Here is a 57,671-nt window from a genome sequence, read left to right as displayed (position 1 = left end):
ACTTCCTGTAAGAAGGATAAGCAAGAAGAGTCAGATGTTGTAACTCCTCCTCCTGTTGTTAGTTTAACCAGGAACTTTATTTATCCCACTGATAATACAACTGCACCTAAAGCCTATGCAGGGAATTCTGTTTCAGGTAAAGCCAGCATTGCTGATGATAAGAGCCTGGTGATTTCCATTGAAACTCCTTTTCCTGAGGGACATGATAATGTTGCTTTTGTTATTCCACAGGCAAAGATTAAAGCAGGTTATACGGGAGAGTATATTTCACAACCCACTTCACCCGAGACCCTGATAAATTATCAGTACCAGCTTACCGCGACTTCTGCTAATAAATTATTGCCCGGAGCCGCTATAGGTACTCTTAAAATTGATAAGTACGATGCTGCTCACAAAACGCTTACCGGACAATTTTCCTTTACAATAAATGCCCAAAGCGATCCAACTACTTCTGTGACGAATTTTAAAACAACAACAATTGTGGTGATCGGCAACTTTGAAAACCTGGTGATCAAATAGTACACGGAAAGCGATAAAGCGAATATTAGTTAACCTTAAAACCCCTGCTGTTTCAGTAAGGGGTTTTGCTTTTAATACAGGATTTATCTTGTTCCATTAAGTACTTCGACTTTCCGGTAATAAAATATCCTTGTACAGCAACAAAAAATCCATCTTGGGTTAGCTTTCCTAGGCGCCTTTTGATTATAGCTTTAACTTAGTCTTATAATAGGGTTAAGGTCTTGTGATGGGTTGAAGACCTCTATTGTTAAAAACTAGCTATATACTTAATACGAATTAAACAAAATGAAGAGATCAAATCAATTTGTGGCCGCGGGTTTGCTTTTTCTGGCTTCCCTCAACGCTATCCCGGGTGCAAATGCTCAGAATGCAAGTCCTGCTGCAGGGCAGCCTGAACCCGGACAAATTCCACCACATCCACCGAGATTACCAGAAGGTGCTATTCCTGCATTTCCAGGAGCCTGGGGAGCTGGTATGTTCACCACCGGAGGACGTGGAGGTAAAGTTATTCCTGTGACCAATTTGAACGATAAAGGTCCTGGTAGTTTAAGAGCTGCGCTGGAAGCAAAAGGTCCGCGCATCGTGGTGTTCCGTGTTGCTGGTACCATTAAGGTAAGCGACGACCTTAATATCAATGATCCAGATATCACGATTGCAGGACAATCGGCTCCTGGTGATGGTGTATGTGTTGCCGGGACCTTAAATATCAATACCTATAATGTGATCATTCGTCATCTACGAGTGCGCCGCGGCGTTCCTATGGGAGGTCAGGGGGATGATAATATCGGAGGTAATCCATACCATCATATTATCATCGACCATTGTTCTGCCAGCTGGGGAATGGATGAAAACCTTTCCCTCTACAGACATATGAGACCATCATTAGATGGAAAAACGCAAATAAAAGATCCTGCTGAACATATCACTGTTCAGTGGAGTATTTCAAGTGAGGCGCTCGACGCCAAAGGTCATGCCTTCGGAGGTACCTGGGGAGGAAATCCGTCAACATTCCACCACAATCTGTTTGCATGTAATACTGCGAGGAATCCTTCGATCGGTATGTCTGGTCCTTTTGACTTTAGGTATAATGTGGTCTTCAACTGGAAGCATCGTTCAATAGACGGGGGCGATGAAACCTCTACCGTTAACCTTATCAATAACTATTTCAAGCCAGGACCGGCTACGAATGAAAATATGCGCTCCGTATTTGCCCGTATAGAACAACGCAGTCAGTATTCTCCTGGGAGTGCCTGGGCAGAAGGTGGATGGTATCCTAAAGCAGCCGTTCGTCCCGGTAAATGGTACGTAGCTGGTAATGTTATGGATGGTAACAAAGAAGTGATCAATAACAATTGGGCGGGAATGCGCGGACCAGAGAACCTTGCTCGTGTAAATACTCCATTTGAAGGATGGCCGGTAATGCCTCACCAACCGGCGGAAGTTACTTTCGAAACTGTACTTTCTAAAGTAGGGGCAACTTTACCAAAACGTGATGCCGTTGACACCCGCGTTACTGCTATGGTGCGCTCCGGAAAGCCCATGACTCAAACGGGTATTATCAGGGACGTTGCCGAAGTGGGTGGCTATCCAAACCTGACTTTCAAACCTTCTGACGTGCCGGTAGATACAGATGGTGATGGAATGCCAGATAAATGGGAGATCCAAAACAAACTGAATCCAAAAGATCCTAAAGATGGTGTTATCGATTCTGATGCTGACGGGTATACCAATGTGGAAGAATTTCTTAATGGTACTAATCCTAATGAGAAACTTAACTACCGTAACTTAGCAAATAACGTTGATACGATCAGCTAAGGTCAGGAAATAAAGATTCTTTTAAAAGAAGCACAGCTCAATCCCGATAAAGGTTGGGCTTTGTTATTTTCATTGAACTATTGGTTTTGGGCACTCTAATATGAAAATGACTCGGTTTTGTTTTATATGCCTAAATTTGCCGACTCTAAAGTTTTAACATCTTCCGGTATTAATTGTTAAAAGTATGGCTGTCAATCAGAAAATTAAACTCGCTGTAGATGCTGTTGTTTTTGGATACACCTCTAAAGACGGTCTTTCTATATTGCTTATTAAACGGAATATTGCCCCTTTTAAAGATACCTGGGCACTACCGGGTGGTCTGGTGAAAAATGAAGAATCCTTAGAAGAGGCTATTCAACGAGAGTTGCAGGAAGAAACCGGGGTAGGCATTAATTACCTGGAACAGCTATATAGTTTTGGTGATCCTGCACGGGATCCACGAAATAGAGTGGTATCTATCGCTTACTACGGTCTGGTTAAACCAAACGCATTTCAGCTTCACGCGAGCACCGATGCTTCAGATGCTGCATGGTTCAATATCAAGAAAATGCCTGTCCTTGCCTTCGATCATAAGGAGATCATCGAGCGGGCCCTTAAGCGACTTCAGGCCAAGATGTCGTATGAGCCTATCGGTTTTGAACTGCTCGATCAAAGATTTCCCTTTTCTGAGCTCGAGAAACTTTATAGCGCGGTTCTCGGCCGCCCTATAGACCGCAGGAACTTCAAAAAAAAGATCACCAAATTCGGTTTTCTGGAAGAAACCTCAGAAAAACAGTCACTCGAAAGTGCCGGTCGACCAGGCAATCTTTTCTGTTTTAATGAAGAGAAGTACTTCGAACTAAAGCGCTCAGGTATAAACTTTGAAATTTAAATTTCTGTAAATAAGTCTCTTGTCTGTTTTGTGTGCTTTTGTATTTGTGTATTAATTACGCATATTTATATTTGTGTAAGAATAACGCAAATAGAAATGAAAACAGGAGTAATCATAGCGAGATTTCAAACTCCCTACCTTCACGAAGGGCACAGAAATCTGATCGAAAATGTAAGGACCAAGCATAATAAATTGATCATTGTATTGGGTGCCAGTCCGATTTCGGGAAGCAGAAGGAATCCCTTTGATTATTACACCCGCGAAAAGATGATTAAGAAGGAATATCCGGAAGTGGTAGTTCTTCCCATCAGCGATCATCCTAGCGATAAGAGCTGGTCTCAAAACCTGGATATGCTTCTTGCAAGCGTTTTCCCCACCGAACAGTTCTTATTGTATGGAAGCCGGGATAGTTTTATTCCCTATTATTCAGGAAAGTTCAATACTTCTGAATTACCTGTTCACGGTGACTACAATGCAACTGAATTAAGAAAGCAGTATGCTGATAAGGTATTCGATTCAAGAGATTTCAGGGCGGGCATCCTGTACGCTTATTACAACCAATACACCAAAGTATATCCAACAGTTGATATAGCCTTGTTCCGGAATGATAAGAATGAACTATTGCTCGGAAAAAAGGCAATCCATAACAGATGGAGATTAGTAGGAGGCTTTGCAGATCCTGAGGATGCTAACTACGAAAGCGCTGCCAAAAGGGAGCTAATGGAAGAGTGTGGACAGCTTGAAGTAACCTCAATGACTTATGAAGGATCAGCAAAAATCAACGACTGGAGATATCGCTCGGAAGTGGATAAAATTATAACCCTGCTTTTCAGTACTGATTATGTTTCAGGAGAGGTTATAGCGAGCGACGATATAGCCGAGCTGCAATGGTTTAAACTGACCGATATTCCCGAAATGATCGAGACTGAACAGGTTAACGAAGAGCACCTTGAATTATTTAATTTCATCTTAACCAAATACTTAAACTAATACATCATGAAAAAACCAAATTTTATCCTACTCGCTGACGCTTATAAATATTCTCACCATAAACTATACTATCCTGGAACTAGTAAAATATACAGCTACCTAGAGAGCAGGGGAGGGATGTTTGACGAGACAGTTTTCTTCGGCCTTCAATACTTTTTGAAAGAATATATTGAGGGAGTAGCCTTTACTCAGGCAGATCTGAATGAAGCGGAGGATTTTCTTCTGCAAGTGTTCAACCGAGCTGATGTGTTCGATAAGAGCAAGTTCCAGTATATCCTCGACAAGCATCAGGGGAAACTTCCTGTAAAGATTAAGGCCGTAGCCGAAGGAGCTGTTGTACCTGTAGGCAATGTGTTGATGACCATTGAGAATACTGATCCTGAGTGCTTCTGGTTAACGAATTTCCTGGAAACAGTTTTGATGCAGATCTGGTACCCAACTACAGTTGCAACTTTAAGTTTTAAGGTTAAAAAAGCGGTAACGGAATATTATGCGGAAACAGCAACTTCTGGGGCGGAAGCAGGAATAGATTTTGTATTAAACGATTTCGGTTTCAGAGGGGCCAGCAGTGTAGAAAGTGCCGCTCTGGGAGGCTGTGCTCACCTAATAAATTTTGCTGGCAGTGATAATCTTGCAGCTTCTGTTCTGGCCAAGCAGTACTATGGTGCGCAGAAGGTTCATGGAGTAAGCATCCCTGCTACAGAGCATAGTATCTGTACGCTGTTAGGAAAGGAAGGGGAACTGGAGGTATTCAGACACATTCTGAAAACTTTCCCAACGGGTATCGTTGCTTGTGTATCTGATAGTTATAATATCTTTAGAGCTTGTGAGAATTACTGGGGCAAAGAGCTTCGCGAAGAGATCCTGAACCGTGAAGGAGTGTTGGTTATCCGTCCAGACAGCGGGGATCCGATTATGACCTTATTGAAGATCTTCGAAATCCTGTTTGACAAGTTTGGGTATATGGTTAATGAAAAAGGATACCGGGTTTTGCCTCCGCAATTGCGCGTCATCCAGGGAGATGGTGTAAATTATAACAGTATTATCGAAATTTACGAAGCCTTAAAGGCTAAGGGAATCAGTGCCGAGAACCTGGTGTTGGGAATGGGAGGAGCCCTGCTTCAAAAGGTTGACCGGGATACGCAGAAGTTTGCTATCAAATGTAGTTATGCCACCATCAATGGTAAGGATGTACGGGTTGAGAAAAGTCCGGTGGAGATGGATGAAAACGGGCAGATCAGCGAAAGCTTTAAGAAAAGTAAAGGCGGGAAACTGAAGTTGGTGAAGTTAGAAGGGGCATATCAAACTGTTCAAACTGAAGAATACCCTGAACTGGAAGATGAACTACGTACTGTTTTTGAGAACGGTGAAATTAAGAAAGAGCACAGCTTCGAAGCTATTCGTGAGCTGGCAAAGAATTATAAAAATGAAATATACAACAGCGTGGCTTATTGATAGCCTGAACAGGGGAGAGAACTTTAAGTACATTTATTTCTGGGGCCACCAACCCAGCAAAAGTGGAGAGATAATAGCTTCCTGTTTCAGTCAGTGGTGGAAATCGTCATTTAAGGTAAATGGCTTTGTTTATCCTACTGCAGAACATTGGATGATGGCGCAAAAGGCTTTATTGTTCGACGATAAAGAAAATTTTAAAACTATCCTAGAAGCTCAATCCCCAGGGGCTGTAAAAGCACTTGGTCGCCAGGTGAAAAATTTTGAGAATGAGCTCTGGGAGGAAAAGAGGTACGAAATAGTGCTAAAAGGTAACTTTTACAAGTTTGCTCAGAATCCTGAATTAAAAGAATTTCTTATTAAAACCGGTGATCGTGTAATTGTAGAAGCCAGTCCCCTCGATTCTATCTGGGGAGTTGGATTAGCTGCAGATGATGAAAGAGTAAATGATCCTAATTCATGGCAAGGTTTAAATCTCTTAGGCTTTGCTCTTATGGAAGTTCGGGATATGTTAATGTGAGAACTAAAGATGTTAGAAAAAGAAATAAGAGCGGCATATGATGAACAAACGATAACCGTTTATCAGGCCTATCGAAAAGAAATTGCAGAAGCTGCGGTTAGAAGTCAAAAAATTGTATCTCCATTTAAAATTGAACGAATGACCTGGATAAAGCCATCCTTTCTATGGATGATGTACCGGTCAGGATGGGGCAGTAAAGAGGGGCAGGAGCATGTGTTAGCTATTAAAATAAAACGGTCAGGTTTTGAATGGGCTTTGCAAAATAGTTGTTTGTCTCATTTTAATAGCTCTATTTATGAAAATTACGAAAGCTGGAAAAGCATATTAAGCAGCTCACCCGTCCGCATACAATGGGATCCTGAGAAAGATATGTACTTGGAGAATCTGAATTACAGAAGCATTCAAATTGGACTTTCAGGTATTGCCGTAAGCAAGTATGTGAATGAGTGGACCGAGAGCATTACAGATATAACCGAAGATTGTAAAAATATCCGATCCCTGATACAGAAGGGGGAGATAGATGAGGCAAAGAAGTTATTACCAATAGAGGAGATTTATCCTTTACCTCACTTAATCAAGAAGCTTATAGGTCATTCTTAAAGTTGAAAAGGCGAATTTTACCAAAACTTCCACCACGGCTTCTTTTTCTGATGCACCGCCTCGGCTTCAATTCTTTCCTGCTCTTTAGCTATTTGTTGTTTCGATTTATGTCTGATCTCGTGCTTATAGCCGTGTTTTTGCAGGATGGCATCAACTCTTACTTTCAAGGCTTTGCCTTTCTCTTGATCCACCATCGAAATGAAGTTGACGTAACCCTTTATTGAAGGAAGCAGGTGGGGACTGTTCTTCCAGTGCTTGCCTGCAATGCCGTCTTTCTCAATTTGAAACAGCAGGGCGCGGAACCGATCTAGCTCTTTTGAATTAATCGCAGGTTTATCATTCACCACAATCCCGGTTACTTCTTTGCGACTTCCTTTTCTAAGGATGCGGAGCTTGTCTGGATGAATATTGAGGTTCTCATCTTTTACTATTTTGCGGATAAAGCCCATCAGCGTTTTCACACTTTTAACAGCTTCCCCCGATGCCGAAAAGGTAAGGTCATCTGCGTATCGGGTGTAAGTAAATCCCAGCTTTTTTGAAATCCCTATTAACCGTGCATCGAGCTTACGGCAAATAAGGTTGGTGATGGCGGGACTGGTAGGTGCTCCCTGAGGGAGGAATCTTTCTGTTCCGGCCACATAATATTTCTGACCATCCAATTCGATCTGATCGCTTTCTGGTTCTGTACACAGCAAGCCTAAAATAATAGCAATTTGCTCTGAGTAACCTAAGGATATAAATAAACCCTTTACCCTTTTATAATCAATAGAAGGGAAGAAGTCTTTCAAATCAACATTGATGACCACCTCTGCTTTTAAGTGAGGGACGGCGTTGCTGACAATAGATCTTTTTTTAACAAAACCGTGTGCCGTATCTTTTATTTCAGGAAGCTCGAGGATATTTTCCAACACCCAGTGCTGAGCCGACTTTAAACGTGGCATTGGGGTAGAGATCAACCTTTTTCCTCCTGTTTTCTTTGGGATATAAAAGCGCTGGTAATGGGTAGTTTTGCTAACTGTACGATGATAGGCCAGGAAACGAAGCTCTGCAACAGTGGTTTTCATTGCTTTTGCCAGTTCCTCTGCATTGGCAATAACCGGAAGCTTTTGTTTGTTAAGGTTATCGGGATTAGCAGAGACGTTATTTAATCCGGGGGAAACATCTTCCCCGAGGTAAATGATCTCCTTTTCTTTCTTCTCCTTCCACCTTGCCGCTTTTTGCTCTTTCTGCTGCTTTCTTAAAAGCTTGTTTTCCGCACGTTTCTTTTTTGAAGCCTCGAGCCGGGCTCTCCGGACCTCTATTAATGCTTGTTCCCTGTTCTGAAAACGCTGTTGTTTCTCCAGGAGATCGCGGAGTTCCCTGGTTAAAGCTGCTTCTTTCTCGATCAGCGTTTCCGGGACAATACTTTGTGCTTCGTCTTTTTTCCAGAAGCCAAAACGTTTCATTTCCTCCAGGATCACTGCGTCTCTGGTGGATGCTTTTATCCTGTCGTAAAGCTGCTGGCGGTTTGGTTGATTGCTCATAGTGGAGGAAAAATGGTAGTGAGGAGGCACCTTCGTCATTCTGAGGACCGGATTGGTCAACTCAAGCGAGACGGTACCATAGTGATATTTCAATCCTCCGGATTTGCACCGGAAATATCACTATGGTACCAGGATCGTACAGTTAAGAACAGGCCGGTGGCGCGTTACTAAGCTGTATGCAAGGACGGTGATCCACCGCCCGGAGTGCAAGGTCTTTCGGCCTGCCTCACTACCTTTACAAAACTAATTTTATTTTTATTATTACAAACTCAATTTCTGTTTAATTCACGTTTTCCGCTATCCTGGCGGCGAGAATATGTTCACATGGACCCTGCATTAATTTATTCTGGGTGTAAAAATTACAGGTACAACTTGCTTTCACCAATCGCTCATCTTTATCGATTAATAAAACCGGCTGATAAACCTTATCTTTTTCTTTAACGGTAGCCTTTATTTGCTTTAAGTTGTCTTTTGCCTCCGTGTGTACGTTCCTTACATTGCCAGCTTCCATCAGGTTTCTAGCCCGCTCTTCTCGTTCATTCGCAAAGCGGAGTTTATCAAGGGGTAATGACTCGCGAGACAATTCACGGATGCGGTAAGTGCCCTTATGGATATCGAAGATGACTCTTCCTGCCTGCGTGAAAGCAGACAAGGCTCCAAGAACAATATGTTGATCCAAACCGAGTCGCTTAGCTAAAGCAGGAGCAGGCTCAGTCCAGGTTTCTTTCAATCCAGTATATACTTTTTGCATCGTTAAACTGTCTACCTGCGTTCTTGGGGCAAGTAAATCGAAGTTACCTAACTGCGACCAGTCATTTGCTGTCCAACCTGATAAGCCTAAGGTGAAGTTCATATCTCCTAAATCGGCAACGAAGAAAGAGGGAAGGCCTGATCCCAGTAACACCACCTTAAATCCTTTAGCAAGTGGAATAAGCCTTTCCAATAAAAGCAATCTTCTTCGGCCCCAGATGCGGATTTCGGTTGCTGAATTTCCTTCATAAACTGAACGAGAGCACTTTAATTCCAGATTCCAGGGTTCAAATATCAAGGTTACAGGTTTCCCAGGTTTTAAAACGAAGCGAATAGAGCGAGGACCTTCTTTTTCCTTATTTCTGCGAAGTATAAAGCAGATATTATACAGGTCGGTAGGGTGAAGATGAAAGACATGGGCAGGCAAAGTCATTGCCGAACTTACTTGCAGAAAGCCTCGCACCCAACTTTCCGGAACATCTATTTTTACCTCTTTATATGATTCTTCTGCCGTGGTATGAACTTCAAAACCACTGGGATCTATATTGAAATGGGTCTCTTTATAGTTGCGGACTTTCTGAAATTCATTATAGAGGTCTGCAGAGTAATCCACATTTGTTGTTCCGCACTTAAAGTCTTTCAGGTCTTTAAATACATTATAGTTACAGCCCAGTTTACCGTAAGATGATTCATCCTGACTGAAGCATTCAAAGAAGAGTTCGTCTGGGTGAACAGTAATCACTGGATCCAGTACAATCCAGGCTTCGCGGTTATGTTTATAAATGTAGTTGAAATACTCCCGCTGAGCTTTATAGAAAGGACTCATGATTTCACCTTTCTGCCTCCTTACGTCTTCCAGCTCTTTTCTTACCACCTTAAGCTTGGCTTCAACATCAGCACTACCTTCAAGGTACTCTGCAAGCCAAATATCCTCCTGTTGTTTGGCCCATTCTTTATAATCGCTTTTATCTTTAGGCTTGAACCTGAAGTCGGATACCACGATATCATGAAGTACAGAAATTGCTTCCCTGAAAGGAACTTTGCTATTCAACAAACCTGAAAAATAGGTGGGTTCCCGGAGGAGATCGGGGGCAAAGGACATGTCCACTTTACCTGCGGAACTTTGTATGGAGCTCTCTCCCTTAAATTTATAATTAAACTCCATCTGTTAGTTCCTTATATAATCAGGGTATTGGTTTACAACTGTAGCTGATCCTACCTGCGGATAAGCTTTTTGAATTTCTCTCAATGCCTGAATACAGGCTGCTTTTTCTGTTATTGCTACCGAAGCAGAAATCCGGTTAAAAATTTCAACGATCAACTGCGCTGCCTCTTCTGATTTCAATGCCTCCTTCCGAAGGAATTCAAGTACCCTGGCTTTTGCTGCTTTTCCTTTATTCACCTGGGATAAGATGGTAAGAAAGTATAGCTGCAGTGAACTGATAACTTCCAGATTGTCTTTCGCAAACACCTCAAGGTAAGTGGTAGTGAAGAGCTGAATTTTGGTATCGGGGTGCTGACTTAGCTTAAGAAGGTACTCCTGTCCTTGCTCTGTTTTGAAACAGCGGGTGATCATTTCCCTGCCAAAGGCTTGTACATCCTCCTGAATACTATCGCAAATACTTACCAGTATTTCAACTGTCCAATCGTCTTCATTGCATTGCTTCCTGAAATAGTCGAAGGCAAATGCCTTAGTGTCTTTCCATTCCGAATCGGTAATACGAATGCTATCATTCTTATCCGCTTTCACCAATTGCAGATGTTCGGAATACCAGTTCCAGGCAAGCATCCGCACTTCCTCCAGTGGATTGTCGGCCAATTTAACTACTTCTGGTATGGTTAACCCTTCTTTATCGATGTAATTTAAAAGGACGAAAGCTCCAAGTTTTTGTGCAGTACGGTACCTCGCGTTTAATAATTGTAGGGTCTGATCTTTATCCAGTATCTGCAAATTATCCTTCAATTCGCTGGTCAATAAACTCAGCAGATCTTCATGCAAGCCTTCATAAGACTCCTTCAAAGTAAATGCAGGTACAAAAAGTCGGATAAGATCCTTACCAAAATCAGGATATGCTCCATTTACCCGTGCTATCAGCGGTTTAACAGCATTGCGTACGTCCTGTAGAGGAGAGAGGCAAAAGCTTACCAGTAAATTCTTCTTCTCCAGCAGAATGTCTAAGGGGAATTTAGAGAGTAACTGAATGCCCAATGTTCTTGGTCCCTCTTCCTGAGAGCTTAGTAGTGTAAGCAGAAGATCTTCGGGAAGCTCTTCCGGTTTTATTTCGTGCTTTATAAGGATCTTTCCGGCGAGTTCGTGAAGAGTTACACTCTTATGATTTAGAAGCTCTGTAATGACAGAAAGGCTAATGTATTTCAGGTTTTCCTGGAAGGCAATAACCAGCGTATCGGTTACCAGATCGTAGTACTCCGTCTGGTCTTCCAGGTCTGCCCGCTGTACGAGCCAGGAGATTAGTCGTGCGATAATAACATCAGCCTCTTCTTTTTGGAAGGCATTACCCGTTAATAATCCACGAAGCCAGAGATGTGTGTCAGGGTTATTGATCTTAATAAGATCAGCAACGAAATTAGTATCAGAAAGCAGGTTAAGCCGGTCAGCCGAAATCCATTGGTATCCTTGCTCCCTGGCTTCGTTCAAACGTGATTGAAGTACGGCTAAGAGCAAATTCTTGTCCGGATCACGTGGATTAAATATCTTCCTGACCAGTGTTAAGCCGAGCTGCTGAGTCTCGCTAAAGAATGCATTTAAAAATGCGATTACATCCTCCTTGCTAAGTTCTGATTCAAATGATGAATTTGCGTTGAATACTTTTAAAGCGAATTCCTGTACACGACGAGCTTTAGTTTCCTTTAAAAGTTTAATGACCTGCTCAGGAGATCTGTTCCATAAAGAAGGAAAAGCCTCTTCCCGCTGTTCCGGAGCCGTAGCTCCTGGAAGGTAGGGGGGAATGCATTTCCAGGCTATATCAGCCAACTCATAGCGAGAACTATTTGCATATAATATATAGTAGAAAGACTTGAATCGCGCATAAGAATCGTAGTGGCTTACCACTGTGTCGTAACTGTATCTTCTTGTTTGTTCGTTATAGTTACTTATATACCTGGTGTTCTCAAATGGAGCAGAATTATCCACGGCATCACTAAAGGCAAGAAGGATACCTGTTGCGAGTTCAGTATAGCTTTCCGACTGGTCGTTCCCTGATCTCCTCAACGAGCGAAACACTCTCCGGCTCAGGTAATCCTTAGTTTTAGCGCTGAAACTACCGTACGAAGGGTTTTGTCTTTCTATTTCTTTCGCCAGTATTCCAAATACCTCATAATCTTCCAGCATTTCTGCCGCTTTAAATACTTTACGTATATGTTTAAAGTAGTTCGGCTTGAAAGGAATTTTTGGTAATACTTCAAGGAAAATCTTCCTTACTCTGTGATTGTAGCGTGATAATCTGTAAAGGGTAACAATGTACTGATTAGAAGTTGTTTGCAAATTAAACAAGAACTCCTCTATCTGCTTCTCCAACTCTTGATAATAGTTATTGGCAATGGGCTGATAGAAATTGTCTGGAAGCGATTTAATATACGTCTCCAACAGTATTTCGCGGTCTTTATCTGTGCTCAGTTCGAGTAGAGCATCTTTCGCTAACTCTGCAACATGTTCAGCAGTCCTATGATCACTGATCAGCTCTTTTAAAAACGACAAACCTTTTTCTGCCTTCATCCTTCCCAATGCCCAAACCACCGAATAGAGGTTGAAATCATCCTCCTCGTCAGCTAGTTTGAGTATAGATGGTACAGCTTCTGTGATCTTTAGTTCTGCAGCTCGCCAAATAATCCTTGAAATACGCCAGTTCTCTGGTTCCTCTCCAGCCAACGCAGCTTTCAGGTATTTAAGAATTAACTTTTCCTTCTTTGAGGGTTTTCTGACACTATCTGAACTTGATTCAGATACAAGTCCCATTGCTTCGCCAACTGCTACGTAGCCCTTCTTTCTTTTCTCCTGCTCAAGGCTGTCAAAAACTTTCTCTGCCTCTGACAGGACAACCGGAAAAATAGTTTTGGTGCCTTCTTTTAAAGTGCTTCCCCGCTTACCATACCTGAAGTTTACTACATAATCTTGCCCGGTTTGAAGAAGATCTATTTCATATACTTTATCAGATGTACCCTCCTGGTAATATAAACTGACTTGCTTAATTAATTTCAAGAATTACGGTTTAAGATTCTTGAGGGTAAATATAGATTTTTTAACGAATTACAGCGGGATTCAACTATGCTTATTCCTGATATAGATGTGTTTGACAGCTCTGTTTCCTGTTTCCCTTTCGTCAATCTCAATGGATGGAATGGAGCGAATTAAAGGAGTGAGTTTAAAGAACCCAAAATTGCGAGGATCAAAGTCGGGTTGCTTTTTCATAATTAAGCTTCCTACATCTGCAAGATAAGCCCAGCCACTCTCATCGGCCACATCATTAATCGTGGTTGATATTAATTTAATAGTCGCCTTATTTAACTTAGGTTCCCTGGAGGGTACCTTTCTTTTGGTATCCTTTTTAGCTGCGGGCTCGTTGGTTTTGACTTCTTCGCTTTCTTTATCACTATTATTTCCCAAGATCTCAATATAGATGAACCTGTCACAGGCAACAATAAAGGGATTAAGCGTTTTTTTCTCGCCTATTCCAATGACCATCATTCCGGCTTCCCTTAAACGTGTGGCTAGCCGGGTAAAATCACTGTCACTCGAAATGATGCAAAATCCATCAACCTTTCCGGAATAAAGAATATCCATAGCGTCGATGATCATTGCAGAATCTGTAGCGTTTTTACCGGTGGAGTAGCTGTATTGCTGGATAGGGGTTATGGCATTTTCCAGCAAAACGTTCTTCCATCCAGATACCGTTGGTTTCGTCCAATCAGCGTAAATCCTTTTCGTGGTTGGATTGCCATATTTTGCTATTTCCTCCATAATACCCTTGATGTTGGCATATGGAACATTGTCGGCATCAATTAAGACAGCTAATCGGAGATCATGAGATGTTCGCATAAGGAAGCTAAACGTTTCGGTAAATATAGTTTTTCGAGATGCAAAAAACTCTACCGGAAATAATAGAAGACCTATTCAATTAGCGAAACGTGTAGAACAGTAATGCCATAATTAAAAACAGAACAGCCGACAGAACTTTAAAATTGCCAAGACCTTTCCATCCGCTTGATTGAAGGGGTTCCACAGGAGACTTCCAATAGAGCACACGGCTTTCTTCCGAATGTTGAACAGGGCATATAAGGGAGAAAATTAGTTGCATCAAAACACAAATACTAAAGAGATAAAATGCCATCATCATAAAAGGAATCTCAGCAAGGATTGAAGAGGGAAAGAGTTTGTTAGTGGCATATACCCCTACTCCCAAAGATGAGCCAATCCACAGAGTTAACTTTGCAGAGATAGCGGAAGCTTTACTCCAGAATATGCCCAATAAGAACACACAGGTTATGGGAGGAGCTATATGTGCAATAATATCATTTAATCCATTAAAAATACTTTCGTAACGATTGAGTAAGGGGAGAAGAGCCAGTGATATTACCAGTGAAACCGCTGCAGCAATTTTGCCGGTTTTTACAAGCGCCTGATCAGAAGCCTGAGGATTGTAACGCTGATAAATGTCGTAACTAATAACGGTAGAGATGGAGTTTAGAGCTCCTGAAATCTGACTCATTAATCCCGAGAGCAGGGCCGCTACCAGGATTCCTACCAGACCGGTTGGAAGCAGTTGGGTGATCATCAGGGTATAGATACCCTTACTGTTAACTTTCTCTGTCCCACCTTCCAGTACCTGTAATGAAGAAATGTCCATCTTCCCGGTTTGCGCAAGTGTATAAGCAAACAAGCCCGGCAATACGAAAATGAATACCGGTAATATTTTTATGAAGCCACAAAATAAAGGGCCCACTCGTGCATGATTTTCATCTTTTGCTCCTAACACCCGCTGCACGATAGTTTGATCTGCACACCAGTACCAGATACCGAGTATGGGATAACCGAGAAAGATGGAATACCAGGGCATCCCACTTTTGTCACCATGTGGTCGCATCATTGATAGGCGTTCCAATTGATTGTTGGCCTGGAGTGTATTCATCATTGGCTCCCAACCACCCATTTTATTGTATGCTGCAATACTGATTATTATTGCACCGGCTAATAAAACAATAGTTTGAATTGATTCTGTGACCACTACTGCGGTGAGACCTCCGATGATAGTATAAATAGCGGTAACTATAGAAATAGCTATAATGCTGGTATACATATCCACTCCAAAAAGGGTTTCCAGAACTATGCCTCCTGCCAGGAGTGAAAAAGCAATGTGAATGATAATGGCAGAGGCGACTGAAACAATTGCGAGCCAATCGCGACTCGCCCGGTCATATCGCTTTTCTAAAAAGTCGGGAAGGGTAGACACTCCTGATCTAATATAAAAAGGTGCAAAGAACAGAGCCAACATGATAAGGGTTATAGCAGCCATCCATTCAAAATTTCCGTTTAAGAGTCCGGTGTCAAAACCACTTTGGGCAAGGCTGACGAGATGGACGCAAGAGATATTAGTGGCAAAAAGAGCTAGCCCTATTGTTGGCCATCGAAGGGTCTTTCCCGCCAGGAAGTATTCTCCCGCAGTATTATCGTTTTGAGTGTTCTTTTTGCGGTGACTAATACCAGCCCAGAGACCGATGAGGAAAATGGCTGCAATATATACGATACTGATAGTGATATCAACAGAATGTATCATTTCGTTTAATGGAAACTTGAGCAAATGAGTTAATTGGCTAGTTAGTTTTGGTCTTTTTAAAACCCGAGGAGATCGCAGCTGCTTCCTGCTTCCTGAGGCGTTTTATATACTCCATTTTCAATCTTTACCGGTTGGACAAAGTGCTTTTGAAGATGCGGTATATGTTCCAGGAACAGAGCTTCATGGCCCAGGGAAATATGATTGAAGAGTACTAGATGTTGATGTAACTGACCCATATCTCCCACGTGAGGGACTACTGGAATTCCATATTTCCTTGCTAAAAGACTAATGGTTATAAACTCGCTAACCCCACAAACACGCACTGCATCCACCTGTATAAAAGCTGCAGCTCCTGCCTGTAAATAATTTTTAAAGACGATACGGTTGGGCACATGTTCTCCAAGGGCCAGCTTAATTGGGTTGATTGCCTTTGTCAAAGTCTGATGAGCGAGAACATCATCCGGATGGGTCGGCTCCTCGATCCAATAAGGATTCATTTCCTTTAATTTGTCGCAAATAATTAATGCCTGCGGTAATGTCCACTGCTGGTTAGCGTCAAGCATTACCTTTACCTTATCACCAGCTACTTCTCGAACCAGCTTAGCTCTTCTGATATCTCTCTCTGGATCAGCAGATCCAACTTTCAACTTCATTGCTGTAAAGCCTTCGTCTAATGCTTTCCGGCAATTTTCACGAACCTTTTCATCCGGATAATTAAACCACCCGATAGACGTATCGTAACCTGGGTAGCCCGACTTCAGGATATCCGATCTTTCCTTCTGGCTTTGCTGCTGTCCCGAAATCACATCTAATGCTTGTTCTCTGGTTAATACGTCTTCTAAATAAGATAAATCCAGCGTGTTTACAATTTGCTCTGAAGAGAGGTCGGTAAGAAGTTTCCATAAAGGAACTCCTCTTTTTTTTGCCCAAAGGTCATAACATGCATTTGTTACTGATGCGAGGGCTAAATGAACTACTCCCTTATGTGGTCCGAGCCAGCGGAACTGCTGGTCATTAGACATCTGGTTGAAAAGGGCTCCGAAACTGAACATTATTTCCTCAATATCTTTCCCTTTTAGCTTTTCTGCGTAATAACTGGCAGCTTTGCATACGAGGTCGTTCCCTTCACCCAAAGTAAAGGCAAGGCCAGTTCCAATTAGTCCTGAGTCGTCTACCAGCTGTGTTACTGTATAGGAATAGATTGGATCGCGATGGACGGCATCACTCCCCGCATTACCATCCAGTTTATAGCGAGCATCACTTATTTTGATCTTAGATATCATAGTTGATTTAGTTTGATGAAGAAGATATTTTCCGATAGCCTAGTTCTGCTCCTCCGCTTACCGGGAGAATACAACCTGTTATGAATCGGGCTTGTTGTGAAATTAAAAAGAGGCATGCATCTGCTATGACATCAGCCTCGGGACAATAACCAAGCGGGTGTATATCGTTCAGATAGCTTTCAATTGATGAAACATCAGGTTGCTCCTTGCTCCAATTTCTTAACATTGGAGTCCATACTCCAGCCGGAGCAACTGCGTTTACCCTTACTCCGAAACTGGCGTAGTCAAGTGCCATTGATTTGGTAAGCGCATTAATGGCGCCTTTCGTTGCGCTGTAGGCCGCGTGTATTTCCTGGCCGATCTGACCCACGAGACTGCTAGTGTTAAGAATGTTTCCCTTGCTTTTCTTCAGTTCTTCAATTCCGAACCTTGTAGTGTTGTAAATACCTTTAACATTAACTTCAAAAAGCCGCTCCCACTCTTCCTCAGTAGTTTCATGGAGTGGTTTTGAGGGATTTGAAATTCCTGCGTTATTGTGAATCACATCCAGCTTTCCAAACCTGAAAATAGTCTCAGTAATAGCTTCCTCGACCTTTGAGGATTTGGCAATGTCTGTTTCCAGGAAAATAACAGGTTGGCCGTTGAGTGATAAAGCCGCTTCGCTTATGCTCTTTGCTGAGTTTGAAACGATAGCAAGCTGGGCTCCTGCATTCAGGTAGGCTTTGGCACATTCCAAACCGATCCCTTCAGTTCCTCCTGTTAGAAAAATGACTTTGTGTTTTAATTGAAGCATAAATAATAATTGGGCCGGAGAGCCCTTGTTAGTTTGTTTGTTAATTCACCTTGCTGAAACAAAAGTATTTTTCGGCTTATACCATTGGAATGGGTAATTCTTTTATTTTAATGGATAATCCTGAGGTCTTTAGAATTCTTATGTGTTCTGATTTGTACTGTTGGGTTGTATTCTTCCCCGAAAGACAGTATTATTAAGCCGGCTAGTCTATGGGTTAGTATAGGTAATGGAATATTCTGCTAATTAGTTGAAGTATTATGATGAAAAGGAGAGATGGCTTTCAAGGAGAAAAATTGATAAGTATCCCACCCAAGGTTTGGAAAGATACATTGAACCAAAATAATTCTTTGTTTCAGCTATATATAACCCACATCGGATACTTTCCCCAGGCAAAGTTCCATTACCGGGAACGAAGGAAAGGATGTGAGGACAATATCCTTATCTATTGCGTAAAGGGAAAAGGCCATTATATTATTGGCGACAGGCGATTTGAAGTTGCTGCTAATCAATTCATATTACTACCTGCCAGTACAAGGTATATGCGATATTGGGCTGATAAGGAGGATCCCTGGACAATTTACTGGGTACATTATACAGGGCCTGATATCGAGGGTATGAATAACTCACTCGATTTAGATATTTTGAGAGGCCCGATGTCCATTCCTCTAAACCTAAAAGCAATTGAAATTTGGCAAAGTATTTACCAGTGTCTTGAAATGGGTTATAGTAAAGATAACTTATGTAACTCTTCTTTCTGCCTGTACCATTTAATTGCTTCATTTATTTTTCCGGATAAACATAGTTCAACTCCTTATGAAAATGAAAAAGATTTTGTAAAAAATACAATCCTGTATATGAAGGAAAATCTGGGAAAGAAACTGAATGTGGAGGAGATGGCAAAGCTTAATAATTTTTCGAACTCTCATTTTTCAAACCTTTTTCGAAAAAGAACAGGAATGCCACCAATGGATTATTTTATTCATTTAAAAATGCAGAGGGCATGTCAACTATTATATAAAAATGAGTTTAAAATTAAAGACCTTGCTATGCAACTAGGATATGAAGATCCTTATTACTTCTCGAGGATTTTTAGGAAGTGCATGGGAAGCTCGCCAGAGAAGTATCGATTACAAACCAGGAAAACGAGTTGAAAATCCTTCTTAGGCGGGGTTATGACATTAGGAACAAATTGCTAACAGTTACCTTCACAAAAATTTAACAAACCATTGCCGAATGAGATGGTTCAATGGGCAATGAATTTAGTTACATCCATTTCGATAAGGTCTTACAATTTCGGTGCTAAACTTTCAATATATATATTGTTCTTTGCCTTTAGTTTAAGCCCCTTTTCAAACTTGGCAGCACAGGTTGATTTACTGCCAAAAGATAGTAGTTCAGCCGGGGGTAATGAACCTGTCTATTCGCCGGATTCTCTTGGTCGCCGTACACCTCGTGGAGCTGTTGAAGGTTTTATTTCTGCTGTTGCCGCCGAAAATTATGCCCGCGCGGGGCTATATCTTCGCCTTGATCCTATGTTGAAGAAAAAGCAGGATAAAGTGGCCCTTGCCCGCTCACTGCAGCAATTACTTGACCATAGTGGGGATATTCTTCCTTATTCCCTGATAAGTGATAAGCCTACAGGTTCGCTTGAAGATAATCTCGGACCTAATCTTGAAAAGCTTGGTACTGCCTCAATTAATAATGAAGAATTTGATCTCCTTCTTGAAAGTACCCTGGATTCAGACGGAGCACCTGTTTGGTTGTTTTCTTCAGAAACTATTCAGCGAGTACCGCTTTTGGTAGAAGAAGCTCCTATCGCTCCATTTATCGACCGGGTTTCACCTGCAGTATTTGAAAGAATAAAATGGGGCGGCGTACCTGTGGCTCATTGGATAGGCTCATTTTTACTGCTTGTAATTGTTTACCTGATAGCCTGGTGCATAGCATACCTGATTTTATTTGTGGTTCCCCTTTTTTATAAAAAGGCGAAGACTGAACCAACCGTTAGTATTCTGAGAGCCTTTGCTCTACCCATTCGCTTATATATTACTATATGGTTGTTTTCTCTGGCTATGCAGGAGGCCGGTATTTCTATCATCCTAAGGCAGGGGGCAAGCAACTTAATGATTATTGTTGCCATAATTGCCATAATGTTACTGCTCTGGCAACTTCTGGTGGTCACCACAGGATTCTTTGAAAAGCGATTAACACATCACAGAAATCAGGCTGGAGTATCGGCTATTCTCTTCTTACGCCGCACTGCGAAGGTAGCGTTGATAGTTCTGGGAATCATTCTGATTCTCGACACTTTAGGATTTGATGTAACCACAGGTTTAGCTGCTCTGGGAATAGGTGGTATCGCCCTTGCCCTTGGAGCGCAGAAAACAGTAGAAAACTTTGTAGGAAGTGTGACGCTTATTGCAGATCAGCCTATTCGAGTGGGCGACTATTGTAAAGTTGGAGATATTTCAGGAACTGTTGAACAAATCGGAATGCGTTCAACGCGTATACGAACTACAAACCGCACCATAGTAACTATACCTAACGGCGATTTTTCCTCTCAGAAAATCGAGACTTTTGCCACCCGTGATCAATTCCTGTTCAACCCGGTATTTAAACTCCGGTTTGAGACCACACCAGAACAGATCCGGTACCTTCTTGTCGAACTTCGTTCTATCCTTTACTCACATCCTAAGGTGGATCCTTCCCCAGCAAGAATAAGGTTTGTCGAAATAGGCGCAGATGCCCTGAAATTAGAGGTTTTTTCTTATATAAAAGGAATTGATTTTGACGACTTTCTGGAAATACAGGAAGACATCTTGTTGCGTATGATGGATGTGATCGATAAAAGTGGTACGGGGCTGGCGTTGCCCACCCAACGATTATACATTAACAGGGATTCAGGTTTATCTGAAGAAAAGAGGGCAGAGGCGGAAGCGACGGTTCAGAAATGGCGGGAAAAGAAGGAAATGCAAATCCCGAAGTTTGATCCCGATAAGATTGATGAACTAAAAGGTTCTTTAGATTATCCTCCTGAGGGTTCGGCCCAGGGCAAGGGAAAGCAGAGCTATATTTGATTAAGCTTTATATATAAACGCAGTAATAGCCCTGGTTGTGAAGCCGAATATTCTTTCCGATATTCCCTGTACCTCATCTGCACTAGTGTTAGAATTCCCAAAAAAAACCTAGCTTTGAGTACATGCAGAATGAAAATTTAACGGGCGATGAAGGGGATCTCCTGATTTCTCTTAAAAAGGGTGATAAAACTGCATTCGATTTCTTTTACCGGAAATACAGTAAGGGTATTTATCAGAAGCTTAATTATATGGTCAAATCTCCTGAGCTTTCAGAAGAAATGCTGCAGGATGTTTTTGTAAAGGTCTGGCTTAAAAAAGAGGACTTGGACGAGAACCGCTCGTTTAGGAACTGGGCGCTAACTATCGCGCAGAACCTCGTTTACGATTACTTTCGCAAATTAGCCCTTGACAACAAGATGCAGCAACACCTCATTGAGACCTTCTCTGAATTTTATAATCAAACAGAAGATTATTTATTGAACAAGGAAAGACAGGCTGTTTTGACCAAAGCAATGGACAAATTAACACCTCAAAGGAAAGAGATCTTTAAAATGTGCAAAATTGAGGGTAGAAGTTATAAGGAAGTTGCGGAAATGTTATCCATTAGTCCTTCTACAGTAAGTAATCAGCTAGTAAGTGCCACAAAAACTGTAAAAGATTATGTTTTTTTTCACTCCGGAGATCTGTTTATGCTTTATTTAGCTGCAATTTTTATGTCTTAATGGCCTACTTTCCTGTTTTTTTAATATTATTTTAAAAAAAAAGTTCAAATGGAGTAGTGTGAATCTTTATTTCAACCGTATCTGTGTTATAAGTAATGATGAGAGAAATAAAATCCTTTAATTCAATATTCCAAAAGTATCTTTCCGGAACAGCAACATCAGCTGAACTGGAACAGCTTTTCAGTCACTTTAAAACGTTTGATAAAGAGGAACTCAGGCAAATGATTTCCCGGGAGATGGAGAATGCTCCACAAATATCCCTACACGAGGTTTCAGATGATCATCTCGAAACTATCCTGGTAAAAATTAATAAGTCCATCGGTGTTAACCTTGATACCCCGCTAAAGGGCAGGGTTCGAAACTTATACCAGCAAGTAGCGAGGATTGCCGCGGTGTTCATCCTTATCTCCTCTATTGCTGCGGCCATATACATTTATTCGAGCTCTGGTCCCTCAAATATTAATCCTGGTGGAAATTACGCGGTATTAAGAGGCAGTACCTCCTCAAAAGATCTTCATGCTTCTAAAACAGGAGTATTATTTACCAGGAGCGGAGTGGAGGTTAGCAAAGCTGCCGACGGCATTATTGCTTATAAAGTTAAAAGTGAAAATGCTGAGGCAGCAAAAATAGAGCAAGCCGTGGTTACTCCTGACGGAGGTCAATATAAAGTTAAGTTGAGCGATGGTACTCTTGTTGTACTTAACTCAGGATCAGAAATACAATATCCTCTGGCTTTTTCGGACACAATCAGAAAGGTTAAATTGAAGGGGGAAGCTTATTTTGAAGTAGCAAAAAATCGAAGTAAGCCATTTGTGGTAGAGGTTGGAAATGTAAAGGTGAGGGTACTAGGTACGCGCTTTAATGTGAGTAGTTATGAAGAAGATAAAGGGGTTAAAACCACCTTGCTGGAAGGAAGTGTGATGCTTACTAGTGTTAAAAATAAGCAGCAGCTGTTATTAAAGCCTGACCAGCAGGCAATAGAAGCAGGAAATCAATTAAAGATAAAGGAGGTTGAAGCAGATGATTTCGCAGCCTGGACGGAAGACCGCTTTGTATTTAAAGACGAAGCAATAGCAAACGTGATGCACAAGCTCTCGCGCTGGTATAGGTTCGAAGTCGATTACAGCTCGCTGCCCAACAAGAATTTGTATCTGAATATCAGCAAGCAGCAAGATATACAGCAGGTTTTGGAAATGATTTCCGTTACATCAAATATAGAGTTTAGATGGAGGGGCAACAGGCTCACCGTCAAGTAGTAGATAAATTTTTTTAAATCCAATCAGCGTTTATGTCCCACCGTTCCACTTGTCCCTCAAGGACAGGGTACAGGCTTCGTATTAGCTTGTCTCTCCTGTTAGTGCTGTTCTTATCCTCTGCATTAGAACTACGAGCACAATCCTTAAGTTTTACGTTTAAAAACGAATCATTAATCAATGTCATTAATCAAATTTCAGCGCAGACAGGGCATCAATTCGTTTACGACGCCGCTTATGTAAGTAAAGCTTCGCCTATCTCCTTTAGTATTAAGTCGGCCAGCGTAAAACAAGTATTAGATCAGGTAGTTAAAGGTCAGTCATTTACATACCAGATAAAAGGCAAGACCATTGTCCTCAAGTCGCTTCAATCTTTGGAAAGCGCTGAGTTTACTATTCATGGGATGGTTGTTGATAGTTTAGGAGGGCCGCTTCCCGGGGCAACAATCAAAGTTCGTAATAAATCTCAGTTTGTAAAGAGTGATGCCGACGGACATTTCTCGATCCCTCTTACTTCAGTAGAGAATAGCATTGAAGTGAGCTTTGTAGGCTTCCTGAACGAGTATCGCTCTTTTAATGAGTCAGCAGCAAAGAACGTGGTAACGATCAAAATGAGAGATAATAAATCGCTCTTGTCTGATGTGATTGTGACGGGTTATCAAACGATTAGCCGGGAGAGATCATCTGCTCTGGCAACTGTTTTAGATAACCAGAAGCTGAATGAGAATATTAACGTGGATTTGATGAGTGCATTGGAGGGAAGAGTTCCGGGATTGCTTTATCAGAAGAATCCAACAGGAATGGGAGTAGATAAGCCAATATTAAGAGGGGTAGGTACAATTTCTCCTAATATGGATGTTACTCCCCTTATTGTAATTGATGGTCTTCCTACTACAACTTCCCTGGAAGATATTAACCCCTATGATGTTGAGTCTGTTACCGTTTTAAGGGACGCAGCTGCCGCTTCGATATATGGAGCTAAGTCAGCAAATGGAGTAATTGTGGTAACTACAAAAAAGGGGAGTGGGGCAGTGAAGCTTAACTTCAACTCCGACGTCTTCATTACACAGAAGCCGGATCTGGATGCTATGCACTATGCCTCTACTTCAGATATCATTGACTATGAGATGGCTACTTATGAAAGAGAGCGATCTCGTTACGCTAGTACAGAAACAATGTTTGCAGCATATGGGGATGTGGCTAATGGAACGATAAAGTATTATAGTCCGCTTTACCAACTCTATAGAGACAGAGATGCGGGTAAAATAACGGGGGATCAATTTTCAAGTACAGTCAACTCCTGGAGAAATAATGATTACATCCGTGATTATACCAACAACGTGTGGAGGAATGAATTTCGTCAACGCTATAATTTATCACTAAGCAGTGGTGGCACAAAGTCAAATACCTTCGCTTCGATAAATTATGATCAAACGGCTCAACGTATGATCAATAATAACGATAAAAGGCTTAATCTTTATTTTAAGAATACTTATAATCCGAAAAAGTGGCTGGGTCTGACCTTTGGTGTAAATGGTAATTACCTCAATACCGAGGCTGTGGACGTCGAATACGAAACTGGCAGATACACTCTACAACCACGGTATGCACAAATTGTAGATGAAGAGGGAAATTGGGTTTATGCAGATTACGTAAACATCGACGATAGCTTCACGAATGCTGGACCGATGAACGGGGCAGCAGCAGCTAAGATCAATGCGAATTCTGCTTTTCGGTCAACTCGTTTTAACATGCTTGAGGCTCTTAATGAAGGAAAGGAGAATCAGATCAGTACAGCGATCAGGGCGTTTTCGAATGTGCAGTTAAACCTATTAAAGAGCTTGAAATTCAATACGCAGCTCCAGTATGAAACATCGCAGGCAAAATTAGAAAGCTATTATGACCCGCAGTCGTATAAAATGCGCTATGCTTATAATGCCTTAACAGCTTATACTGCATCTACTAACAGGTATACTTATGCCCTGCCTGCTGCTGGCCGTTTTTACCAAAGAGCAACCTCGAGAAACTCCTACACCTGGAGAAATCAGTTAAGCTTTGATAAAGAATTCCGCGAAAAGCATGCTATTGCTGCAATCGGTGGTTTTGAACTTAGTCAGACCATGACTCCACGCAGAGTTGAAAGCTTGCGTTACGGATATGATCCAATAACACTAAACTATGTGGTTCTTGATAATTTTACCTTAAGTCAGACGGGGGCCGCAAGTTATATCTACGGTGGAAATAAAACCCTTTCGAATGGTGTTGATGCTAAGCAATCAGAAATAAAGCACCGCTATGTCTCCTGGTATGCAAACGGTAGTTATACGTATCTGGGAAGATATAACATTACAGGTAGCGTCAGGAATGATATGGCTGATCTGCTTGGCGTGGCGTTCAGAGACAAAATCCGTCCGCTCTGGTCTGCAGGTTTAAGCTGGAATGCCAGCAGTGAACCTTTCCTTAGCGATATTGCATGGTTGAGTTCTTTAAAACTGAGAGCAACCATTGGATCTAATGGAAATATCGATCAAACCTCTTTTGGGGCTATGACTGGTACCTGGAAATCAGATGTGCTTTTCCCAAGTAATCGATATCTTGATATAACACTTCCTAATCCTAGTTTACGTTGGGAGAAGGTTACGACAAAGAATCTTGGAGTTGATTACGCTGTCTTCTCTAATCGTTTGCGGGGTAGCGTCGATCTTTATAAAAAGAAAAGTTCAGATCTAATCGTCACTACAGACTTAGACCCAACTGTTGGAGCAAGTTCTCAAAGAGTGAACGCTGGAGCACTTGATAATACGGGTGTTGACATAGCAATAGGTGGCGATTGGTTGAGATCCAAAAAGTTTGCTATTACAACCCAGGTAAATCTTGCATTCAATCATACTGAAGTTAAAAAAGTAACCCGAGCTGTGGGAACGGCAGGTAGTTATATTGTATCTCCTACTGATTATTTCGAAGTTAATACCACCTACAATTCTCTTTATGCTTACCGATTTGGTGGCATCCAGGATGGTTATCCTTATTTCTTAGATGAGAGTGGCAACCCAACTATTCAATTTGATGCAAATGGAAAGCCTATCCCCACCACGGTCAAGTCGATCAACAAGCTGGAGGCACTTGAAAGAATGGGTTCTTTAGTGCCTACGTATACTGGTTCGCTCTCACAACGTTTCAGGTACTCATCTTTTGAGTTGGGAATGTTGTTCGTGTTCTCAGGAGGAAATGTAATGAGAGGTGATGTTTTAGGACTAGCCCAGGCTGTAACCACAGATATGGAAAGGATCAACCGCTACTCGGATGCCAATAGTACTACTCAGATTCGTCCTTATGTCGATTATGCTGATAATATGCTGACCTATGCTACTACCATTTCGAGTATGTGGGAGCGGTCGAATATGAATATTCTGAAAGGTGATTATATAAAGCTTCGCAACATCTCATTATCTTACAGCATTCCTAATACTCTTACTAAAAGGGTAGGCCTAAGTTCCGCAAGATTAACTGCACAGGCTAATAATTTATGGTACAAAAGTGCTGCCGGCGATGATATAGACCCTGAGGTTTATTCTGCAAACAGCGGTACCCGTAATATTCCTCTTCCTAAATCCTTCTTGTTTGGCTTCAACTTAAGTTTCTGATACAATGAAAAGATATTTTAAAGCAATCCTTGCAGCGGGCCTTTTAATGGGTACTTTCTCCTGCAAAAAATTTATAGATATAGCGCCAAAGGGAGCTATGGTAATTGAAAAGGCAGACGATTACTACAAGCTGGTATCCTATCCTAATCGTGCCTATGTGATCAATAACTTCCAGTATTTGATGGACGATCAGTGGATGAAGGAATCGAACGTAATTGGAATTACCCCTAATATCAATACAGTACACTTCACTTTCGATGAAACCGCTGATCGTGTATCAATGGTGAGCAGCTCTAACTTTTATGACAGGGCCTATGTCTATATCAATCGTTGGAACTCGATCATCTCTCTGGTAGATTTTAGCGAAGGAGATGATAGGATAAAACAACTGGCAAAGGCAGAAGCAAAAGTGTTAAGAGCTTTCGATCATTTCCTCCTTGTAAATGTTTATGCAAGGGCCTATAATCCTGAAACTGCTGCTACAGATGGGGGGATTTGTATAATGGATAAATACGACCTGGAATCACAACCTAAAAAATCATCGGTTGAAGAGGTCTACAAATTTATACAGAAGGACATTGATGAAGCTTTGCCTTACCTGGAGGATAAGCCTTCGGATGTATACCATCCATCACTGGCTTTTGCCTGGGCACTGAAAGCTAAAGTTCATCTTTTTAAAAGGGAAGTAGCAGAAGCCAAAGCTGCTTGTTTGAAATCCCTGAGTTATAACGACCAGATCTTTGATCTTGTTAATTATAGCAAATTAGGAGGGCCTACTGCTGCAAATGCTCTCCCTGCTCCGAATAATCCTGAAGTATTGAGTTATATGTATATGACGGGGTACAACGAGATGAATTTTGCATGGAGCTATATTATTAGTCCCGAGTTACGAGCACTGTTTGGAAATAACGATGCGCGCTTCAATCTTTTTTTCAATACTACAAATACAAGTTTCCTGGATATTGGTTCAAACACAGCTTATTATAACGTGGTTTACACACGCTTTTTCTACCCAACAGTGGGTTTAAGAACTACAGAGGTGCATTTAATGCTTGCTGAATGTTATGCCCGGGAAAATGATCTTTCTTCTGCTATGACCATTGTAAATAAGCTTCGTGAAAAGAGAATTCTTTCCGGCACTGTAACATTGCCTGTTCCTGCAACAAGGAAGGAGACCATGGAGCTGATCATAAACGAGCGCCGAAAGGAATTGCTCTTCGGGGTTAACCGCTTCTTTGACTTGAAGCGACTGAATACCGAGCCCGAATATGCCAAGACGATCGTTCGCACCTTCCCGCTTGTCAATAAAACTGTTCCTCAAAAAACATATACTCTACAGCCGAATTCGAGATTGTATATACTCCCGTTCCCGATGAATATTCTTAAAAAGAACCCGGGACTTACCTTGAACACCGACGAAAGAATTCCTCTTTAATACATTAATCATCTATGCGTTTTCTTTTTCTATTAATGATCTGTGCAGCCAGCTTAAAGGCTGCTGCACAAATCACCCCTGCTAAAAAAGATAGTACCACTGCTGCTGGTCCCCAAGGCTACGAGAAGCTGTTTGCCAAGGCTACTTCTACAAAGAAAGGCTTGTTCACTATAAAATATAGTGATAACAAATATTACTTCGAGATACCAGATTCTCTATTCAGGAGACCTATTCTTACGATAACCCGCTTCACCGCAACACCTCAGGGCTTCGGCAAGTATGGTGGTGAAATGGCTAACGAGCAAACTGTATACTTTGAGAAAGGCTTTGGTAATAAAATATTCCTCAGGGCCATGATCTACCGACAGGAAACCCCTGATTCTACCCAGGCGATCTATCAGGCAGTTTCGAATTCGCAGGTTAATCCCATTGTAGCAGCCTTTGATGTCAAAGCGGTAAATCCGGTAAACCAGGCGAAAGTGATTGAGGTGACAGATTTCTTCCGTAAGGATAACAGTGTGAGTTCTGTTCATTCGGAACTGCGTACAGAGAAGAAACTCGGTGCTCTGGCAGATGACCGTTCTTTTATTGAAAAGGTAAGCGCTTTCCCGATCAATATCGAGGTGCGTACAGTAAAAACCTATTCAACTTCCTCGCCTCAAACTGCTGCAGGTGCATTAACCGGAACTGTAACTTTGAGTCTGAACACCTCATTTGTGCTGCTTCCAAAGGTACCGATGCGTAAACGCTATTTCGATGAGCGGGTTGGATATTTTTCAAACAAGGTCCTGAATTTTGATGATGCAGGGCAGGGAAGTCAAGCTTCTTATTATATCCAGCGTTACAGACTTGAACCTAAGGAAAAGGATATCGAGCGGTATAAAATAGGCCAGCTGGTTGAGCCTAAAAAGCAGATCGTTTATTACATAGATCCTGCGACTCCTAAAAAATGGAGACCTTACCTGATACAGGGTGTGAACGACTGGCAGAAAGCATTTGAACAGGCAGGTTTTAAAAATGCTATTGTAGCTAAAGAATGGCCGGCATCAGATACGAGCATGAGTTTAGAGGATGCGCGTTTTTCAGTGATCCGCTATTACGCTTCAGAAACTCCAAACGCCTATGGTCCCCGTATCAGTGATCCCCGCAGCGGTGAGATTATGGAAAGCCACGTAGGCTGGTATCATGATGTGATGAAACTGGTTCATGGCTGGTACATGATACAAGTAGGGCCCCTCGATAAAAGGGCGCGTAAGATGGTGCTGGATGATGAACTGATGGGGCAATTGATCCGTTTCGTTTCCTCACATGAAATTGGACACACACTTGGATTGCGCCATAATATGGGTGCCAGCAGTCAGACTCCGGTAGAATTATTACGAGATAAAAAATGGGTGGAGAAGAACGGGCATACAGTTTCTATTATGGACTATGCCCGTTTCAATTACGTTGCCCAGCCTGAAGATAATATTGGTCCGAAAGGTATTTTCCCTCGCATCGGCGCCTACGATAAATGGGCAGTTGAATGGGGCTACCGGTATTTCCCCGGCATGGCCGAGACTAAAGAACGTACCCTATTGAAAAAAATGATTGTGGATACTTTGGCGCGAAATCCTCGTTTGTGGTTTGGTGGAGAAGGAAAAGATACAGACCCTAGAAGCCAAACTGAGGACCTTGGCGACAATGCCATGAAAGCAGGTCACTATGGTATCCTGAATCTGAAAAGGGTTGCAAGAGAACTGCCCGAGTGGACCTACGAAGAGGGAAACCTTTACACTAACCTTGAACAAATGCATAAATCGCTGGTGCGTCAGTACAGTCGTTACCTATATCATGTAATGAAGAACCTGGGTAATCATTATGTAGATGCGAGGAGCTATGAACAGGCGGGGAATGTTAACAGGCCAATAGCATTAGCAACAGTAAAACAGGTGTTCGCTTACCTGGATGCTGAGCTTTACGAAGCTCCCTTATGGATGTATCCCTCAAATATAACCAGTAAAATAGAGTCAGATCCCTACAAATCGATATCTGAAGTTCAGGGACAGATCACTACGATGCTGCTTAGCCCGGGTATGGTCTTTAATGTAACTGACTCAACTGCCCTGAAAACCGGCTATAATCCGCGGGCCTATTTTACGGACGTGATGAACCTGATCTGGAAAGTGGATAAAGATCCTGCTTCAGCAAAGTTCAGGAGAGTGAACCAGCGCTTATATCTGGAAAAACTAAATCAATTGGTGAATCCAACTGAGGCTATGACTTCCATATATCAACGTTCAGATGTACGGCTGTATGCTATTGAGCATTGTAATACATTGCTTACGCGCTTAAAGTCAACTAGTCCCCAAAATGAGCTTGAGGAATTACATTATGAATATAGCATCAAGCAATTAAACAAGATCATTGAAAAATATAACAAAGCAGACTAATATGAGATTTTTAACAATTCTATTCCTATTGTCAGTAATTGTAGGATTTAAAGCCCGTGCTCAAAGCAAAAAGCAGGCTGCTTACAATGATTCCTTTACTAATGGGTATTTGGCCATTAAAGACAAATTGGTATTAAACGATTCAGTAAGTACTAAAAAACTTTCCATCGAGTTTTACGAAAAGTTAAAGGGTTATTCCCCTAAAAATGTTCCTGCAGATTCAGTTGAAATCTTTAACAAATTGAAGGATAAGTTGGTGAGCTATGCGGGCAAGATGGCTTCAACCCAGAACGTGAACAGACAAAGAGAGTCCTTTTCTCCTATGAGTCAGTTGTTCTGGAGAATGTCTGGCATCATAAAGATGTCTACTGAAAGTTTATACTATCAGCAATGCCCGATGACTGGCGTTACCTGGGTTAGCAGAGAGAATACTATTAAAAACCCTTATTATCCCAAGAATATGCTTACCTGTGGGAAAGTAGTAGGTGAACGTAAAGGTATTTAGTGGAAAGGGTCCTGTAAACTCTATTGATTTACAGGACCCTGTTTAACCTGTACTGATACTTGTTATTGAACCTGCAATTCAGCAAGTTTAACCCATCCGCTTCGGGTTGTTTCATTATTGACCGCAAGTTTAATACCTGGTTCATTCTCTTCAGAAGTATCAACAATAGCGACTGCCCAGGTATACTTTCCCGGAGGAGCATCTATCACTGTTTTAAAGTTGTATGATACAGGATTGTCTTTCAGCCAGTTTGAAGGTTCACTGTTGGAGTCTACGTATAGTTTCTTCACATTATTCCGTACGTCGAGCAGGGCGAAAGCTACTTTATATTTATAATTCCATTGTGGAAGGTTGTTTGGGCAATATCCCCAGCCCATATTCCTCCAGCGGTGGGTAATGGTTGTCTGAGTGCCTTTTTTAACTACCCGTGGAACAGATACCTGATCTGGATAAAGCCTGTATCCACCCTCAGAAACGAAGCGCTGCACCAATGAAAAGGTCTTTTCAAACCATGAGTTTATTTCGCCAACCCTAAAATCCATCATGTTCACTTTGGCTTCTGCGGAAGCATCAAATTCTCCCAGTCGCACATCTTCAGGATGACCTTCTCTGTACTTTCCGCTTGGGTCGATCCAATAGCGATGTGTACCGGTTGTGATCCAGCCGCCTTCCATTAATATGGGTCGCTTGTTATTCCAGGTTTTTGCAAATTGTCTTTCCCAGTTCGAATAGTAGTCGGTCATTCCGAAGGCATCCTGCCTAAGGCAGTAACCCTTATTGATTGCTTTAGTTAAAAGTCGCTCGGTATTAGGGTTCAAAGAGCCCCAGCTGGTAGGGTGTCCTACTACCCTATGGTAATTGATAGCCAAAGGGATCCTTGTGAAGCAACGTGCGTATAGCCCCGTAACCCAATCCATTACCTCTTCTTTAACGACTTCAGTCTCTGCTGCGGTTAACGTACCTGGGGGGGCGTAAATAACATTATGAGCTTCTCCCCATTTGCCTAAACCATACCCATCGATAAACGAAGTTCGCGCAGGATCATTAAATCTTTTGCCAAACGCTTCTATAAACTTTGTATAGTACTGCCTGAAGATTGGATCCTGCGGATAAGGGGTCTTCCAGGTGGGATATGTGGGATTTTCTAAGTAAAATTGGGCACCTGCATCAAAGACAAATTGCGGTGTGTTCAGTCCCTGGTCCCGGCCATCTACCACTATTCGAAATGCAATGGGAATACCCCTCTTCTCAGCTCCCATGATTAATTTTCCAAGTTGGGAGTTAGGATCATTCCAGGTATAGACTCCGTCACTGGGGTTTAGATTAGCCCAGCTGGTGCGAATATAACAGGCTGCGGTATAATCCTGTGCCTTCACCTTTTTGCCTAGTTCAGGTACATAGTATTCTGAATCCCAGTAGCTATCAGTTGCGCCACGCGCTGCATACATCACCCATCCATTTAAAGGATTGCGTAGGGGACTAGTTTTATTGTAATTAAGTTTGATTACTGTGGTGTCGCCGGGCTCAGTGATTGCACTAAGGACCTCTTCCTTGGTACAAGAAGTAGTAAGCACGCACACAAGTGCCATCAATAAATATCTGAACATATCTTTAGTTTTATAGTAATGTTTTATAAAAGGTTTCTTTAGCGTTGATCGGCAAGAATCTTCATCTTCCTTAAGTCGAGCACAAGGAAATTTGTACCGCTTGGGATGGTATAATAGGAATTACGTTGTGCCGATGAGAATCCTCCTGAAAGATCAGCTTCAGTACCGAGGTTAAGAATCATTTCCTGCGCTGTACCTGTGGCCGTTAATGGGCAGCTAAAGGCGTAGGCAATATTCTTGTTGTTGTCACTGCCTCCGTAAACAATGAACTTTGTTTTTCCTGTGCGTCCACCGCGATATATAAGTATCTGAGGATCGGCAAGGCTAACCGAACAATCCATTTTTATGGGCGTCCCGAAACCATTGATCGCTCCATGCATCCAAAGATCAGTCACTTCCGTTGTTGTTGCTACTCCTGAGCTGTTGTTCCATACAACGCTTTTTGGTAACAAAGCTTTAGCTGGCGAGTAGATGATTGATGTTGCTGCCTGTAGATTAACAACAATGCGATATTGCCCGGGAGTTGTTATTTGCCATGAGAAAGCTGTGTTTCGTTTCTTTATCCTCACTTCTTCGCCATCTTGTAACGCTCCCGTGCTATTGGTTTCATAGATGTAGTGTGTTGCACCTTTAAGTTCAATTGGAATTTGTAGATCTCCTGCTTGCAGGTCAACAAGCGCAGCATATTGATTGTCATCCTCCAGAGTTCTACTCATTTCAATCCTGCTTGTTCCTGTTACTGCGGTTCCACCCAGGAAGATTTTATCTGCCTCGATAGCAAGAGGCGTTGCTGGCTGTACATCAACAGTAACGGTTCTTACTTCCTCTGCCTCGGCTCCTGAGTCTTCCTCCCATTGAGCAATCACTCTGAACTGAACGGTGAAAGACCGGTTATTGGGTATACCCCATTTCAGCTTTGCCCAGTTTTGCAACTGTTCAGAAGTAAAGCTCCTGCTTATGATCCCTTCATCTTCCTGATTGGAGATTGCGGTGGATGGGCCAAAGTTGTTACCTGCCAGATCCAACTTGGTAGTGTACGATACAGGATGATCTTTTGTAGAAGGATCGGTCTGGGTCCATGAAAATGTTACCACGTCTTTTTTGATGTCCTCATCATTCAGAACAATTTCAATAGAAGAAGCCTTCAATGTTATTGGTTCGTGAATTTTCTCTATTTCATCCGTGAGTTGCTCGCAGCTGCTTAAACAGAGCCCGAAAGCAGATACTGAAAATAAACTTAATGCCAGGTTGCCAAACCTGGTTCTGGTTAGTTTTGATAGGTTAAACATATGATGTTTGTTAATTGGTTGTTTTTTCAAACATCCTAACATTATCATATACAGGAGGATTGCAAATCCTGCAAAATAGGGCTCATTTCTCTGCAGGAAAAGCTAGAGATACCTATAACCAAAATTTGATATTGATTTTTAAATAGTACAGGCAGTTAAGATGCTTTGACCGTGGAGTTCCTTACTATTAATTCTGTATTTAGAACTTTTACTAATGGCTTCCATTTCGACATCTCCTTATCAACCTGGTCTAATAATAATTGCATCGCTACTTCACCCATCTCTTTTACTGGTTGAGATATGGTAGTTAAGCTGGGTTCAATAAAGCTTGAAGCGTAATTGTCACTGAATCCTACTACAGCTATATCCTCCGGGATTCGGCGGCCCATTTGTTTGATGATCTGTATTGCTTCGATCGCAGTAGGATCATTAATGGCGAATAAGGCATCCGGGGGATTGTCATTGTCGAGCAAATGCTTTACATAGATGCGTACTTTACTAAGTGTCAGATCGTAGGAGATGATCAGATCTTCATCTATCTTGATATTATGCTTTTTCAAAGCATCCTTATAACCGTTTAGTCGCTTTCTGCTTATTGCCAGTGATTCTGGTCCAGCAAGGTGTGCAATCCTCCTCTTACCAATTTGGATAAGGTGTTCTACTGCTTTAAAAGCAGCATCGTAATCATCAACTACCACTTTTGGAACCATCATTTCTTCACAAACACGGTTGAAGAATACCACCGGTACCCCTCTTTTATGAAAAGCCTTTAAGTGATCGAAGTTCCTGGTCTCTTTACTTAATGATACTAAAAGGCCGTCCACTCTATTCGTTAGCATTACCTTGGCATTGGCTACCTCGGTCTCGTAGCTTTCGTTCGACTGACTTACCAGAAGGTTATAGCCCTGTTGAGAGGCAACTTCCTGAGCACCGATAATTACCTGAGGGAAGAAAGAAGTAATAAATTCAGGAACAATTATCCCAATAGTTTTAGTCTTGTTGGTGATCAGACTTATTGAAAAAATATTACGCTGATAGTCGAGCTCCTCGGCTAAGGCAAGGACAGCTTTCCTCGTTTCTTCTTTCACATTAGGGTGGCCTGTTAAAGCCCTGGAAACTGTTGACTTAGACAAATTCAGCTTCTGCGCAATATCAATAATTGTGGTCTGATGACTTTTCATGAATCTAATGTAGGAACAAAAAATGAATCAGGTGTCAATCGGTAGGATTGGGACCGTTCCCAATAATTGCAACCGTTCCCATGTTCTTTTTTGCGCCAGATACCCCGATCGCTTTGGGAAAGCTCAATATCTTCGACATGATTATAAACCACTTATCTGCAAAATAAGCAGGTTCATTTTTTAAAGCATTAATAATGAAACAAGAATCATTTACTATAAAGAGAGAATTGCATGCAGAGAGTCTCGTGGCTGATCTGGGAATAGTTGGAGGAGGTCTTTCTGGAGTATGTACAGCGATAACGGCAGCCAGGGCCGGAGTGAAAGTGGTATTGCTGCAGGATCGGCCTGTGCTGGGTGGAAATTCATCAAGTGAAGTGCGGCTATGGATCCTTGGCGCAACCTCTCATATGGGAAATAACAATCGCTGGTCAAGGGAAGGAGGGGTGATTGATGAGATACTGGTAGAGAACACCTATAAAAATTCTGAGGGAAACCCACTAATATTTGATATGATCCTTCTGGATAAGGTGAAGCAGGAATCGAACATTACTCTTCTTTTGAATACAGCCGTGTATGACCTGGTTAAAAAGGATAACGATACTATTGAATCCTTAAAAGCTTTTTGCAGTCAAAATTCAACCACTTATACTGTTCAGGCTCCCTTGTTTTGTGATGCTTCCGGAGATGGAATTGTAGGATTCCTTTCAGGAGCTGCATTCAGGATGGGGGCGGAAAGTACAGAGGAGTTTGGCGAAAAGATGGCTCCAACGGAGGAGTATGGTGAATTGCTCGGACATTCGCTTTATTTCTATAGTAAGGATACCGGTAAACCTGTTACATTTACCCCACCCACATTTGCCCTTCAGGATATCAAAGAAATACCGAGGTTCAGGAATTTTAACTCCAAAGAATTTGGTTGTAAGCTGTGGTGGGTGGAGTATGGTGGCCGTCTGGATACCGTTCATGACACCGAGAAGATTAAATGGGAGTTATGGAAGGTGGTTTATGGCGTGTGGAATCATATTAAAAATTCAGGGGACTTTCCTGATGCAGAAAATCTAACGCTGGAGTGGGTTGGAACTATTCCGGGAAAGAGAGAGAGCCGCCGATTCGAAGGAGACTATATCCTTACCCAGCAGGACTTGATAGAGCAAAGACACCATGACGATGCCGTTGCTTACGGTGGCTGGTCCATTGACCTGCATCCTGCTGATGGAGTCTATAGTGAAAAGCCTGGCTGTAATCAATGGCATAGCAAGGGAGTTTTTCATATTCCTTACAGATGTCTCTATAGTAAAAACATCAGAAATCTTTTTCTTACGGGCAGGATCATAAGTGTGAGCCACGTTGCCTTTGGTGCCACCCGCGTAATGGCTACAAGTGCCTATGTTGGGCAATCAGTCGGTATGGCTAGTAAATTATGTTTAGATAAAAAATTGCAGCCTTCAGGACTATTGAATAATGGATATATAGGCGAATTGCAGCAGAACCTTCTTAAGAGAGGCCAGTATATTCCAGGGTTAAAAGTGGAAGACATAAGCGACCTGGTGCAACAGGCCATAATAAGTGCTTCAAGCGAATTAAAGTTTAATGGTTTTAGCCATGAGGGTGAATGGAAGACCCTTGAAATATCCTCTGCACAACTATGGCCTTTGTCTGCTGGTAAAATTCCGTTGTTCAAAACTTCTGTGTACGTGCTTGAAGATACTGTATTGGAAATTGAATTGAGAGGTACCCAAAGAAATGGAAATTATACTCCTGATGTAAATCTTGGGAAGAAGGAGCTCAAACTGGCCAAAGGTCTGCATGAGCTGGAATTGGGTTTTGATGCTACTTTAGGTATGGATGGATATGTATTTCTGATGTTTCAACGAAACCCCAATGTACAACTGGGATATTCTGAAAAGCGGGTGACAGGGATACTATCGGTGTTTAATCTGGTAAATAAGGCGGTGTCGAACTACGGAAAACAGAGTCCTGCTCCTAATACCGGAGTTGAGGAATTTGAATTTTGGTGTCCTCAGCGTAGACCCCACGGCCAGAATTTAGCGGTGGAAGTTCCTGTTCCCTTAAATGTTTTTCAGGCTTCAAACATAAAGAATGGTGTTGACCGACCTACTACTCGACCGAATGCATGGGTGGCCGACTTCAACGATCCATTCCCGCAGCTCGAACTTCAGTGGGATATAGATCAGGAAATAAAACGGATAGAGCTTTGGTTTGACACTGATTTTGATCATCCCATGGAATCGGTTTTGATGACCCATCCTGAAAAAGCTATGCCTTTCTGCGTAAGAAATTATACTATACTTGACGGTCTTGGTAATGAACTAGCTACTGTTACAGGTAACTTTCAAACAAGTAATATTGTAGAGTTACCCTCGGCTATTACAACAAATAAATTGATCATAAAAATGGAGCATCCTTCTGAAAAGGTACCAGCAGCTATATTTGCGGTAAGGTGCTATTCAAATTAACATCAGGGAGAAAGGATCATGGCAAATCTGGATTTTATTGTAATGGGCGTTTTTGCATTGCTCATTTTCGCGATCGGACTCACCTTTACCAGAGTTGGAAGTAAAAGCGGGCAGGCATTTTTTGAAGCGGGTGGAGAAACCCCCTGGTGGATTAATGGCTTGTCTTTGTTCATCAGTTACTTTTCAGCCGGAACTTTTGTGGTTTGGGGATCGATAGCTTATAAGCATGGACTGGTAGCAAATGCTATTCAGCTTACTATGGCTATCAGCGGACTTATCGTTACGCTATTTATCGCGGCAAAATGGAAGAGCACAGGGGTGGCAACTGCTGCAGAATATATCGGGAAACGCTTTGGAGCTTCCGAGAAACAGTTTTATACTTACCTCACCTTACTGCTCAGCTTGTTCACCACAGCTGCTGTACTGTACCCAGTCGGTAAAATGGTGCATGTAGTTACAGGAGTCTCGGTGGACATCAGTATTGTGATCATCGGCTTAATTATTGTGCTTTATACTGCAGCCGGCGGCTTATGGGCTGTTCTTGTAACCGACGTTGTTCAATTTGTAATACTTTCGGCTGCTGTTGTTATTGTAATTCCAATTGCATTTTCCAACATTGGTGGTGCAGAAAATCTGATTAATAAAGCTCCTGAGAACTTCTTTCAGCCCTTTAACAATGATTATACTTTTGGTTTTATGCTAGCCTTTATCGTTTATCAAACCTTTTATATTGGAGGTAACTGGTCGTACGTGCAGCGATATACCAGCGTTTCCAATGCAAAGAATTCAAAGAAGGTGGCGGGTATATTTACCGTTCTCTATTTTGTTAGTCCGGTGATCTGGATGATTCCCCCCATGGTTTACAGGATCATTAATCCTAACCTTCAGGGACTGGACACTGAAGATGCTTACATGATGCTAATTCAAAAGGTAATGCCAGCGGGTCTGATCGGACTGGTACTCGCCGGGATGGTCTCAGCCACTTCCAGTAAAGCGAATACGACCATCAATATGGCTGCAACGGTGTTTGCACAAGATATTTATCAGAATTTGATCAGACCTTCTGCGCCTGAAAAAGAGGTGATTTGGGTTGCTCGATTTTTTACCCTCCTCTTTGGTGTAGGTACCATTTTGATTGCTATATGGATACCTAGTGCAGGGGGAATTGTTGAGGTGGTATTAAGTACCGCTTCTATTGCCGGGGGAGCGTTGTTTGCTCCTATTATTTGGACGCTGTTCTCAAAACGTCAAACGGGCTTTTCTGTAGTCACCACAACTTTAATTTCTTTAGGTCTGAATCTGTTCCTTAAAATAGTATGTCCGGCTTTATATGATTTTAAGCTAAACCGTACAATGGAGACGATAGCGGGAATGGGAATTCCGGTAGTACTGTTAGCATCGTTCGACACTTATTATCGCTCTCGCGGAATAGTATCTTCAAGAGCCGTGCTTATGGCAGCAGATGTCTTTGAAATCCAGCGAGGAGGCTTGGAAGACAAAGCGGTACAACATGCGGATGCCGAGAAACAAAACATCTTTGGAATAAGGGTTATCGCTGCAGCAATGGCCTGCGTAGGAGCGGGGATCACTATCCTGGGCGCGCTGGCGGAGAACTTTTCAGGTGTTGTTATGGGGGTTGGAATTGTGGTACTCCTACTGGCTGTATTTATAGGCAGGCTGACTGTTAAGATGAAGAAGAGTTCTGAACTACCTAAACAACAATTACAACATGTATAAATATCGCTTCCTGTTTTCTTGTCTTTGTCTGCTGAATATTTCAACAGTCTTTGCAAACGTTAGACTACCTGCCGTTTTCGCTGATAACATGGTATTGCAACAAAAAAGCAGGGTTAAAATTTGGGGAACCTCCTCCGAAAACGAGACTGTCAGGATAAGAACCTCCTGGGATAATAAAAAGTATTCTGTAAGATCCGGTCTTTCCTGGCAGATCATGGTAAATACACCAGCAGCAGGTGGCCCATTTGAAATCGAGATAACAGGTCGAAACAAAATTATTTTCAAAAATGTGCTTATTGGGGAAGTGTGGTTATGTTCCGGGCAATCAAATATGGAGATGCCGGTAAAGGGATTTTATAATTCGCCCGTGCTAAACTCCAATGATTTATTGTTACAATCCCCTAACTCGAAAATCCGCCTTTTTCGTATTGAAAGGAAGGCTGCCGCTGAACCTCAACAGGATGTGAAAGGCACTTGGGAGGAAGCCGCTCCGGAATCTGTAAGTGAATTTAGTGCAGTAGCTTACCAATTTGCTGTTTTATTGAATAAAAACCTTAGTGTTCCTGTTGGGCTCATCCAATCTGCCTGGGGCGGATCTCCTATTGAAGCATGGATGGAGGATAAATCCTTTGCTCAGTTATCGAAAGAAAACAAGCTTACAGGAGGGGCAACCTCACAGAAGATCCATCATATCCCTTCTCATTTATTCAATGGTATGATAGCTCCGATTGTAGGATACAATATAGCTGGTGCTCTATGGTATCAGGGAGAGCAGAACAGGTACAATTACCAGGATTATAGTTTGCTGCAACCGGCAATGGTGAAATCATGGAGAAGCCTTTGGAATCAGGGGGCCTGGCCCTTTTTCTATGTTCAGATCGCTCCTATGCACTATCCGGAGAATCAGAAACATTTACTGCCTTTTCTAAGGGAGGTTCAGTTGAAACTAGAAGATCAGATTCCGAATTCGGGAATGGCAGTATCAATCGATGGGGGAGAGGAACATAACATCCATCCGGCAAATAAAGAAATTATCAGTAAGCGTCTGGCATTTCTGGCTTTGTCAAAAAAATACGGACAACCCGCACTGGGTTATTCTGCTCCCAAATACAAGTCTATCCAAATCTCTAAAGATACAGTAATTGTTCATTTCTCTAACGCCTCAATGGGTATTGCTTCCATGGGAAAAGACATAACTCAGTTTGAAATTGCAGGAAAGGACCGCAAATTCTATAAAGCAGAGGCCCGGATAAAAGGGGCTGATGTTCTTGTCTATAGCACAAGAGTGTCATCACCAGAAGCCGTGCGCTATGCTTTCAGCGATTGGGCAATAGGTGAATTATATGGTGTGAATGGCTTACCCGTATCTTCATTCAGGTCGGATGACTGGTGACAAGCCTTACTTCGTCCTAACTAGTTTGATACAAGCACCTCCACCCGGGGCTAACTTTAAATCTATGAGTGTTTTACGGGTAACCTCTTGCTCCGAAGCCTTGCACGTCTCCCGGTTTTTTAAGTAGTGGGCATCATCACCGTCCTGAACAATATAGGCTTTAAACCGGCCCTGTGGTAGGAATGATAACGGGATATTGAGTGTGCGTCCCTTTTCATTGCTTGCTGCTCCGATCAGGTAAACATTATCTGTAGCTTGCCGCATGGTCACTATATATTCTCCGATTTCACCTGAAAGGGTTTTACTTTCCTTCCAGGGCATTTTCTGGGCAGACAAGAAGGCAAGTAATTCCGGATATTTCTGGTAATATTCCGGGATGTCAGGGATGATGGTTGCGCCGGAAAAGGTAATAAGGGTTCTGGCTGCTTCTGAAACTACTGTAGAAGGTACCTCCATATTGTTGTCTTTTCTGGTTGTTTTTCCTTGGCGAAGGTCGAACATGCCATTGTTCATATCCACAGGGCCCGCGATCATATTGACAAAAGCTGAGGTTACAAAGGTTTTTGGATAGAAAATGTCGTGCCCATCCAGCTGAGCCTTGCAGTATTCTCTGGTAAGGGCATTGGGCCAGGTTCGCATTTGACCGTAAGGATGAACAGGCTCATCGTGAAAGTCGATCAGGAGCTTGTTTTTAGCACAAAGCTCCGTTAATAATCTGGTGCGGGCATTTTTTTCTTCTGGCTTACCGGTCATAAATCCGTACTTCACCCCGGCAGCACCCCATTCTCCATACTGTTTCAATATTTGTTCAATCGGAAAATTCTTCCCTCCAATATCATTTAAATAAAGCCAAACACCAACATTCCTTTCCTTGCCGTATTGGATTATGTTTTGTACGTCCTTTGCTTTATCTCCTTTTAACGGGTCAGAGCTTTTAGCGAATTCAGGACCATACCAATTGGCGTCAAGCACCAAATGAGGAAAACCCTGTTCAGCTGCAAAATCGATCATTTTAACCCATGATGGATAGTTCATTTCGTAATGAAACCCATCCCATTCAGCTCCATCGATTCTCCAGTCCCACAACGCTATTCCTGGTTTAACCCAGGAAAAATCCATTGTCGGAGCTGGATTCAAAAGTTCGAGCAAATGAGAGTCAACAAGTTGACCGGGAGTGGTTCCAGAAAATATTACCCGCCAGGCCGATTGATACCCGGGATATAAAAGCTTGGGTTTGGATGCAACAGAGAATTTAAACTCTCCTTTTTTTGATTGAAGTTTCATTGGCTCCCCTTCAGTTAAACAGGCTTCATGAACTGCCATATAAGAATTGCTGCCTGCTTTGATTGTCATAACCGGCATTCGTTCTCCTTCAGCTATTGAAAGTAGTTCAGGACCTATGTTATGTTTTTCAAAGTTGTAATACCATGCGGTGAAATCCCCTGTAAAGTTGAATTCTGTTAATTCGGATACCACTCTGTGTTCTGACTTACTTTCCTTAGGAAACCTGTATCTAAATGCCACGCCTTCATTATAAGCTCTGAATTCAATGGATAATTGTGATTTATAAGGGGCTGTCCCAGAAACTTCTAGTATTAACTCATTAAAATGATCACGAACAATCTCTCTTTTCCCCCAAACCGGCCTCCAAGCAGAATCTACTGTTTTTCGACTTGACGACGTTATTTTCCAATTAAGAGATGGAATATTACCCACTTCCTCTGCCTTAAATCCTAAACGTGAATCCTTAATCAACTGCTTGCTATGTGCGGAATAGCCATAGATGATCTCTCCGTTGACTTTTTGCTCGATATGCAATAGTAACTGCCGATCTGGCGAGGCTAGCGTGTATCTTTTTGAACCCTGTGCTTGTGCCTTTAAAAAACAAAAACAGGTTATTAAAAAAAGGAAGAGACCTAAGGAGTGAAAGGGAAAATGTGTTCTTTTTGAGGTATTCATCTTTGCGGAAGCTGCTAACTATTCTATTTTTTTTCTGTGTGGTAATTTAGCGAAAGTGGCATTAACGTCGGATATACCCATGCAAAATCATGTTGGGCGTATACCAGAGGCCGAAGTGGGGTAAGAAATTTATCGAAGGCAGGATCTTTGAAGATTCCCGACATCGCTTCAATAAGATTTGCGGGCCAACATCCGTATTTATCTCCTTTCAGTCCAGTTCTGGGATCTTTGAACCAGGTCCACTCCGAAGGGCGTTGTTGAAAATAAAGAAGGTAGTCGAGCGCTTTCTTCATACTTTTATTATTTCGTTCATATCTAAATAGGTTTTCTCCGCTTGCATTAAGGATTATCCAGGAAGTGGCCGTAATAGGGGCAAGGGAGAAATAGGTATACCAGATTCCATTAGCACCGCGCTTAACTTCCTCGATCATATGTCCGTCTTCTGCTATTTTTTCAAAAAGGTCAGTTTTAAAAAGACGAATGTTCTCTGCCATGTCCTCTTCGTCGTCAAGATAGTAATCTGCAAGTGATGATGCAAATCGTCCCCAATCACCCCAATTATTAGTCCTACCACGTATCTCATTTCCAGCTTTGCGATAAACATATTTAATCCACCAGGAAAAATGTTCCCGATCTTCATTCTTCCATCCTCTAAAACTGCGCATCAGTTCAGCGGCCATTACCAGTGCACCTCCAGAATAGCATAATACCAGCGGGCCATCTGCTTCTGAATAAGTTTTGTTAATGCTGCTCCAGGCATTAATAAAATACAAGGATCTTTCTGCATATATCGCCTTGCCACTTAATTGCCAGGCTAAAGCACAAGTATATGCGCTAAAACAATCATTTTGTAGACCGAGGGAGTTTTTACGATGCTCTTCTGGCTTGAAATAAAAACCGGGAATACTAAGATCAGGATTTGCATGATGTCTTGTTGTAATAACTGAATCTGCTTTTTGGATAAGTTGATTGTAAGCCATCAGATAAGCAGGATTTTTTTTTAGCAGCTGTTGCTTTACGAATTCAATTTGCTCTACTGTATGCATCCCTCCCGGATGAGGATAGGCAACTACGAAAATGGCTGCAAAAAAAATAATGGTTGTTAGAATTACACTTTTGAGGTACTCGTTCATAGCCTTTATCCGCAAGTTATTTAAAAGTTGTTTTCAGTACATACCCCTGAGATCTGTCTGCTGGAGTAGGAATATCAAGGTAAAGGGCATCCGCTCTCTGTTCAAATTTTAAAATCCCATATCCTAATAATTCAACTTGCTTTATCTTTCCTGAGCCTTGGTTTAACGACTTGACCTTGATCTTTCCATCCGAGGGACTTTTCATTGCAATGGCGTAGATTGTACTGTTTCTACAGGTAAACCAAATATCTTCCGATGAGATATTGAGTTTGAATCCCTCCGTTTGTCTTTGTTCAGTGCTTCCGATATTGAGTGAGGCAGGTCCTTCGTGTGTTATCTTCCACCGTTGTGTTCCATAAACCGCTTCACCGTTTATTTTCATCCATTTACCTAGCTCCTCAAGGTTTCGTGCTGCCTGAACTGGTACCGATCCGTCTGCTGCTGGTCCGATATTCAACATATAATTCCCTCCTTTGCTGGTAATCTCCAAAAGCCAGTATAGAAGTTCCTGTGGCGACTTCCAGTCGTTATCGTAAGATTTATAGCCCCAGGAGTTGTTGAGGGTACCAACGGTCTCCCATGGGAGATCGAATTTCTCCTGTTGCTCAGGAATTTTATTATCTCCCGGAATATCATAATCTCCCAACTGATTCCCGATACGTTGGTTAATTATTGTATTGGGTTGCTTCTTATAAACTGTTTTGTAGAATTGGAAGCTTTGTCCTGGTTTCATTAAACCTGGCATATCAAACCAGATACATTTAAGGTCGGGAAAGGAAGTTAGCAGCTCTTCAACTTGTGGAATTGCTTTTTTATCGAGGTACGCTTGAAACGTATTTTGACTTGGGTCCCAAAGGTTCGCACCGAAAGGATCGGTAACAGCTCCTTTTTTATCGTTCAATAACTTTGTTTCCTGATATTGAGCGTCAGCTCCGTCCGCCCAGTCGATATTATGGGAGTAATATATCCCAAAGTCTAGCCCATACTTCTTGCAAGCTTTATATAGATCGGCCAGGACATCGCGGTTGTATGGGGTAGCATCAACAATATTAAAAGGACTTACTTTCGAATGGTACATTGCAAATCCTTCATGATGCTTTGCTGTGATCACTATATATTTCATTCCTGCATTTTTTGCAAGAGAGGCAATAGCATCAGCATTGAAATTGACAGGATTAAACTGACCTGCTAGCTCGGCATATTCTTTTCTTGGTATTTTCGCTACCAGTTGCACCCATTCTGCTACATTGGGTACACCCATTTCCTCCATTTTCTTTCCCTTCCAAATTCCTCCGGGAATAGCATAAAGGCCCCAATGGATAAACATGCCAAACCTTGCATCTTGAAATGACTTTAAGGCGTCTTTCTTTGATTCATGCATCTTCTGCCATTCCTTTTGCATGGAAGTCTGTGCTATTGCTTCTGAGTACCCATTATTCAGTAAGGTATAAATATACCAAGCCACAATGATCACTATGGTTTTGTAAGGCTGTTTGAATGTTACAGGTTGGAAGATTAACATAAGGTGTGTTTTTATTTTCTGATGAATTAATGTGAGGAGTATTGCCTTATAGCCAGTGGTTCGCCAGCATCCACTCCCGACACCTTTCAAACCAGCGATCAGTTGTAGTACTATTCTCTAAACCGAAGCCATGACCTCCTTTAGGGTAGATAATCAGTTCCGCCTCAACCTGGTGTTTGCGCAAAGCCATGTAGTAAGCGATGCTGTTTTCCACCTTTACTGCCTTATCGTCTCCACAATGAATAAGAAGACTTACCGGGCTGTGTTCGTCAACCTGCATTTCTGCAGAATACGAACTTACATCAATGGGAGTGGGACTCAGGCCAAGAAGATTAGTCCTGGAGCCTTCATGGGTAAGACTGTCTGTCATACTGATTACAGGATATACCAAAATACAGAAACTGGGTCGTAAAATGCTGTTTTCTTCCGGGAACGCTATATGCTTTTCCCTGTATTTAGTAGATAAGCAGGCTGCAAGATGCCCTCCCGCAGAGAAGCCTAATACCCCTGTCCTCTGAGGATCGATCTTCCACTTTGATGCATTTTTTCTTACAATAAAAATTGCTTGTTCTGCATCCTGTAACGGACCTTTTTTCTTATCGGCCATGGTGGCGTTACTAGGCATCCTGTATTTTACAACAAATGCGGCAACCCCGATCTTGTTAAATGCCTGTGCAACTTTTTCTCCTTCCGCTGTTACAGAAACGCCAGCGTAGCCTCCTCCTGGAAATATAATTACCGCCGGAGCCGGAGTTGGAATACCTGCAGGAAGATAGCTTGTGATTGTTGGAAGACTTGTGTTGTAAATAAATTTATTTCCCCCTCCAATATCTTTTGATCCTTCCTGTTGTCCTCCTTGTTTTGAACCTGGAATTCGTCCCGGATATAATGGAATTACTGTTTGGCAATAGGCTACTTTGACAGCCATTAGTACAAGCAAGAGTGCTGAAATTAGAACTTTCATGTAAATAAGTATAGAGGTGTTTGGGTGTTGTATTTGACACGAAGTAAGTGTGTTGGGCTATAGGAAATGAATTAACAACAGAAGTATTTGCAATGGGAAGGCTCCCAATCAGCGGGACCCGTCCCAATCGTTTATTCTTCTGTAGTAATGCGGGTTCGCCGCAGAATACCTCATTTATTTGCTTAACAAATTATAAACGAAGTTTTCTATATGAGAATATTCCTACTTCTATGCTTCTTCATATTCCTGTTCCTGCCAGGAAAGTCGAACGAGCGATTCAAATTGTCTAATGGAAATCATGCAACACTGGAGGTTTGCAGCCCATCCCTGATTCATATGAGGATCGCTTCATCTGATGTCAATGATCAAACGCTCATGGAGCGTTACAGAGTGCTTAAAACCAATTGGCAGAAAGTGAATTATGAAAAGCACATCAGCAAAGAGTTTTTAACGGTCGAAACTTCCAGGATTGTATTAAGAATGTCCTTAATAGATGGTGCTGTAGTGTTAAAAAGAAAGGGCGAAAGAGAAAACCTGATAGATACTATCCGGGCAAATGTAAGAAAGAATGATTTTACGCAGCAACTTGAACAGTCACTGAAAAATTACTTTTCTAATAGCCCTTTAAAGTCTGATGGTATCATAGGAGATGCGGGAAAGAAGCAGGGATCTTCTAATCAGGTTTTGGCGGGAGAGAACTCTGTTTTAAGCTTTTCTTTGAAGGATCAGGAAAGGTTTTACGGTCTTGGCAACGCGAGTCGTGAAAGTATACAGCACAGAGGCCATGCCATCCGTATTTGGGTTCAGTATCAGCGATCAGAATCACCCATCCCATATGTTATGTCTAACAAAGGCTGGGGCGTTTTTTATAATACAACTAAACTGCATTTTTTTGATGTTGGGCGTTTTAATAAAGATAAAATGTATGTGTACGAGCCTAATCAGACACAGGTAGACTTTTATCTTTTTGAGGGGAATAGTATGCAGCATCTCCTGGATCAGTATACAGACTTAACTGGTAAAAGTTATGTTCTACCGAGATGGGCCTATGGTTTAGCATTTGGCAGTAACACTAAAGAAAACCAGTTCAATGTCCTGGATAACGCTTATCGTTTTCGCCAGGAGGAGATCCCTTGTGATATTTACTGGTTAGAGCCTCAGTGGATGGCTAAGTATTACGATTTTTCTACTAAAAAGGATTGGAACAAAGATCTGTTTGTGGCTCAGCTTCCATGGACAGATAACAGGAGGGCCCTCTTTATTAAGCGATTAAGTAACATGGGTTTCAAAACGGCGCTTTGGTTGTGTGTTGAGCACGATTTTTCGATAGAGGAGGAGGACAGGATAAATGCCCTTCATAACAAACCATTATCAGGAAAAGAGCACTGGTTTGATCATTTAAAGAAATTTGTAGACCAGGGTGTGATCGGATTTAAGCTCGACCCTTCCCGCACGCTCGATGAACATCCCGATACCACTTATCATAATGGACGTAAAGATGCTGAAATGCATATGCTGAATCAAACATTACTTGTGAGGAACTTGCAGGAGACTCTTTTGAAGCATACTGGCAAACGATCCTTTCAGCACTATTGCGGGGGCTATGCCGGAGTTCAGCGTTATGGGGCAATGACTCTGGGAGATAATGGAGGGACTGCAGGAACAATGGTGGATCTATTCAATCTGGGCATGAGTGGCAGTAGTAATATTTCGTGCGACATTCTGGATGAAGTTGACCCCCTACTTCCGGGCATGCATATGGGATTCTTCCTGCCCTGGGTACAACTCAATAGTTGGGCTTATACCGTTTATCCTTTTTATTTTAGTCCGAAAGATAAGGCTGCATTCAGGTTTTACGATCAGTTACGCTATCAGCTAAATCCTTATATCTATTCGAACGCGCTAGTAGCAGCGCAAACAGGGCTACCTATGGCAAGGCCGATGCCTTTGATGTATCCCGATAACGAAAAAATGGCAGATCTGAAAAAGCAATACATGTTCGGTGAAAATTTCCTGATTGGCGCTTTTACGAATTCTATAGAATTGCCTGAAGGTCGCTGGATTGATTTTTGGACAAACAAAGCTTTTCATGGGAACCAGTCGGTCTCCGTTCAGCTACCAGAAAATGCAGGTGGACCTTTATTTATCAAGGCGGGGGCAATAATCCCCTTTCAAAATAAGAAGCAATTCATAGAAACTCTGCCTCCCGATAGTCTTATACTGAAAGTCTACCCCTATGGTAACAGTAGTTATACTTTACTGGAGGATGATGGGGAGACACATGGATTTGAGGATGGAGCGATTGCAAAAACCGAATTTAGTTGCAACGAGCAACAGCGGAAAATAACATTTTCTGTCAATGCTGTCGTGGGAAGCTATAAAGGAATGCCATCACAGAGATTTTATGAGATACAATTACAGTATCCCAAAAAACCGCTTAGCGCGATGATTAATGGTAAGAAAACGAATAATTGGACCTATAATTCAAAAACTGCTGTCCTAACTTGCAGGATGTCTGCTGATACCAGAAGGAGCTATACGATAGATCTATTCTATTGATGTTGAATATGATATTACCATATTTGAAATGATTTGATAAGGGCCCTGATTCCCTGATTCCCAGAGGCAGGATATGGATGTGGAGTGTAAACAAGCGTAATAGAAATCGACAGATTTCTGTTACGCTTGCTATTTCAACACTAAGGTGCTAAATTGTATGCCTTTAGTATTGGACTCTTCGTCCTTTTTTTCGGCTTTCTTACTATGATATTTGCGGCGACGGACCTTTTAAATAAAACTGATCAGGAAATCTGGGATTTATTCCGGAATGGTGATCAGGACGCCTATAATACGTTAATGAGAAGGTATACAAAGTCCTTGATCAATTACGGCTTCCGTATTTGTCAGGATAAGGATTTCGCAAAAGATTGTGTTCAGGAAGTGTTTTTGGACCTATGGAGAAGGAGGGAAGGCCAGGGCTCGGTAAAGGCTGTAAAATCTTATTTGTTTAAATCGATCAGGCTGCGCATCTATCGGGACAGGTCACTTTGGAAGCAAAATGAGGATTTGAACGATAATGAACAATTTGCAATAGAATTTGATATTGAATCAAAACTTATTGAAGATGTATCATTCCAGGAAATGAGCCTGAAAATAAAAAAGATTTTAAATACGCTGCCTCCCAGGCAAAAGGAGATCATGTACCTTCGTTTCTTCGAGAACCTCAGTCTTGATCAGATCTCTGATACAATGAACATCAGTAAACAGTCCGTAAATAACCTTCTCCAAAAAGCTTACAAAAGTTTCAGATCAGAATGGAGCTTGTTACTGCTGATATTACCAACCTGTTTTTTTTATAATTAAATCCGAATCAAGATTTAACTCTCTTTTTTTTGTAATTTATTTATTTGGTTTTTAAGTGTATATGAATTATTTATCTATTTTTTTCAAATAGAGGGGTAGTTTTTCAGAAAAACTGAATCATAGCAGTATAACCAAGTTAAGTATAATGACCAATTACGAAACCTTCAGTCCCGAGGACTTTATTCAGGATGAATTCTTTATTAGCTGGGTATTACATCCCACAAGGGTGGAGGAGGAATTCTGGCATCAGTGGTTGGTTGATTTCCCCGAAAGAAAAATTTATACAGATCAGGCCAGAACTATACTTTTAGCAGTAAGAGCACATGAACTGGAGTCTGCTACCTCAAACCAGGACGTAGAGGATGTGGTAGCTTACGTTAATAAGCATGGCTACCAATGGCAGGGTGATGTAAGTAAAACCACCAAAATTTGGAACGCTACATGGTTCAGAATAGCTGCAATGCTATTTGTTGTCTTATCGGTAGTTCTGATCTTCTATACCTCTGCTGATAAACAAAGCAGGAATACAGATCTTGCTGGTACAGGATGGACAGAATTCAGAAATCAGACTGCACAAAGCAGGATCGTACAAATGGGGGATGGCTCACTTGCAGTTTTAAAACCGAATTCTGTTTTGAAATATCCTCAGACATTTTCAGATACCGTAAGAGAAGTTTTTTTAACCGGGGAAGCTTTTTTCGAAGTGCGAAAAAATCCAAAGAAACCTTTCCTGGTGCATAGCAAGGATATTATTACCAAAGTGTTAGGTACCAGTTTCACAGTAAGGGCCTATGTAGCGGAAGGTAAAAGTTCGGTAATCGTGAATACGGGTAAAGTAGTAGTTTATACCCCTGAAAGAAATTTAGAAAAGCAATCCAATTCAGTATTGCTTCTTCCTCATCAGCAGGTTACTTTAAACAGAGAGCAGAAGGAGCTTGTGAAAGACACTGTAGAGTCAACTATGTTATTAGCGAAAGAGACTGCAAGGGTAGCGTTTTCATTTGATAAGGCACCCATGCATGAGGTGATTCAAAAACTCGAATCTGCTTACAATGTAAAGATAAATTATAATAGCAGGCAGTTAGAAGATTTAACCGTAACTGCATCATTGTCAGATCTTCCTTTGGATGAAAAGGTAAAACTTATTTGTAAAGCAGTAGGGGCAAGCTGTAGCTTTAACGAAGGTAAGATCAGTATTCAGAAGAATTAGAACTATAATAATAACTAACCATTCCGTAACTAACTAATTTCCATACATGAAGAAAAGGATCAGCTAGCAGAAAAAAATCGGTGGTATTTGGCGATACCACCGATCAATGTCTAAGCCCAAATGCTTCGTAACCATTTTCATGCAACCCCAGGGGTTGTACAGGGCTTCTTTTGTCGAATTATTAACTAATTAATAACCTTCACTCAAAAATATGAAATATAAAGATCTACTGCTAAAAATTATGAAGATTACATTTTTACAGTTAACCATAATTTCTATTGTTCTCAGCAGTGCTTCAGCGTATGATGGGAAGGCGCAGGCTATCCTGAATAAGGAAGTGTCTGTGAACTTGCCAACAACTGACCTTGGCACTGTTCTTAAGGTGCTGCAGGAGAACTATAAAATAAACTTCGTTTACAGTGATCAGCTGATCGACGTAAAACAAAAGGTCAGTTTTTTTACCCAGAGGCGTTCCCTTAACGAAGCCCTCCACGCCCTTCTTGATCCGTTGAATTTAACTTTTGAAGCTTCTGGTGATGTGATCGCTATAAGTCCCGCTAGTCAGGATATCGCTACCATGAACTACGGAAAATCTGAGAGGCAGAATTCCCAAATATCCATTTCCGGTAAAGTTGTGGATGAGAAGGGTGGAGACCCTTTACCCGGTGTATCTGTAAAGATTAAAGGCACAACAACGGGTGTTAGCACTAATACTGCAGGTCTATATACTATTAACGTAGGTAAGCCGGGGGCTATACTTGTTTTTAGCTTCATTGGTTACGAAAGTCAGGAGGTGGTTGTTGGAACTTCTCCCATTATCAACGTTGTGCTTAAAGCTTCGGTTAGTAGTTTGAATGAAGTGGTGGTAGTTGGCTATGGAGTTCAGAAAAGAGTAAATGTGATTGGCGCGGTTTCTACTGTTGAAGCTAAGGAACTAGAAAACCGTCCCGTCACAAATCTTTCGAGTGCTCTGGCTGGACTTGCCTCTGGGGTTTATGTCCGTCAAACTACAGGAAGGCCCGGCTATGATGGAGCAAGTATTCTTGTTCGTGGTCTCGGAACTACAAATAGCACTGCACCTCTTGTTGTGATTGATGGGATTGTCGGTTCTATGGATGCCGTAAATCCAAACGATGTAGAGAGCATTTCGGTATTGAAAGATGCAGCAACTGCTGCAATATATGGTTCACTTGCCTCCAATGGAGTAATTCTTATCACAACCAAGAAAGGGTCAAAGAATAAAACCACTGTTCGCTATACCTCGCTACTTTCGAAAGCAGAACCCAATAACCTTCCTGAGTTCGTTTCTGACTATGTGCGGTCGATGCAGTTGGTAAATGAAGGATACAAAAATATCGGGCAAGACCCGGTGTACACCGAAGCGACAATGGACCTCTGGAGAAAGGCTGCGGCAGATCCAAATGGTTTAAATGCCATTGGTGTTCCTAACAATATTGCATATCCCAATACCAATTGGGGAAAAGAGTTATTCAGCAACTCAACCCCTATGCAGAACCATAACGTTGCTCTGAACGGAGGTAATGAAAACTCACAGTTCCTTCTTTCTGCAAATTATATGGAAAACCCTGGAACTATGGTGAATACAGGAGCTGACCGGTACGGACTTAGAGTTAATCTACAATCAAAGATTGCAAAGTTCCTGACCGTGGGCACCCAAACCTTTGGCGATAGGCAAAAGTTCGGCGTTAATGATTTGGCTACGGCATTCGCGTATTTAACTGCCAGTGTTCCTGGTTTATATCCACAATATAATGGAAACTATGGTTTTCCCGCCGCCGCTGAAGAATCGGCCACAGCTAATAATCCTATATCCTGGTTATATACTCAGGGCGGCGGGAATACACTATCCAGGATCAATACCACAGTATTTGCTAATTTTAATATAATAAAGGGGCTGTCATTTGAGGTTAAAGGCCATTATGATAATTCCTCGACAGAAGGGAGGCTTTTCACCAAACCAATAACCAAAGTAAATTTTGCGACAGGAGTTGTTGGAGCTGCAGCAGTTTCTCCTAGTCAGCTAACCACCCAATATTCATTATCAAAAAGCTACAATATAATACTTGATAATGTATTGAGGTTTCAGAGAGTAATAGCAAAAGATCACAGCTTGGGGGCGCTTGTGGGTTACAATCAACAATATTTCAATAATTATAATTTCAATGCTTTAAAGTTAGGCTTAGTTGATCCTTCCATCACTACCCTTAATGCTGCTACCACAGTAACAAGCGCAACAGGAGATGAAAGCGATTTTGCTATGCGGTCTTATTTCGGGCAGGTAAATTACACTTACAAAGACCGTTATATTTTTCAGGCTGTAATGCGTAAAGACGGGTCATCGAGATTTTCCGAAAGTAAGAGGTGGGGTTTCTTCCCTTCATTCTCCGCCGGTTACAAGATCTCCTCGGAACCCTTTATGGAAAAAATTAATAAGTACGTTGATAATCTGAAGATCAGAGCCTCATGGGGTAGAACGGGTAATAATGCCTCTGGAAATTATGATTATCAGGCAACTTATAATTCAACCCAATACTCTTTCAATAACTTGCAAACAAGTGGGTTGATCCAGACTAAGTTTGCTAATCCAAACCTGATGTGGGAAACAACAGAAACTACTAATCTTGGATTAGATGGAGCCTTGTTAAAAAATACCTTAACATTCGAAATTGATGCATACAGGGGACGAACCACAGGTATCCTGGCAGTGCCTCCTATTCCTCTGATTGTGGGTACTAGTACCGCTCCTACACAGAATGTTGCTGGAGTATTAAAAAAAGGTCTGGAACTCACCCTCGGTTATAACTCGAAAATCGGAGCGTTGAGATATAACATTAAAGGGAATATTGCCTACAACACGAACTCCGTAACCAAGTATATCGGAAGCACTTCTAATGGTCCTAGTCAGATCACTCAAGGGCAGCCTATTAATTCTATTTACCTTTTTGAGCTTTATAAAGGAAATGGTAGCTATACTAATGAAGATGGAACAGTAAATAAGGACGGGGGGCCTAAAGATGGTATGATCAGGACTCCTGAAGATATGAACTGGCTGCAGAATATGGTGGCAGCGGGTTACACATTCCAACCATCAGGTGGAATTGGAAAGAATAAAATATGGTATGGCGACTTGATCTATGCTGATAGGAAAGGGGATGGAATTTATGGAAATGCCGGCGACCAGGTATATACAGGAAAATCTCCTAATCCGAAATGGAACTACGGTTTCAGCGCCAATCTGGCTTATAAGGGTTTCGATATGTCTATGATCTGGGCAGGAAGTGAGGGAATGTTCTACTATTGGAATGCTTTGTACCTGAACCAATCAATTGTGGGCTTAGGTAAAGCGGTTCCTACGATGGTGGCAGATGACCATTATTTCTTCAATGAGGCAAATCCCTCAGATCCTGCTAATAATATCAACGGACGATATCCCCGCTTAAAGACTACAGATCCTCAAAATACTTACGCAAGTGAATTCTATCTGTATAATGCATCTTATCTTAAGCTAAAGAACCTTCAGGTAGGGTACACCCTGAATACAAGTAAATTGAAAAAAGTAGGATTGAGTAATGTTAGGGTATTTGCAGGGGGAGAGAATTTATTAACGATCACCAAATATCCTGGTCTCGATCCTGAGATAGGTCCAAGTTTGGGTTATCCAACTATGAGGCAATATACACTGGGTTTAAACATGACATTCTAATCTGATTGAAGTATGAAAAAGATATTAATATTTTTCCTGTTCGTTCTAACGGCCTGTCAGAAGGACTTGTTAGACACAACGCCCTATTCTTCTGTTTCTTCATCTACCATGTGGACCTCAGACAATTTAACTGATCTTGGCGTAGCAGGGGTTTACGCAGGGTTGAGGTTAGGAATCGGTAATAGCAGTAATGGTTTAACTTTCGAGATCTATGAATTAGACAGGTTTAGCTCTACCAGTCAAACCCGCTTTGATGAGCCTCTGCTTAATGGTACTATAAACGCTGGTGATGGTTTATTTTCGACCTTCTGGAAGAACTTTTATGAAGGCATTCAAAGAGCAAACGATGCCATTAAAAACATCCCGGAAAAGTCGCCCTCCAGTCCTGAAAAGAAGGCTCGTTATGTGGCTGAATGTAAATTCATCAGAGCCTACTTTTATTTCAAGTTGAATGAGTTATACAAAGGAGTGCCTATATACCTCGAACCTTTTACTCCAGGAGAGGCAACAAAAGCCCGGTCTACCGAAGAAGAGGTTTGGAGTCAGGTTATTGCAGACCTTACCGATTGTATTAATGAGCCTAATTTGCCCGGAAGATATGTGTCTGGTAACGCCAATTACGGCCATGTTACCAAGGGCGCTGCCTATGCCTTAAGAGGGAAAGCTTATCTGTACCTTAAAAAGTGGGATTCAGCGGCTGCGGACTTTAGTGAGGTAAAGAAGGCTGGGTACTCTTTGTTTTCCAATTATGCAACCCTGTTCACAGCAACCAATGAACAATCCCCTGAGATGATCTTCTCCATCCAGAATATAAGTCAGCCAAACTACGGTGGATCCTACCAGGTATTTCTGGGCAATCGCTCTGCAAGAGGATCTGGATGGAATTATTTCATGCCATCACCAAATCTGGTAGACCTGTATGAAAATCTCAACGGTTCTAAATTTAATTGGGATGATGTTCTTCCAGGTTATTCAGCAATGACTCCTGCCGAGCGTGAGGTGTTCTTTCTACGCGATAATTTAACTGCAGGAGAAATAACAGCGGCAACTAACCGCGGTGCTAAAATGAGTCTTTATCTACCTAATGGCAATGAGGCAAGAGTAAAACAAGCCTATGCGAATCGTGATCCAAGGCTACAGGCCACTGTAATTACTCCTTATTCTGGTTTCGAAGGTGCTTATAGCAATACAACAACGGCAACTACCGCTTATTTACGCTGGCCTTATAGAAGCCAGGCAATTTTGAATGGCGATGTTCAATCTGATACTCAAAACTATTTTTACTATCTGTACAGGAAATTTGTATCGACAGGTACAACAGAAATTATTAGCAGGGATTATGCTCCAGTTGATATTCCGGTTATTCGTTATGCAGATGTGCTTTTAATGTGGGCAGAAGCTTTAAACGAACAAGGACTAATGTCTGAGGCCATTGATCTTGTAAACGAAGTACGTAGAAGAGCCGGCGTAGCCCTGCTAAATTCCAACGCAGCGACTACGGTTGCCGGGCAGGAGGACCTTCGTACACGCATACGAAACGAGAGAAGGGTAGAGCTCCCAATTGAAGGTGTTACCTTCTTTGACGAGTTAAGGTGGAAGACCTGGAAAGACAATGTCTTCTATCCTGGAAATGGGAGAAAGCAGGTTTGGGGAGCTAATGTTGCAGGTTACTCTTTTAAAGCAGACTATATTTATACATGGCCTATTCCCCTGGGGGATATAGTAATGAATCCTTCACTTACGCAAAATCCTGGTTGGATTAACTAGATAAAGATCTCTCCGGAAGTCAAGTTCCGGAGAGATTATTAGAACAGTTTCAAATACCGATGACTATAAAAATAGCCCGGAAGGAAAACTTTTGACTTTATTTAATGGAAAGACGATCTTTTTTAAAATGCCTGCCACTGGGTGGAGCAGGAATAATATTGCCCCGATATGAGGGATTTCTATCCCCGATTACCGGAAGTGCAGTGAATTCCGACAACAAGAGTGGTAGCGACAGAGAATACTGGACGAACTTACTTTTTCGGATAGCAAGTCCCGTTCTTGAAAACATTAGCAAAAACACGCTGAAAAAAAATATGCCGCTTGAGAAACCAGCCGATTACAATACTGTGGCAGAAAAGGTAAGTTATTTAGAAGCTTTTGGTAGAACAATATGTGGCATTGCACCATGGCTAGGACTTCCTGGCGATAGTACTTCGGAAGGAAAAAAGAGGGAGATGCTCTATCAGTATTATCTCCAGGGGATCACGAATGCTGTTGATCCGGCCGCCCCTGATTATCTTAACTTTCGTCAACTGCCTCAACCCCTTGTTGATGCTGCCCATCTGTGTCAAGGACTCCTCCGTGCCCCTCAACGTCTTTGGGAGCCCTTAAGCAATCAAACTAAGGAGAGATTCATTACGGAATTGAAGCAGCTTCGAAGGATTTCTCCTGCCTACAATAACTGGCTTTTATTTGCCGCTATGGTGGAAACCTTTTTAATGTATGCCAATAGTGAATATGAACCCTTGCGGATACTGGTAGGGGTAAGGAAAATACAGGAATGGTACAAGGGGGATGGATGGTATGCCGACGGACCCGACTTTGCCCTTGATTACTATAACAGCTATGTGATCCACTCTATGCTGGTAGATATTCTGCGGATAAATTCAGAACGAAGTCTGATTGCAAGGACAGATTACGACCAGGCATTGAAACGAATGCAACGCTATTCCATGCTGCTGGAACGCATGATATCCCCGGAAGGTACCTATCCAGCTATTGGAAGATCCATGACCTATAGAACTGCAGCTTTTCAGCCTTTGTCGCAACTTGCTCTTGAACACAAACTTCCTTCAGAGCTTTCCCCTGCCCAGGTAAGATGTGCTATTACCGCAGTAATGAGAAGGGTTTTTGAAAGCAAGGGGACCTTTGATGAAAAGGGCTGGCTTAAGATCGGCATTTGTGGAAGTCAGTTGGCTGTGGCTGATCCCTATACCTCAACAGGTAGCCTTTATATCTGTTCGGAAGGATTTCTTGCCCTTGGTTTGGCCCCAGATGATCCTTTCTGGAAAGATCCTGCTGCTGAATGGACTTCCCGGAAAGTATGGGCGGGAAAACCTGTCCTTAACGATCATGCCGCACACTACTAAATT

At 41.9% G+C, this 57,671-nt stretch carries 39 protein-coding genes (1 of these 39 cut by a window edge); 25 read left to right on the top strand and 14 right to left on the bottom strand.

The window, feature by feature from the left end:
* From J4N24_RS14610 to J4N24_RS14580, 7 genes are all read left to right on the top strand, one after another.
* Positions 1–519, top strand: the 3' portion of a protein-coding gene (locus J4N24_RS14610; protein WP_207534438.1) for a hypothetical protein. The gene continues 42 nt to the left of window position 1, outside the view; 519 of the gene's 561 nt are visible here — the last part of the coding sequence; its start codon lies off the left edge, out of view; the stop codon is at positions 517–519.
* A 285-nt stretch (positions 520–804) separates the two neighbouring features.
* Positions 805–2,334: a polysaccharide lyase gene (locus J4N24_RS14605; RefSeq protein WP_207534437.1), complete on the top strand. Its 1,530-nt coding sequence runs from the start codon at positions 805–807 to the stop codon at positions 2,332–2,334.
* Positions 2,335–2,518: 184 nt separating this feature from the next.
* On the top strand, positions 2,519–3,205 hold the full coding sequence (locus tag J4N24_RS14600) for an NUDIX hydrolase (RefSeq protein ID WP_207534436.1): 687 nt from the start codon (positions 2,519–2,521) through the stop codon (positions 3,203–3,205).
* 96 nt (positions 3,206–3,301) lie between these two features.
* Positions 3,302–4,195, top strand: a complete 894-nt coding sequence (locus J4N24_RS14595; protein WP_207534435.1) for an NUDIX domain-containing protein — start codon at positions 3,302–3,304, stop codon at positions 4,193–4,195.
* A gap of 6 nt (positions 4,196–4,201) precedes the next feature.
* Complete coding sequence (locus J4N24_RS14590; protein ID WP_207534434.1) at positions 4,202–5,650, top strand: nicotinate phosphoribosyltransferase; 1,449 nt, start codon at positions 4,202–4,204, stop codon at positions 5,648–5,650.
* Positions 5,622–6,167 carry a riboflavin biosynthesis intermediates N-glycosidase gene (gene ybiA / locus J4N24_RS14585; RefSeq protein ID WP_207534433.1) on the top strand — a complete coding sequence of 182 codons (546 nt, stop codon included), beginning with the start codon at positions 5,622–5,624 and terminating at the stop codon, positions 6,165–6,167. Before J4N24_RS14590 ends, ybiA begins: the two co-directional genes overlap by 29 nt.
* A 9-nt stretch (positions 6,168–6,176) precedes the next feature.
* A complete protein-coding gene (locus tag J4N24_RS14580; RefSeq protein WP_207534432.1) occupies positions 6,177–6,767 on the top strand; it encodes a DUF4291 domain-containing protein in 591 nt (196 codons plus the stop codon).
* A gap of 17 nt (positions 6,768–6,784) precedes the next feature.
* Here the strand turns inward: J4N24_RS14580 and J4N24_RS14575 are convergent, their stop codons facing one another.
* Positions 6,785–8,290: a reverse transcriptase family protein gene (locus tag J4N24_RS14575; protein WP_207534431.1), complete on the bottom strand. Its 1,506-nt coding sequence runs from the start codon at positions 8,288–8,290 to the stop codon at positions 6,785–6,787.
* 12 nt (positions 8,291–8,302) lie between these two features.
* Here J4N24_RS14575 and J4N24_RS14570 point away from each other — a divergent pair, with 12 nt between their 5' ends.
* Positions 8,303–8,461: a hypothetical protein gene (locus tag J4N24_RS14570; protein ID WP_207534430.1), complete on the top strand. Its 159-nt coding sequence runs from the start codon at positions 8,303–8,305 to the stop codon at positions 8,459–8,461.
* A 109-nt stretch (positions 8,462–8,570) separates the two neighbouring features.
* Here J4N24_RS14570 and J4N24_RS14565 read toward each other — a convergent pair whose 3' ends face one another.
* From J4N24_RS14565 to J4N24_RS14540, 6 genes are all read right to left on the bottom strand, one after another.
* Positions 8,571–10,205, bottom strand: a complete 1,635-nt coding sequence (locus J4N24_RS14565; RefSeq protein ID WP_207534429.1) for an SWIM zinc finger family protein — start codon at positions 10,203–10,205, stop codon at positions 8,571–8,573.
* A gap of 3 nt (positions 10,206–10,208) precedes the next feature.
* The gene (locus J4N24_RS14560) at positions 10,209–13,256 is read right to left on the bottom strand and encodes a hypothetical protein (RefSeq protein ID WP_207534428.1); all 3,048 of its coding nucleotides are present in this window, start codon (positions 13,254–13,256) and stop codon (positions 10,209–10,211) included.
* Positions 13,257–13,316: 60 nt separating this feature from the next.
* Positions 13,317–14,093: an NYN domain-containing protein gene (locus J4N24_RS14555; protein ID WP_207534427.1), complete on the bottom strand. Its 777-nt coding sequence runs from the start codon at positions 14,091–14,093 to the stop codon at positions 13,317–13,319.
* Between the two features lie 79 nt (positions 14,094–14,172).
* Complete coding sequence (locus J4N24_RS14550) at positions 14,173–15,828, bottom strand: sodium:solute symporter (protein WP_207534426.1); 1,656 nt, start codon at positions 15,826–15,828, stop codon at positions 14,173–14,175.
* A gap of 56 nt (positions 15,829–15,884) precedes the next feature.
* On the bottom strand, positions 15,885–17,111 hold the full coding sequence (locus J4N24_RS14545; RefSeq protein ID WP_207534425.1) for an enolase C-terminal domain-like protein: 1,227 nt from the start codon (positions 17,109–17,111) through the stop codon (positions 15,885–15,887).
* A gap of 7 nt (positions 17,112–17,118) precedes the next feature.
* The gene (locus tag J4N24_RS14540; RefSeq protein ID WP_207534424.1) at positions 17,119–17,904 is read right to left on the bottom strand and encodes an SDR family NAD(P)-dependent oxidoreductase; all 786 of its coding nucleotides are present in this window, start codon (positions 17,902–17,904) and stop codon (positions 17,119–17,121) included.
* Positions 17,905–18,161: 257 nt separating this feature from the next.
* Here J4N24_RS14540 and J4N24_RS14535 point away from each other — a divergent pair, with 257 nt between their 5' ends.
* From J4N24_RS14535 to J4N24_RS14500, 8 genes are all read left to right on the top strand, one after another.
* Positions 18,162–19,055: an AraC family transcriptional regulator gene (locus J4N24_RS14535; RefSeq protein WP_207534423.1), complete on the top strand. Its 894-nt coding sequence runs from the start codon at positions 18,162–18,164 to the stop codon at positions 19,053–19,055.
* A 102-nt stretch (positions 19,056–19,157) separates the two neighbouring features.
* Positions 19,158–20,981, top strand: a complete 1,824-nt coding sequence (locus J4N24_RS14530) for a mechanosensitive ion channel family protein (protein ID WP_207534422.1) — start codon at positions 19,158–19,160, stop codon at positions 20,979–20,981.
* 122 nt (positions 20,982–21,103) lie between these two features.
* The gene (locus tag J4N24_RS14525) at positions 21,104–21,703 is read left to right on the top strand and encodes an RNA polymerase sigma factor (protein WP_207534421.1); all 600 of its coding nucleotides are present in this window, start codon (positions 21,104–21,106) and stop codon (positions 21,701–21,703) included.
* Positions 21,704–21,798: 95 nt separating this feature from the next.
* Complete coding sequence (locus J4N24_RS14520; RefSeq protein ID WP_207534420.1) at positions 21,799–22,959, top strand: FecR family protein; 1,161 nt, start codon at positions 21,799–21,801, stop codon at positions 22,957–22,959.
* Positions 22,960–22,991: 32 nt separating this feature from the next.
* A complete protein-coding gene (locus J4N24_RS14515) occupies positions 22,992–26,600 on the top strand; it encodes a SusC/RagA family TonB-linked outer membrane protein (protein WP_207534419.1) in 3,609 nt (1,202 codons plus the stop codon).
* 4 nt (positions 26,601–26,604) lie between these two features.
* Positions 26,605–28,035, top strand: coding sequence for a RagB/SusD family nutrient uptake outer membrane protein (locus J4N24_RS14510; RefSeq protein ID WP_207534418.1), 1,431 nt, complete (start codon positions 26,605–26,607; stop codon positions 28,033–28,035).
* Between the two features lie 14 nt (positions 28,036–28,049).
* Positions 28,050–30,467 (top strand): zinc-dependent metalloprotease, encoded by a 2,418-nt coding sequence (locus J4N24_RS14505; protein WP_207534417.1) that lies wholly within the window; start codon positions 28,050–28,052, stop codon positions 30,465–30,467.
* Between the two features lies 1 nt (position 30,468).
* Positions 30,469–30,972: a DUF3347 domain-containing protein gene (locus tag J4N24_RS14500; RefSeq protein ID WP_207534416.1), complete on the top strand. Its 504-nt coding sequence runs from the start codon at positions 30,469–30,471 to the stop codon at positions 30,970–30,972.
* A 62-nt stretch (positions 30,973–31,034) separates the two neighbouring features.
* Here the strand turns inward: J4N24_RS14500 and J4N24_RS14495 are convergent, their stop codons facing one another.
* From J4N24_RS14495 to J4N24_RS14485, 3 genes are all read right to left on the bottom strand, one after another.
* Entirely contained in the window at positions 31,035–32,579 is a 1,545-nt protein-coding gene (locus J4N24_RS14495) for a DUF4832 domain-containing protein (protein WP_207534415.1), read from the bottom strand.
* A 38-nt stretch (positions 32,580–32,617) separates the two neighbouring features.
* Complete coding sequence (locus J4N24_RS14490; RefSeq protein ID WP_207534414.1) at positions 32,618–33,868, bottom strand: SusE domain-containing protein; 1,251 nt, start codon at positions 33,866–33,868, stop codon at positions 32,618–32,620.
* 155 nt (positions 33,869–34,023) lie between these two features.
* Positions 34,024–35,049, bottom strand: coding sequence for a LacI family DNA-binding transcriptional regulator (locus J4N24_RS14485; RefSeq protein WP_207534413.1), 1,026 nt, complete (start codon positions 35,047–35,049; stop codon positions 34,024–34,026).
* Positions 35,050–35,243: 194 nt separating this feature from the next.
* On the opposite strand from J4N24_RS14485, the gene J4N24_RS14480 reads away from it, so the two are divergent.
* The 3 genes from J4N24_RS14480 to J4N24_RS14470 are packed head-to-tail and all read left to right on the top strand — an operon-like array spanning position 35,244 to position 40,656.
* Positions 35,244–37,526 (top strand): FAD-dependent oxidoreductase, encoded by a 2,283-nt coding sequence (locus J4N24_RS14480; protein ID WP_207534412.1) that lies wholly within the window; start codon positions 35,244–35,246, stop codon positions 37,524–37,526.
* 18 nt (positions 37,527–37,544) lie between these two features.
* Positions 37,545–39,263, top strand: a complete 1,719-nt coding sequence (locus tag J4N24_RS14475; RefSeq protein ID WP_242691630.1) for a sodium:solute symporter family protein — start codon at positions 37,545–37,547, stop codon at positions 39,261–39,263.
* Entirely contained in the window at positions 39,256–40,656 is a 1,401-nt protein-coding gene (locus J4N24_RS14470) for a sialate O-acetylesterase (protein WP_207534411.1), read from the top strand. The genes J4N24_RS14475 and J4N24_RS14470 overlap by 8 nt, the downstream gene beginning before the upstream one ends.
* Positions 40,657–40,662: 6 nt before the next feature.
* On the opposite strand, the gene J4N24_RS14465 is transcribed toward J4N24_RS14470, so the two are convergent.
* From J4N24_RS14465 to J4N24_RS14450, 4 genes are read right to left on the bottom strand one after another with little or no spacing between them, the layout of a single operon-like run.
* Complete coding sequence (locus tag J4N24_RS14465) at positions 40,663–42,615, bottom strand: glycoside hydrolase family 97 protein (protein WP_256439377.1); 1,953 nt, start codon at positions 42,613–42,615, stop codon at positions 40,663–40,665.
* Between the two features lie 23 nt (positions 42,616–42,638).
* Positions 42,639–43,748: an alginate lyase family protein gene (locus J4N24_RS14460; protein WP_207534409.1), complete on the bottom strand. Its 1,110-nt coding sequence runs from the start codon at positions 43,746–43,748 to the stop codon at positions 42,639–42,641.
* Between the two features lie 16 nt (positions 43,749–43,764).
* Complete coding sequence (locus J4N24_RS14455; protein ID WP_207534408.1) at positions 43,765–45,270, bottom strand: alpha-L-fucosidase; 1,506 nt, start codon at positions 45,268–45,270, stop codon at positions 43,765–43,767.
* A 46-nt stretch (positions 45,271–45,316) separates the two neighbouring features.
* Positions 45,317–46,234: an alpha/beta hydrolase gene (locus J4N24_RS14450; RefSeq protein ID WP_207534407.1), complete on the bottom strand. Its 918-nt coding sequence runs from the start codon at positions 46,232–46,234 to the stop codon at positions 45,317–45,319.
* Between the two features lie 210 nt (positions 46,235–46,444).
* Here J4N24_RS14450 and J4N24_RS14445 point away from each other — a divergent pair, with 210 nt between their 5' ends.
* The 6 genes from J4N24_RS14445 (at position 46,445) to J4N24_RS14420 (ending at position 57,668) form a co-directional block, all read left to right on the top strand.
* Complete coding sequence (locus J4N24_RS14445; RefSeq protein WP_207534406.1) at positions 46,445–48,793, top strand: glycoside hydrolase family 31 protein; 2,349 nt, start codon at positions 46,445–46,447, stop codon at positions 48,791–48,793.
* Positions 48,794–48,997: 204 nt separating this feature from the next.
* Positions 48,998–49,597 carry an RNA polymerase sigma factor gene (locus J4N24_RS14440; protein ID WP_207534405.1) on the top strand — a complete coding sequence of 200 codons (600 nt, stop codon included), beginning with the start codon at positions 48,998–49,000 and terminating at the stop codon, positions 49,595–49,597.
* Between the two features lie 145 nt (positions 49,598–49,742).
* Positions 49,743–50,807, top strand: coding sequence for a FecR family protein (locus J4N24_RS14435; RefSeq protein WP_207534404.1), 1,065 nt, complete (start codon positions 49,743–49,745; stop codon positions 50,805–50,807).
* Positions 50,808–51,048: 241 nt separating this feature from the next.
* Positions 51,049–54,531 (top strand): TonB-dependent receptor, encoded by a 3,483-nt coding sequence (locus J4N24_RS14430; protein ID WP_207534403.1) that lies wholly within the window; start codon positions 51,049–51,051, stop codon positions 54,529–54,531.
* 12 nt (positions 54,532–54,543) lie between these two features.
* Complete coding sequence (locus J4N24_RS14425) at positions 54,544–56,298, top strand: RagB/SusD family nutrient uptake outer membrane protein (protein WP_207534402.1); 1,755 nt, start codon at positions 54,544–54,546, stop codon at positions 56,296–56,298.
* Between the two features lie 104 nt (positions 56,299–56,402).
* Positions 56,403–57,668 carry a DUF2264 domain-containing protein gene (locus tag J4N24_RS14420; RefSeq protein WP_207534401.1) on the top strand — a complete coding sequence of 422 codons (1,266 nt, stop codon included), beginning with the start codon at positions 56,403–56,405 and terminating at the stop codon, positions 57,666–57,668.
* Positions 57,669–57,671: the final 3 nt, after the last annotated feature.

It is taken from the genome of Desertivirga arenae, from assembly GCF_017355785.1.
Classification (GTDB): Bacteria; Bacteroidota; Bacteroidia; order Sphingobacteriales; family Sphingobacteriaceae; genus Desertivirga; species Desertivirga arenae.
Note: the sequence above shows the minus strand (reverse complement) of the source record. Positions and strands in the feature narration are given on the sequence as shown.

Excerpts from the sequence above, each read along its gene's own strand:
- J4N24_RS14505 (WP_207534417.1), top strand. The coding sequence starts at position 28,050 with ATGCGTTTTCTTTTTCTATTAATGATCTGTGCAGCCAGCTTAAAGGCT.
- J4N24_RS14445 (WP_207534406.1), top strand. The coding sequence starts at position 46,445 with ATGAGAATATTCCTACTTCTATGCTTCTTCATATTCCTGTTCCTGCCA.
- J4N24_RS14500 (WP_207534416.1), top strand. The coding sequence starts at position 30,469 with ATGAGATTTTTAACAATTCTATTCCTATTGTCAGTAATTGTAGGATTT.
- J4N24_RS14605 (WP_207534437.1), top strand. The coding sequence starts at position 805 with ATGAAGAGATCAAATCAATTTGTGGCCGCGGGTTTGCTTTTTCTGGCT.
- J4N24_RS14480 (WP_207534412.1), top strand. The coding sequence starts at position 35,244 with ATGAAACAAGAATCATTTACTATAAAGAGAGAATTGCATGCAGAGAGT.
- J4N24_RS14475 (WP_242691630.1), top strand. The coding sequence starts at position 37,545 with ATGGCAAATCTGGATTTTATTGTAATGGGCGTTTTTGCATTGCTCATT.
- J4N24_RS14580 (WP_207534432.1), top strand. The coding sequence starts at position 6,177 with ATGTTAGAAAAAGAAATAAGAGCGGCATATGATGAACAAACGATAACC.
- J4N24_RS14510 (WP_207534418.1), top strand. The coding sequence starts at position 26,605 with ATGAAAAGATATTTTAAAGCAATCCTTGCAGCGGGCCTTTTAATGGGT.
- J4N24_RS14420 (WP_207534401.1), top strand. The coding sequence starts at position 56,403 with ATGGAAAGACGATCTTTTTTAAAATGCCTGCCACTGGGTGGAGCAGGA.
- J4N24_RS14520 (WP_207534420.1), top strand. The coding sequence starts at position 21,799 with ATGATGAGAGAAATAAAATCCTTTAATTCAATATTCCAAAAGTATCTT.
- J4N24_RS14545 (WP_207534425.1), bottom strand. The coding sequence starts at position 17,111 with ATGATATCTAAGATCAAAATAAGTGATGCTCGCTATAAACTGGATGGT.
- J4N24_RS14450 (WP_207534407.1), bottom strand. The coding sequence starts at position 46,234 with ATGAAAGTTCTAATTTCAGCACTCTTGCTTGTACTAATGGCTGTCAAA.
- J4N24_RS14535 (WP_207534423.1), top strand. The coding sequence starts at position 18,162 with ATGATGAAAAGGAGAGATGGCTTTCAAGGAGAAAAATTGATAAGTATC.
- J4N24_RS14530 (WP_207534422.1), top strand. The coding sequence starts at position 19,158 with ATGAATTTAGTTACATCCATTTCGATAAGGTCTTACAATTTCGGTGCT.
- J4N24_RS14490 (WP_207534414.1), bottom strand. The coding sequence starts at position 33,868 with ATGTTTAACCTATCAAAACTAACCAGAACCAGGTTTGGCAACCTGGCA.
- ybiA (WP_207534433.1), top strand. The coding sequence starts at position 5,622 with ATGAAATATACAACAGCGTGGCTTATTGATAGCCTGAACAGGGGAGAG.
- J4N24_RS14470 (WP_207534411.1), top strand. The coding sequence starts at position 39,256 with ATGTATAAATATCGCTTCCTGTTTTCTTGTCTTTGTCTGCTGAATATT.
- J4N24_RS14460 (WP_207534409.1), bottom strand. The coding sequence starts at position 43,748 with ATGAACGAGTACCTCAAAAGTGTAATTCTAACAACCATTATTTTTTTT.
- J4N24_RS14595 (WP_207534435.1), top strand. The coding sequence starts at position 3,302 with ATGAAAACAGGAGTAATCATAGCGAGATTTCAAACTCCCTACCTTCAC.
- J4N24_RS14570 (WP_207534430.1), top strand. The coding sequence starts at position 8,303 with ATGGTAGTGAGGAGGCACCTTCGTCATTCTGAGGACCGGATTGGTCAA.
- J4N24_RS14555 (WP_207534427.1), bottom strand. The coding sequence starts at position 14,093 with ATGCGAACATCTCATGATCTCCGATTAGCTGTCTTAATTGATGCCGAC.
- J4N24_RS14465 (WP_256439377.1), bottom strand. The coding sequence starts at position 42,615 with ATGAATACCTCAAAAAGAACACATTTTCCCTTTCACTCCTTAGGTCTC.
- J4N24_RS14525 (WP_207534421.1), top strand. The coding sequence starts at position 21,104 with ATGCAGAATGAAAATTTAACGGGCGATGAAGGGGATCTCCTGATTTCT.
- J4N24_RS14540 (WP_207534424.1), bottom strand. The coding sequence starts at position 17,904 with ATGCTTCAATTAAAACACAAAGTCATTTTTCTAACAGGAGGAACTGAA.
- J4N24_RS14515 (WP_207534419.1), top strand. The coding sequence starts at position 22,992 with ATGTCCCACCGTTCCACTTGTCCCTCAAGGACAGGGTACAGGCTTCGT.
- J4N24_RS14425 (WP_207534402.1), top strand. The coding sequence starts at position 54,544 with ATGAAAAAGATATTAATATTTTTCCTGTTCGTTCTAACGGCCTGTCAG.
- J4N24_RS14495 (WP_207534415.1), bottom strand. The coding sequence starts at position 32,579 with ATGTTCAGATATTTATTGATGGCACTTGTGTGCGTGCTTACTACTTCT.
- J4N24_RS14600 (WP_207534436.1), top strand. The coding sequence starts at position 2,519 with ATGGCTGTCAATCAGAAAATTAAACTCGCTGTAGATGCTGTTGTTTTT.
- J4N24_RS14590 (WP_207534434.1), top strand. The coding sequence starts at position 4,202 with ATGAAAAAACCAAATTTTATCCTACTCGCTGACGCTTATAAATATTCT.
- J4N24_RS14565 (WP_207534429.1), bottom strand. The coding sequence starts at position 10,205 with ATGGAGTTTAATTATAAATTTAAGGGAGAGAGCTCCATACAAAGTTCC.
- J4N24_RS14435 (WP_207534404.1), top strand. The coding sequence starts at position 49,743 with ATGACCAATTACGAAACCTTCAGTCCCGAGGACTTTATTCAGGATGAA.
- J4N24_RS14575 (WP_207534431.1), bottom strand. The coding sequence starts at position 8,290 with ATGAGCAATCAACCAAACCGCCAGCAGCTTTACGACAGGATAAAAGCA.
- J4N24_RS14455 (WP_207534408.1), bottom strand. The coding sequence starts at position 45,270 with ATGTTAATCTTCCAACCTGTAACATTCAAACAGCCTTACAAAACCATA.
- J4N24_RS14485 (WP_207534413.1), bottom strand. The coding sequence starts at position 35,049 with ATGAAAAGTCATCAGACCACAATTATTGATATTGCGCAGAAGCTGAAT.
- J4N24_RS14440 (WP_207534405.1), top strand. The coding sequence starts at position 48,998 with ATGATATTTGCGGCGACGGACCTTTTAAATAAAACTGATCAGGAAATC.
- J4N24_RS14550 (WP_207534426.1), bottom strand. The coding sequence starts at position 15,828 with ATGATACATTCTGTTGATATCACTATCAGTATCGTATATATTGCAGCC.
- J4N24_RS14430 (WP_207534403.1), top strand. The coding sequence starts at position 51,049 with ATGAAGATTACATTTTTACAGTTAACCATAATTTCTATTGTTCTCAGC.